This window comes from Caballeronia glebae (assembly GCF_001545035.1).
GTDB lineage: Bacteria > Pseudomonadota > Gammaproteobacteria > Burkholderiales > Burkholderiaceae > Caballeronia > Caballeronia glebae.
Map to the genome: position 1 here is coordinate 1 of NZ_FCOJ02000053.1, position 52,895 is coordinate 52,895.

At 63.8% G+C, this 52,895-nt stretch carries 51 protein-coding genes; 37 read left to right on the top strand and 14 right to left on the bottom strand.

Annotated features, from left to right (window positions below; all coding sequences use genetic code 11):
• Positions 1–593 (bottom strand): citrate/2-methylcitrate synthase (locus tag AWB82_RS27890; RefSeq protein ID WP_327345625.1); only part of this gene is annotated, 593 nt, incomplete at its 3' end.
• 20 nt (positions 594–613) lie between these two features.
• Positions 614–1,510, bottom strand: a complete 897-nt coding sequence (gene prpB / locus AWB82_RS27895; RefSeq protein WP_086972611.1) for a methylisocitrate lyase — start codon at positions 1,508–1,510, stop codon at positions 614–616.
• Between the two features lie 198 nt (positions 1,511–1,708).
• On the opposite strand from prpB, the gene prpR reads away from it, so the two are divergent.
• The 17 genes from prpR (at position 1,709) to AWB82_RS27990 (ending at position 20,016) form a co-directional block, all read left to right on the top strand.
• Positions 1,709–3,643, top strand: a complete 1,935-nt coding sequence (prpR, locus tag AWB82_RS27900) for a propionate catabolism operon regulatory protein PrpR (RefSeq protein ID WP_086972561.1) — start codon at positions 1,709–1,711, stop codon at positions 3,641–3,643.
• Positions 3,644–4,259: 616 nt separating this feature from the next.
• Positions 4,260–4,553 carry a GYD domain-containing protein gene (locus AWB82_RS27910; RefSeq protein WP_086972563.1) on the top strand — a complete coding sequence of 98 codons (294 nt, stop codon included), beginning with the start codon at positions 4,260–4,262 and terminating at the stop codon, positions 4,551–4,553.
• Between the two features lie 55 nt (positions 4,554–4,608).
• Positions 4,609–5,061 carry a TIGR02594 family protein gene (locus AWB82_RS27915; RefSeq protein WP_086972564.1) on the top strand — a complete coding sequence of 151 codons (453 nt, stop codon included), beginning with the start codon at positions 4,609–4,611 and terminating at the stop codon, positions 5,059–5,061.
• 179 nt (positions 5,062–5,240) lie between these two features.
• Positions 5,241–5,549: a hypothetical protein gene (locus AWB82_RS27920; protein ID WP_086972565.1), complete on the top strand. Its 309-nt coding sequence runs from the start codon at positions 5,241–5,243 to the stop codon at positions 5,547–5,549.
• Between the two features lie 347 nt (positions 5,550–5,896).
• Positions 5,897–6,940 (top strand): NAD(P)-dependent alcohol dehydrogenase, encoded by a 1,044-nt coding sequence (locus AWB82_RS27925; protein ID WP_086972566.1) that lies wholly within the window; start codon positions 5,897–5,899, stop codon positions 6,938–6,940.
• Positions 6,941–7,000: 60 nt separating this feature from the next.
• The gene (locus AWB82_RS27930; protein WP_086972567.1) at positions 7,001–7,318 is read left to right on the top strand and encodes a hypothetical protein; all 318 of its coding nucleotides are present in this window, start codon (positions 7,001–7,003) and stop codon (positions 7,316–7,318) included.
• The gene (locus AWB82_RS27935; RefSeq protein ID WP_086972568.1) at positions 7,315–8,328 is read left to right on the top strand and encodes a CobW family GTP-binding protein; all 1,014 of its coding nucleotides are present in this window, start codon (positions 7,315–7,317) and stop codon (positions 8,326–8,328) included. Before AWB82_RS27930 ends, AWB82_RS27935 begins: the two co-directional genes overlap by 4 nt.
• Positions 8,325–9,419, top strand: a complete 1,095-nt coding sequence (locus AWB82_RS27940) for a WD40 repeat domain-containing protein (protein ID WP_086972569.1) — start codon at positions 8,325–8,327, stop codon at positions 9,417–9,419. The genes AWB82_RS27935 and AWB82_RS27940 overlap by 4 nt, the downstream gene beginning before the upstream one ends.
• Before the next feature lie 31 nt (positions 9,420–9,450).
• Positions 9,451–9,642: a hypothetical protein gene (locus AWB82_RS27945; protein WP_086972612.1), complete on the top strand. Its 192-nt coding sequence runs from the start codon at positions 9,451–9,453 to the stop codon at positions 9,640–9,642.
• A gap of 210 nt (positions 9,643–9,852) precedes the next feature.
• Positions 9,853–11,523: an aromatic/alkene/methane monooxygenase hydroxylase/oxygenase subunit alpha gene (locus tag AWB82_RS27955; RefSeq protein WP_086972571.1), complete on the top strand. Its 1,671-nt coding sequence runs from the start codon at positions 9,853–9,855 to the stop codon at positions 11,521–11,523.
• 59 nt (positions 11,524–11,582) lie between these two features.
• Positions 11,583–12,644: an NADH:ubiquinone reductase (Na(+)-transporting) subunit F gene (locus tag AWB82_RS27960; protein ID WP_086972572.1), complete on the top strand. Its 1,062-nt coding sequence runs from the start codon at positions 11,583–11,585 to the stop codon at positions 12,642–12,644.
• A 59-nt stretch (positions 12,645–12,703) separates the two neighbouring features.
• Positions 12,704–13,789: an aromatic/alkene monooxygenase hydroxylase subunit beta gene (locus AWB82_RS27965; RefSeq protein ID WP_086972573.1), complete on the top strand. Its 1,086-nt coding sequence runs from the start codon at positions 12,704–12,706 to the stop codon at positions 13,787–13,789.
• A 42-nt stretch (positions 13,790–13,831) separates the two neighbouring features.
• Positions 13,832–14,185: an MmoB/DmpM family protein gene (locus AWB82_RS27970; protein WP_086972574.1), complete on the top strand. Its 354-nt coding sequence runs from the start codon at positions 13,832–13,834 to the stop codon at positions 14,183–14,185.
• A gap of 49 nt (positions 14,186–14,234) precedes the next feature.
• Positions 14,235–15,260, top strand: coding sequence for an amidohydrolase family protein (locus AWB82_RS27975; protein ID WP_086972575.1), 1,026 nt, complete (start codon positions 14,235–14,237; stop codon positions 15,258–15,260).
• A complete protein-coding gene (locus AWB82_RS27980) occupies positions 15,257–16,051 on the top strand; it encodes a metal-sulfur cluster assembly factor (protein WP_086972576.1) in 795 nt (264 codons plus the stop codon). The genes AWB82_RS27975 and AWB82_RS27980 overlap by 4 nt, the downstream gene beginning before the upstream one ends.
• A gap of 30 nt (positions 16,052–16,081) precedes the next feature.
• Entirely contained in the window at positions 16,082–17,719 is a 1,638-nt protein-coding gene (gene groEL / locus AWB82_RS27985) for a molecular chaperone GroEL (protein WP_086972577.1), read from the top strand.
• Between the two features lie 248 nt (positions 17,720–17,967).
• Positions 17,968–20,016 carry a sigma-54-dependent Fis family transcriptional regulator gene (locus AWB82_RS27990; RefSeq protein WP_086972578.1) on the top strand — a complete coding sequence of 683 codons (2,049 nt, stop codon included), beginning with the start codon at positions 17,968–17,970 and terminating at the stop codon, positions 20,014–20,016.
• 12 nt (positions 20,017–20,028) lie between these two features.
• Here AWB82_RS27990 and AWB82_RS27995 read toward each other — a convergent pair whose 3' ends face one another.
• Complete coding sequence (locus AWB82_RS27995) at positions 20,029–21,333, bottom strand: TAXI family TRAP transporter solute-binding subunit (RefSeq protein ID WP_327345632.1); 1,305 nt, start codon at positions 21,331–21,333, stop codon at positions 20,029–20,031.
• Positions 21,334–21,772: 439 nt separating this feature from the next.
• Between AWB82_RS27995 and AWB82_RS28000 the strand changes: the two genes are divergently transcribed.
• The 5 genes from AWB82_RS28000 (at position 21,773) to AWB82_RS28015 (ending at position 25,747) form a co-directional block, all read left to right on the top strand.
• Complete coding sequence (locus AWB82_RS28000) at positions 21,773–22,408, top strand: lysozyme inhibitor LprI family protein (RefSeq protein WP_143756887.1); 636 nt, start codon at positions 21,773–21,775, stop codon at positions 22,406–22,408.
• A gap of 49 nt (positions 22,409–22,457) precedes the next feature.
• A complete protein-coding gene (locus AWB82_RS37345) occupies positions 22,458–22,877 on the top strand; it encodes a hypothetical protein (RefSeq protein ID WP_143756889.1) in 420 nt (139 codons plus the stop codon).
• Positions 22,878–22,890: 13 nt separating this feature from the next.
• Positions 22,891–24,312 (top strand): MFS transporter, encoded by a 1,422-nt coding sequence (locus AWB82_RS28005; protein ID WP_086972581.1) that lies wholly within the window; start codon positions 22,891–22,893, stop codon positions 24,310–24,312.
• Entirely contained in the window at positions 24,309–25,049 is a 741-nt protein-coding gene (locus tag AWB82_RS28010; RefSeq protein WP_086972582.1) for a dienelactone hydrolase family protein, read from the top strand. The genes AWB82_RS28005 and AWB82_RS28010 overlap by 4 nt, the downstream gene beginning before the upstream one ends.
• A 230-nt stretch (positions 25,050–25,279) precedes the next feature.
• A complete protein-coding gene (locus AWB82_RS28015) occupies positions 25,280–25,747 on the top strand; it encodes a ribonuclease (protein ID WP_086972583.1) in 468 nt (155 codons plus the stop codon).
• A 57-nt stretch (positions 25,748–25,804) separates the two neighbouring features.
• Here AWB82_RS28015 and AWB82_RS28020 read toward each other — a convergent pair whose 3' ends face one another.
• The 3 genes from AWB82_RS28020 to AWB82_RS28030 all read right to left on the bottom strand — a co-directional run bounded on the left by AWB82_RS28020 (position 25,805) and on the right by AWB82_RS28030 (position 27,535).
• Entirely contained in the window at positions 25,805–26,422 is a 618-nt protein-coding gene (locus AWB82_RS28020) for an HAD family hydrolase (protein ID WP_086972584.1), read from the bottom strand.
• A 95-nt stretch (positions 26,423–26,517) separates the two neighbouring features.
• Positions 26,518–27,042: a phasin family protein gene (locus AWB82_RS28025; protein ID WP_086972585.1), complete on the bottom strand. Its 525-nt coding sequence runs from the start codon at positions 27,040–27,042 to the stop codon at positions 26,518–26,520.
• Between the two features lie 298 nt (positions 27,043–27,340).
• Entirely contained in the window at positions 27,341–27,535 is a 195-nt protein-coding gene (locus AWB82_RS28030) for a hypothetical protein (RefSeq protein ID WP_086972586.1), read from the bottom strand.
• 210 nt (positions 27,536–27,745) lie between these two features.
• On the opposite strand from AWB82_RS28030, the gene AWB82_RS28035 reads away from it, so the two are divergent.
• Together AWB82_RS28035 and AWB82_RS28040 are read left to right on the top strand one after the other, a co-directional pair.
• Positions 27,746–28,222 carry a GNAT family N-acetyltransferase gene (locus tag AWB82_RS28035; protein WP_086972587.1) on the top strand — a complete coding sequence of 159 codons (477 nt, stop codon included), beginning with the start codon at positions 27,746–27,748 and terminating at the stop codon, positions 28,220–28,222.
• A gap of 101 nt (positions 28,223–28,323) precedes the next feature.
• On the top strand, positions 28,324–28,557 hold the full coding sequence (locus AWB82_RS28040; protein ID WP_235023471.1) for a DUF2934 domain-containing protein: 234 nt from the start codon (positions 28,324–28,326) through the stop codon (positions 28,555–28,557).
• Positions 28,558–28,902: 345 nt separating this feature from the next.
• Here AWB82_RS28040 and AWB82_RS28050 read toward each other — a convergent pair whose 3' ends face one another.
• Entirely contained in the window at positions 28,903–30,567 is a 1,665-nt protein-coding gene (locus AWB82_RS28050; RefSeq protein WP_086972590.1) for an Nramp family divalent metal transporter, read from the bottom strand.
• Positions 30,568–31,110: 543 nt separating this feature from the next.
• Here AWB82_RS28050 and hpnI point away from each other — a divergent pair.
• From hpnI to acnB, 11 genes are all read left to right on the top strand, one after another.
• The gene (gene hpnI, locus AWB82_RS28055; protein WP_086972591.1) at positions 31,111–32,295 is read left to right on the top strand and encodes a bacteriohopanetetrol glucosamine biosynthesis glycosyltransferase HpnI; all 1,185 of its coding nucleotides are present in this window, start codon (positions 31,111–31,113) and stop codon (positions 32,293–32,295) included.
• A 46-nt stretch (positions 32,296–32,341) separates the two neighbouring features.
• The gene (locus AWB82_RS28060; RefSeq protein WP_086972592.1) at positions 32,342–33,331 is read left to right on the top strand and encodes a lysylphosphatidylglycerol synthase domain-containing protein; all 990 of its coding nucleotides are present in this window, start codon (positions 32,342–32,344) and stop codon (positions 33,329–33,331) included.
• Between the two features lie 33 nt (positions 33,332–33,364).
• Complete coding sequence (gene hpnJ / locus AWB82_RS28065; protein WP_086972593.1) at positions 33,365–34,786, top strand: hopanoid biosynthesis associated radical SAM protein HpnJ; 1,422 nt, start codon at positions 33,365–33,367, stop codon at positions 34,784–34,786.
• 219 nt (positions 34,787–35,005) lie between these two features.
• A complete protein-coding gene (locus tag AWB82_RS28070; RefSeq protein ID WP_086972594.1) occupies positions 35,006–37,387 on the top strand; it encodes a type VI secretion system Vgr family protein in 2,382 nt (793 codons plus the stop codon).
• Positions 37,388–37,513: 126 nt separating this feature from the next.
• A complete protein-coding gene (locus AWB82_RS28075) occupies positions 37,514–38,008 on the top strand; it encodes a DUF6484 domain-containing protein (RefSeq protein WP_086972595.1) in 495 nt (164 codons plus the stop codon).
• A 9-nt stretch (positions 38,009–38,017) separates the two neighbouring features.
• Positions 38,018–38,800 carry a DUF4150 domain-containing protein gene (locus AWB82_RS28080; RefSeq protein WP_086972596.1) on the top strand — a complete coding sequence of 261 codons (783 nt, stop codon included), beginning with the start codon at positions 38,018–38,020 and terminating at the stop codon, positions 38,798–38,800.
• A 22-nt stretch (positions 38,801–38,822) separates the two neighbouring features.
• Entirely contained in the window at positions 38,823–39,302 is a 480-nt protein-coding gene (locus tag AWB82_RS28085) for a hypothetical protein (RefSeq protein ID WP_086972597.1), read from the top strand.
• Positions 39,303–39,312: 10 nt separating this feature from the next.
• Positions 39,313–39,813, top strand: a complete 501-nt coding sequence (locus tag AWB82_RS28090) for a hypothetical protein (protein ID WP_086972598.1) — start codon at positions 39,313–39,315, stop codon at positions 39,811–39,813.
• A gap of 12 nt (positions 39,814–39,825) precedes the next feature.
• Positions 39,826–40,833, top strand: a complete 1,008-nt coding sequence (locus tag AWB82_RS28095) for a DUF2169 family type VI secretion system accessory protein (RefSeq protein WP_086972599.1) — start codon at positions 39,826–39,828, stop codon at positions 40,831–40,833.
• Between the two features lie 11 nt (positions 40,834–40,844).
• Entirely contained in the window at positions 40,845–43,178 is a 2,334-nt protein-coding gene (locus AWB82_RS28100; protein WP_086972600.1) for a TIGR02270 family protein, read from the top strand.
• Between the two features lie 179 nt (positions 43,179–43,357).
• Positions 43,358–45,955, top strand: a complete 2,598-nt coding sequence (acnB, locus tag AWB82_RS28105; RefSeq protein WP_086972601.1) for a bifunctional aconitate hydratase 2/2-methylisocitrate dehydratase — start codon at positions 43,358–43,360, stop codon at positions 45,953–45,955.
• Between the two features lie 108 nt (positions 45,956–46,063).
• On the opposite strand, the gene AWB82_RS28110 is transcribed toward acnB, so the two are convergent.
• The gene (locus tag AWB82_RS28110) at positions 46,064–46,831 is read right to left on the bottom strand and encodes a DUF3047 domain-containing protein (RefSeq protein ID WP_086972602.1); all 768 of its coding nucleotides are present in this window, start codon (positions 46,829–46,831) and stop codon (positions 46,064–46,066) included.
• Positions 46,832–46,941: 110 nt separating this feature from the next.
• On the opposite strand from AWB82_RS28110, the gene bluB reads away from it, so the two are divergent.
• Positions 46,942–47,595 (top strand): 5,6-dimethylbenzimidazole synthase, encoded by a 654-nt coding sequence (gene bluB, locus AWB82_RS28115; protein ID WP_086972603.1) that lies wholly within the window; start codon positions 46,942–46,944, stop codon positions 47,593–47,595.
• Positions 47,596–47,660: 65 nt separating this feature from the next.
• Entirely contained in the window at positions 47,661–48,044 is a 384-nt protein-coding gene (locus AWB82_RS28120) for a nuclear transport factor 2 family protein (RefSeq protein ID WP_086972604.1), read from the top strand.
• Between the two features lie 14 nt (positions 48,045–48,058).
• Here the strand turns inward: AWB82_RS28120 and AWB82_RS28125 are convergent, their stop codons facing one another.
• The 6 genes from AWB82_RS28125 to AWB82_RS37755 all read right to left on the bottom strand — a co-directional run.
• Positions 48,059–48,544 (bottom strand): diacylglycerol kinase, encoded by a 486-nt coding sequence (locus AWB82_RS28125; protein WP_086972605.1) that lies wholly within the window; start codon positions 48,542–48,544, stop codon positions 48,059–48,061.
• A 247-nt stretch (positions 48,545–48,791) separates the two neighbouring features.
• On the bottom strand, positions 48,792–49,241 hold the full coding sequence (locus tag AWB82_RS28135; RefSeq protein ID WP_086972607.1) for a PGDYG domain-containing protein: 450 nt from the start codon (positions 49,239–49,241) through the stop codon (positions 48,792–48,794).
• Entirely contained in the window at positions 49,238–51,190 is a 1,953-nt protein-coding gene (locus AWB82_RS28140) for a hypothetical protein (protein ID WP_086972608.1), read from the bottom strand. The genes AWB82_RS28135 and AWB82_RS28140 overlap by 4 nt, the downstream gene beginning before the upstream one ends.
• 87 nt (positions 51,191–51,277) lie before the next feature.
• On the bottom strand, positions 51,278–51,988 hold the full coding sequence (locus AWB82_RS28145; RefSeq protein WP_159462633.1) for a S1 family peptidase: 711 nt from the start codon (positions 51,986–51,988) through the stop codon (positions 51,278–51,280).
• 10 nt (positions 51,989–51,998) lie between these two features.
• On the bottom strand, positions 51,999–52,463 hold the full coding sequence (locus tag AWB82_RS28150; protein ID WP_159462634.1) for an RT0821/Lpp0805 family surface protein: 465 nt from the start codon (positions 52,461–52,463) through the stop codon (positions 51,999–52,001).
• A gap of 76 nt (positions 52,464–52,539) precedes the next feature.
• Positions 52,540–52,895: hypothetical protein (locus tag AWB82_RS37755; RefSeq protein WP_159462635.1), on the bottom strand; the 356-nt coding region annotated here is incomplete at its 5' end.

A 52,895-nucleotide genomic window follows, 5' to 3' on the forward strand; every position in this document is an offset into this window, starting at 1 on the left:
TCGGCGTAGAGATTGAGCGAGATGTGCATCGCATCGACCCACGCTTTCGACGGCGCGACGCCATGCAGCAAATGCAGGAAGTGCCCGCCGATGGAATCGTCATCGGTTTCGACTTCGATACGGCGGCCATTGTGCGAATAGTGATACCAGTACAGCAGCATCGAGCCGAACGAGGCCATCAATTTGTCGGCGATATCTTTCGCGCCCGGCACGTTGTGGTCTTCCTTCTCCGGCAGGATCGTGCCGAGCACGGAGACGCCGGTGCGCATCACGTCCATCGGATGCGCGGAGGCCGGAATCCATTCGAGCGCGGCCTTCAGGTTCGCGGGCAGTCCGCGCAACGCCTTCAGCTTCGTCTTGTACGCTTTGAGTTCGGCGGCATTCGGCAGCTTGCCATGCACGAGCAAGTGCGCGATTTCTTCGAACTCGGAAGTCGTGGCGACATCGAGAATGTCGTAGCCGCGATAGTGCAAATCGTTGCCCGTCTTGCCGACCGTGCACAGCGCGGTATTGCCAGCCGTCACGCCCGACAGCGCGACGGATTTCTTCGGCTTGAATGCGCCGGTTGCGGTGTTGTTGTCTGCTTCGCTCATCGATTCGTCTCCTTCAAAAGTTATTTCTTTGCCGCAAAAAGCTGATCGAGTTTGTCCTCGTAGGCGTGATAGCCGAGGTATTTGTACAGATCGGCGCGCGTCTGCATCGTTTCGACGGCGGCCTTTTGCGTGCCGTCGCGCTTCACGGTTTCGTAGAAGTTGAGCGCGGCCGCGTTCATCGCACGATACGCGCCGCAGCAGTACAGCGCGATATCGACGTTCGCGTCCTTCAGCTCATCGACGGTGAACAAGGGCGTCGAGCCGAACTCGGTCAGATTCGCGAGGATCGGCACGCGCACGGCGGCCTTGAAGCGGCGATAGTCGTCGAGCGACTTCATCGCTTCGGGGAAGATCATGTCGGCGCCCGCTTCGACATACGCGATGGCGCGCTCGATCGCCGCGTCGATGCCTTCGGCGGCGGCCGCGTCGGTGCGCGCCATGATGACGAACGAGTCGTCGGTGCGCGCGTCGACGGCGGCCTTCACGCGATCGACCATCTCGCCCTTCGGCACGACTTCCTTGCCCGGCCGATGTCCGCAGCGCTTCTGCCCGACCTGATCCTCGATATGCACGGCGGCGACGCCCGCCTTGATGAACGAGCGGACCGTGCGCGCGATGTTGAAGGCGCCGCCCCAGCCGGTGTCGATATCGACCATCAGCGGCAGCGAGGACGCGTCGGTGATGCGGCGCGCGTCGATCAGCACGTCTTCCATCGTGCTGATGCCGAGGTCGGGCATGCCGAGCGAATTCGCGGCCACGCCGCCGCCGGACAGATAGAGCGCCTTGAAACCGACGGCTTCGGCCATCTTCGCGGCATACGCGGTGATCGCGCCGACGACCTGCAGCGGGGATTCCTCCCGGACGGCCTGGCGGAACCGCGCGCCGGCGGTCTGTGCGGAGTGGATTTCGGAACTCACGGTTGTCTCCTGAAAAAGTCCGCCTTTAAAAGCAACTACCTTGCCAGCGTCCGCGATTTTCATAAGCGATTGATTTTTAGAGATTTTTCCAACCGCCTCGATGACGACGCTTTTCACGAGTGAAATTTCCCGTTTCGAAGCTGAAATCCGTGCTGCATACTGGATTTCTCTCCGCCATGTCCTTGCGCATCGACCATCATGCAAACCGAAACAGCGTCCCGTCCGCGCATCTGGGCGGTCGGCATCAGCCGGCTCAGAGATTTGTTCATCGACCTCGCCGACGCGTACGCCGGGCGCGCCGAACTCGACGTCGTGTCGCTCGGCTTCGAGGACGCCGCGAACAGCATCGAATCCGCGCGCGACGGCCGGCCCGATGTCGTCGTGGCGGGCGGCTCCAATGGCGCTTATCTGAAGAGCCGCGTGTCGGTGCCAGTCGTCGTCATCAGCCCGACGGGTTTCGACGTGATGCACGCGCTCACGAAGGCGCGGCGCGAGGGCGCAAGCGTCGCGCTCGTCACGCACGGCGACACGCCCGCGGAGATACGCCGGTTCCTCGCGGCATACGGCATCGACGTGATCTGCGAGTCGTATCGCTCGGCGCAGGACGCCGAAAACCTCGTGCTGGATCTGCGCGATCGCGGCGTCGATGTCGTGGTCGGTCCCGGCCTCGTCGCCGATCTCGCGGCCGAAGCGGGCATGAGCGCGGTGTTTCTGTATTCGCGCGCGTCGGTCGTCGCCGCGTTCGAGACCGCGCTCGAAGTCGCCCAGGCGATGCGCCGGGAAGTCGCGCGGCGCAATCGTCTCGACAATCTTCTGCAGCATCTTCGCGATGGCGTCGTCGCCGTCGATGCGCTCGGCCGCATCGAAGCGATCAATCGCCGGCTGGCCGCCGCGCTCGGCATCGCGGACGCATCGCGCGCGGTCGGCCAGGCGCTGCTCGATGTCGCTCCCGAACTCGATGGCGTCCTGCCCGCCGCCGACGGCGACGTGTTCGGCGCGCTGCGCGGCGTGAGCTACGCGATCCATCGCGGACCGCTCGCGAGCGACGGCGCATCGGGCGGCACGATCTTCACGTTTCAGGAATCGCGTGCGGTCGAGCGGCTCGACCGGACCTTGCGCTCGCGCAAGGGCGCGCAGGAATTCGTCGCGCGCTATCGGCTGGAGGATGTCGTCGGCGAGTCGGAATCGATCGAGCGCGTGCGCTCGCTCGTGCGCCGTTACGCGAAATCCGACGCGACGGTGTTGATCCTCGGCGAAAGCGGCACGGGCAAGGAAATGGTCGCGCAAAGCATGCATCGCCTGAGCCGCCGCAAGGACTTTCCGTTCGTCGCGATGAACTGCGGCGCCTTTCCCGAAGCGCTGCTGGAAAGCGAACTCTTCGGCTACGAGGAAGGCGCGTTCACCGGCGCGCGCAAGGGCGGCAAGGCCGGGTTGATCGAGGCGGCGCATCGCGGAACGCTGTTTCTCGATGAAATCGGCGAGATGCCGCCGTCGCTGCAAAGCCGCCTGTTGCGCGTGCTGCAGGAGCGGGAAGTGATACGCCTCGGATCGACGGAGCCGACGCGCGTCGATATTCGCGTGATCGCGGCGACGCATCGCACGCTCGCGGAGGGTGTCGACGACGGCTCGTTTCGCGCCGATCTTTTTTATCGCATCAATATTTTGAGCGTCGCGTTGCCGCCGTTGCGCGCGCGAGAGAGCGATGTCCTGCCGCTCGCGACGGCGCTGCTCATGCAGGCCACGAGACGCGACAAGGCGCTGGCTTCGCGCGTGGCCGACCGAGAGGCGGCGGCGCGCGTGCTCGCGCCGCTGGAACCGGCGCTGCGCCGGTATCCGTGGCCCGGCAATGTTCGCGAGTTGCAGAACATCGTCGAGCGCATCGGCGTGGAGCTATCCGATAAAGATGCGCCCGTCGCGCTGACGCTGGACGAACTCGAAGCGATCGCGCCCGAACTGTTCGACGTCGAGCCGGAAGCCAGCGCGGATCTGTCTCTTCGCGACCTGAGCCGTTCGGTGGAAGCCGATCAGGTTCGTGCGTCGCTCGCCGCGTTCGGCGGGGATAGGGATGCCGTCTGCAAGGCGCTTGGCATCAGCAAGACGACGCTGTGGCGAAGACTCAACGCGAAGCGATGACGCTTCAGCGTACTTCGCGTGAAGGTCTCCGTAAGCTCGCGCTGTTAGCATCCGATCTCTCCATTTTTAAGATAACGAATCCTCCTATGAAAAAGGCTGTTATTGCCGTGTTTGCCGCTGGTATGGCATTTTTTTCCGTCGCTCCGGCTTTCGCTAACTCGCATCATCACGCACCGGTCTGCCACAAGGTCCACGTGCATCATCACTGGGAACGTCACTGCAAGTAAGTGCGTTTCGTAGTCGAAGCCGATGAGCCCCGTTGGTATTTTCGACGGGGCTTTTTTGTTTTCGAAGCCGATGTGATCTGGCGCTGAAAGCGCCTTGTTAACGTCCGGCGTCGCCTATACTTTTGCAGGCAGTCAACCCGAAAATGCGTGGCACTTGCAAAGCGCCCGACGCGGCGCGCAACGCGAATCCGGGCGATATTCATCCGCGGCCTGTTCAAGCGCAAGCGCTCGTTTCCATGCGCGATTGCCGCCTTGTCGTCCTTCCTCTCTGCCTCTTTATGCACGCATAGAAAACGCGGCGCGCGCCGTGAACGCGTCGTTCGTCCAACGCGGACGGCGGCGCGGCATGCATGCGTGCGGCCGCTTCACTTTCACTTGATGAGGACACCATGGCTACCTACATCATGCTGCTCAACTGGACCGATCAGGGCGTGCGCACCGCGAAGGACACGGTCAATCGTGCACGCGCATTCCGCGAGACCAGCAAGGCGATGGGCGCGACCATCGGCACGATGCACTGGACACTCGGCACCTACGATCTGGTCGTCTCGTTCGATTCGCCCGACGATGAAACCGCGACCCGCCTCGGCCTCGCGCTCGGCGGCCTCGGCAACGTCCGCTCGACGACGATGCGCGCGTTCGGCGAAGACGAGATGCAACGTATCGTCGGGGGCTTGAAATAGACGCGCTCGAATCGGCGATAATTTCGCGGACTCCATAATCGAGCGTCCAAAGCGAATGACCTTGTTTACAAGCGATAGCGCCGCCGCACCCGCCTGGATGCCGGCGGCAATCGCCGAACGCGGCATCAGACGTTTTCCGGTCGGCGAGACGAATCCACGCATCGTGGAATACAACGACGAGACCGATCTCGTCGGCTATGACGACAAGATTTCGTGGTGCTCCTCGTTCATCAACTGGTGCCTCGCGAGCGTCGGAGTTCGCGGCACGGGATCGGCATTGGCGCGGTCGTGGCTCGACTGGGGCATCGCGCTCGAAAGTCCGGCCTACGGCTGCGTCGCCGTTCTGACTCGCGACGATCCCGCGAGCTGGAAAGGGCATGTCGGGTTCTATCTTCGCCACGACGCCGAGTCGGTTTATCTCTTCGGCGGGAACCAGCTGGACGAGGTTCGCGAGTTGGCCTATCCCGTCGATTCGGTGCTCGGCTATAGATGGCCGAAGTCGTCTTGATGTCGCGGAGATTGAATCGCATACCTTATCAATGCGCGAATCGTATGGCGTTCGAAAGCGCTGTGAAACGCGGTCGGAATTTCACGCGTCTGGACGCGGCACGGTCATTGCGCCTCTCATGATCGGGCAGACGAAAACGTCTGTGTCCTAATTTCAGTCCGATCAAGGAGGGACAGATCATGAATAAGGCAATCGGCACATTAATCGCGGCTGTCGCCGCTGTGGCATTGTCGGGCGGCGCTTACGCGCAGGCGGCCGGAGGCGCGAACGGCGGCGGTTCCACCGGCAGCACCGCCAGTCCAGCGAATCAGGTAAACGGTGCGACGGGCGGCTACGGCACGCCGGGCACCACGAACTCGCAAAGCGGCATGGCCAAGCCGAATTCGGGCTTGCCTAGCAGCAATGCCACGAAGTCCGACACCCCCGCGCCGCCGAGCAACAACACGCTGGCGACGCCGAGCGTAGTGTCGCCGGCGGCTGGCCAATAACGTTTGCTGAAGACGACGGCCCGTGCATGAGTGTCTGCGTGGGCCTTTAGACGTTGTGCGCTGCAACGATCGATTTCGCTTCGATTACTGATCGTTGCAAGCGCGACGCGCGCATGTCGCAAGTTGCGACACCGTCATAGGACAGGACTCGGCAGGGTGTCCGATTTTGCGACAGACCTTCCCGCCGAGTGCGTCCATCGGCGCAAAGCCGTTCCCGCACCATCACACCGACTCACGCGCTGTCTCGCGCGGCTCTCGATTGGCGTAGTCCTTGCTCTTATCCCGGCGCATCGCGCGCCAGGCGACGTAATTCATCGCCTCGACGATAACGACCAAGGAGACATAACGTGAAGGCTGCCGTGCTGCATGAGTACGACGAAACGTTGTCCCGCGACGAGTTCGTCCGCTATCAAGACGTCCTGACACCCGAGATCTCGCGCCCCGACGATGTGATCGTCCGCATTGGCGGCGCGGGCGTGTGCCGGACCGATCTGCATATCGTCGAGGGGATCTGGCGCAGCAAGGTGGATATCGCGCTGCCCTACATCATGGGTCACGAGAACGCCGGCTGGGTCGAGGCCGTCGGACGCGGCGTCGAAAGCGTCAAGGTGGGCGATCCGGTGATCTGTCATCCGCTCGTCACGAGCGGCCACTGCCTCGCGTGCCGTCGCGGCGACGACATGCACGCCACCGAGAGCCGCTTTCCCGGCATCAACGCGAACGGCGGCTATGCGGAATATCTCGCGACCGGCGAACGCTCGCTGATCCGGCTGCCGTCCACGCTCGCGCCCAAGGACGTCGCGCCTTACACCGACGCGGGCCTCACCGCGTATCGCGCCGCGAAGAAGGCGTCGCGCCATCTATTGCCGGGGCAGTTCGCCGTCGTGATCGGCGCGGGCGGTCTCGGCCATATCGGCATTCAGGTACTGAACGCGTTGTGCGCGGCGGAGGTCATCGTCGTCGATCGATCGGAGACCGCGCTTGCGCTCGCGAAGGAATGCGGCGCGCATCACACGGTGCAGGGCGGCGACGACGCCGTCGAGCGTGTGCTCGAACTCACGCACGGCAACGGCGCCGAAGCCGTGATCGATTTCGTCGGCGAGGGCAATGCAATCGCGCAGGGTCTCGCGATGACGCGCAACGCGGGCTTCTATTACATCGTCGGCTATGGCGGGAAGATCGAGATTCCGACCATCGACATGATCACGAGCGAAAAGACCATCGTCGGCAATCTGGTCGGCACGTATCCCGAACTGGTCGAACTGATGGCGCTGGCCGATCGCGGACTCGTGCATCTGGCGACGCGCGAGTATCGCCTGAGCGATGCGAATCAGGCGCTCCGCGATCTGCATCACGGCAAGATAAAGGGACGCGCGGTCCTCATTCCGTAACGACCGGCCGGCCTCGCGACACACGAGGCCGGCCACGGCAGTCTTTCAGCGGAGAACGCCATGACCGCGCAGGGCCACCCCACGCCCATCTCGGAGCGCGTCCGGCTCGTGATCGAACTCACGCGGATCAATTCGGAGCATCTGCGGGGCAAGAGCCGCTTCGCGGGCGTCGAGATCGAACTCGAAAGCGCGCTGGCCGCGAGCCGGCCCGAGGCGCGCACGTCGCAGCAGTTGTTGCGCATCGAGATGCTGCGCGATCGGCTTTGGGAAGCGGACCGGTGCTTGAGCGCGCTGGAGGAAGAGCGCGCGCGGCTGGAGGCGGCGCTGGCGAACGTGGAGGCGGCGACGCGCACGGCGCGCGACCGCGATCCGCGATGACGCGCATTCCCGTGACGGTGCTGACGGGCTTTCTCGGCGCGGGCAAGACCACGCTGCTCAATCGCGTTCTGCGCGAGCGGCACGGGCTGCGCTATGCGGTCATCGTCAACGAGTACGGCGAACTGGGCATCGACGGCGCGCTCGTCGTCGGCGCGGAGGACGAAGTCGTCGAGCTGAACAACGGCTGCATCTGCTGCAAGGTTCGCGGCGACCTGATTCGCGTGGTCTCCGGACTCATGCGGCGCAAGGACGGTTTCGACGGCATTCTGATCGAGATGTCCGGTCTCGCCGATCCGGCGCCCGTCGTTCAGACCTTCATCGTCGACGATGCGATTCGTCAGCGCACCGAGATCGACAGCGTGATCTGCGTGGCCGATGCGCGCCATCTCTCGACGAGCCTCGCCGCGAGCCGCGAGGCCGCCGCGCAGATCGCGCAGGCGGACGCGATTCTCCTCAACAAGACCGATCTCGCCGACCAAGCGTGCATCGCGCGCGTCGAAGCGGCGATTCGCGCGATCAATCCGCTCGCCGAGCTGACGCGCACCGAGCGCTGCGACGTGCCCATCGCGACGCTGTTCGGGCGCGGCGCGTTCGATGCGAAGCGCCTCACACTGCCCGCACCGCGCGAGGATCAAGGCACATCGGGACCGACGTATCGGCGTGTGCACGCTTCGCCGCATGAACTCGTGAGCGCGGCTCAGCACACTCACGGCATCCAGTGCGTGTCGGTGCAGGTTCGACGGCCGCTGGAGCGCACGCGCTTTCTGTCGTGGCTCGCGCAACTCGTCGCCGAACAGGGACAGGATCTGCTGCGCATGAAGGGCATCGTCGATATCGCGGGCTCGGAGCGTAGGCTCGTTTTTCATGGCGTCCACATGAGCATCGACACAGCTTTCGATCGTCCGTGGGAACGCGACGAGACGCGCGATAGCCGGCTCGTGTTCATCGGCAGAAGCCTCGACGGGCACGCGCTTCGCGCAAGCGTCAGACATTGCGAGGCCGACGCGTGAACGCGCCCACGCCGCTCGTCGAGTTGCTCGGCGCGAGCTGGACGGCCGAGGCGTGCGTGACGGCCGCGACGTGGAATGCCGATGGCAGCCACGCGGGACTGACGCTCGGCGACGGCACGCTGGTGCTCGCGCCCGGCAAATGGGAAGGCGGTCCGCGACTCAAGCCGCACGAGACACGCGGCGTCGAACTGATCAAGGCCACCGCGCCGCCGCCGCCGCTGGCGCGCTTTCCCGTGCACGACGGCGTGAGCCTCGGCCTCGCCGCCGATCCCGATGGCGGCTTCCTGAGCGCGGGCGACGACGGCCGGCTCGTGCAGGTGGACATCGAAGGCAACGCGCGCGTGCTCGCCACCGCGCCCGGACGATGGATCGATCACGTCGCCACGTCGCGCGCGGGCCTGCGCGCCTATGCGAGCGGCCGGCTCGTGCGTCTGATCGGCGCGATGGAAAACGAACTGACGCTGCCGGCTTCATCGACCGCGCTGATGTTCTCGCCGTCCGGCCAGCAACTCGCTATCGCCCATGCCGGCGGCGTCACGCTGTGGGACACGCGCGCCGCCACGTCGCGGTTGCTCGCGTGCCCCGGCTTGCCGCGCGCGCTCGCCTGGAGTCCCGATGGCCGATACCTCGTGAGCGGCATGGAAGGCAACGCGCTGCACGGCTGGCGCTTGCCCGACGGCGACGACATCGAACTCGGCGGCTATCCGCTGCAGCCCGGCTCGCTGTCGTTCGCAGCGGACGGCCGCGTGCTCGTCACGAACGGCGGACCGCGCGCGGTGTGCTGGCGCTTCGATCCGCCCGGCGCGCAAGACCGTCCGCGCGAATGCGGCGTCGCGGGCAGCGCGCCGGTGAGCCTCGTCGCGTGTCATCCGTCGTTGTCGCTGATCGCGCTCGGCTATCACAGCGGCGCGGTGCTGCTGTGTCAGCCCGGCGGCGCCGACGTGCTGTTCGTCAGGGCCAACGGCGGCGCGCCGGTATCCGCGCTCGCGTGGGCGCCCGACGGCGGACGCCTCGCCTACGGCACCGAAGCCGGCGAGATCGCGCTCGTGTATTTGCCGCACGCGTTGTTCCGCATCGCAGGTTCGCAATAGCCCGCATTCAAATCCGCCAAGGGAGATGGAGATGACGACCGATGCACCCTCGAAGGAACAGTTTTTCGAACGGCTCGGCGCGCTGTCCGACGACATGATCGCCGCGCATGGCCGCGACTTCGCGATGGGCGCGCTGATACTCGCCGCGCGCTTCATCGCGCAGGGTCAGCCGGTGGCGGACGCCGCGACGGCGAGCGCGGGCAAGATCATCGTCGAGCATTGAGCGATGTCGCAATTCGGGACACCGGAAGAAGCGCGGGCGTCGCGTTCCACGACAGAAGCGCGCCGCGCCTTGATGAAACACGGCCCGCTCGCGGATGGCACGCTTGTCGCTCTTAACGGGGCCGTGCCGATGCAAACGGCGCAATCGATGGTGATCCAGGACCCGCGGCCCGAGCCGCCGGTTCCCCTGTAACCGGACAAGGAGAGCTCGATGTCAGAAGCATTAACGCTCAACAAGATCACGTCCCAGCGAGGCATCAGTATCGGCGAGGCGGCAAAACGCGTCGCCGATCTCGGCTGGACACCCAGTTACGTTCAGGAAGCGATGACCTTCCCGACCGATTACAAGATCAGCAAGGCGCCGCGCGATCCGATGAAGCAGGTGCTGCGCTCGTATTTCCCGATGCAGGAGGAGAAGGACAACCGCGTCTACGGCGCGCTCGACGCGGCGCTGCGTGGCGACATGTTCCGCAATGTCGAGCCGCGCTGGGTCGAGTGGATGAAGCTGTTCCTCGCGATCATTCCGTTCCCGGAAATCTCGGCCGCGCGCTCGATGGCGATGCTCGGCCGTCTCGCGCCCGGAGAAGAACTGCGCACCGGCTTCACGATGCAGATGGTCGACGAGTTCCGTCACTCGACGATCCAGATGAATCTGAAGAAGTGGTACATGGAGAACTACATCGATCCGGCGGGCTTCGATATTACCGAGGCCGCGTTCGGCAAGTGCTATGCAACGACCATCGGCCGTCAGTTCGCGGAAGGCTTCCTGACCGGCGACGCCGTGACGGCCGCCAACGTGTTCCTGCAAGTGGTCGCGGAAACGGCCTTCACCAACACGCTGTTCGTCGCGATGCCCTCGGAGGCCGCGCGCAACGGCGACTATGCGTTGCCGACCGTGTTTCTCTCCGTGCAGTCGGACGAAAGCCGTCACATCGGCAACGGCCACTCGCTGATGATGTCGGTCATCAACGATCCCGACAATCATCTGCTGCTCGAACGCGATCTGCGTTACGCGTTCTGGCAGAACCACGCGATTGTCGATGCGGCTATCGGCACGTTCATCGAATATGGCACGACGGACCGCGACAAGAAGAAAGAGTCGTATGCGGAGTTGTGGCACAGGTGGATCTACGAGGACTATTACCGCACCTACATGCTGCCGCTCGAAAAGTACGGCATCAAGATTCATCACGACGATGTGGCCGCCGCGTGGGATCGCCTCGTCAAGAAGAACTATGTGCATAAGGTCGCGCAGTTCTTCTCGGTCGGCTGGCCGGTGAACTTCTGGCGCATCGAGGCGCAGACGGAGAAGGACTTCGAGTGGTTCGAGCACAAGTATCCGGGCTGGTATGCGGAATTCGGCGACTACTGGAAGTGGTACGCGAAGAAGAGCACACCTGGACAGACCAACATGCTGTTCGATCAGGAGAACGGCTACGTCTATCCGCATCGTTGCTGGAGTTGCCTCGTGCCGTGCCTGATTCGCGAGGACTTCTGCGTCGATGAAGTCGAAGGCAAGCTCTATACGTATTGCTCGGAACTGTGCCGCTGGACGCACAAGGTGGCGTTCGCATCGGAATACGAAGGCCGCCCGACGCCCGCGATGGGCCGCTTCAGCGGACGTCGCGAATGGGAAGAGGTCTATCACGGCTGGGATCTCGCCGATTGCATCAAGGATCTCGGCTTCGTGCGCAGCGACGGCAAGACGCTCGTGCCTCAGCCACATCTGCGCTTCGACAACCGCGACATGTGGACGCTCGACGACGTGCGCGGCCACACGATCCAGAGTCCGATCGTGCTGATACGCGAGATGACGCCGGAGCAGCGCGAGAAGCACATCGCGGAGTATCGCGCGGGCTTCAAGATCAATCCGGTGAACTGAAGCGGGCCAGCGATCCGGCGCGTTTGAACGCGCCGGGGCGCGACACGATGGAGGAGCGTATGAGCGTTTCGCAGAAAGCCGGCGATGAGCCCGCGATGCACACGGTCCGCTTCGAGCCGGTCGGCGTCGAGATGTCCGTCGCGGAAGGCGAAACCGTGCTGGAGGCGGCGTTCCGGCAAGGTATCGCCGTCATGCACGGATGCAAGGAAGGGCAGTGCAGCAGTTGCAAGTCGCTGCTCGTCGAAGGCGATGTCGAGATGAAGAAGTACTCGACCTTCGCGCTGCCCGACTACGAGAAAGAGTCGGGTCACGTGTTGCTGTGCAGGACGCTGGCTTATAGCGATCTCATCGTCGAGTTGCTCAACTACGACGAAGACCTGATGCGCCGCTCGATACCCGTCGCCGAATACGACGCGACCGTCACGAGCATCACCGCGCTCACGCACGACATCCGTCTGCTCGAAGTGCACTTAAGCCGGCCGTTGCGTTTCTGGGCGGGCCAGTATGTCGATCTGACGATTCCGTCCGCCGGCATCACGCGCTCTTTCTCGATGGCCAATCCGCCCGATGGCGAACGGCGCTTGAGCTTCATCATCAAGAAGTATCCGAACGGCGCGTTCTCATCGAGGCTCGACGAAGGCCTCAAGCCCGGCGACCGGATGATCGCGAAAGGTCCATACGGCACGTGTTTTAGACGCGAGGATCAGCCCGGCCCGATGGTGCTGGTGGGCGGCGGCTCGGGCATGTCGCCGCTGTGGTCGATTCTGCAGGATCACGTCGCAAGCGGCGAAGCGCGGCCCGTGCGTTTCTTCTACGGCGCGCGCACCCGCCGCGATCTGTTCTATCTCGACGAGTTCGCGGACCTCGCGGACAAGCTGCCGGACTTCCGCTTCATTCCGGCGCTCTCGAATGCCGAACCCGGCGACGACTGGACGGGCGAGGCGGGCTTCATCCACGAAGTCGTGGGCCGCGTGTTGCGCGACGATGCGCTCTCGGGCGATATCGACGCCTACACGTGCGGTCCCACGGCGATGATCGACGCCGTGATTCCGGTGCTGCAAATGGCCGGCGTGGAACCGGAACGGCTGTATTTCGACAAGTTCACGCAGGCGGTCCGATGATGGCCCGTCGCCCTGATATCCCCAAATCGGAGCATCAAGCGTAGCCAAGGAGACATGACATGAGTACGTCGACGGAGCAGTCATCGCCGCTTAAGTCGGGCGCTGCGGGCGCGGCGCAGTTCGCGGGCTGGGACAGCCGCAAGTACAACTATTTCGAACCGAAAGGACGCAAGGCAAGCCATTACGAGGACATGACCGTCGACGTGCAGCCGGACCCGAAGCGCTATCTGATTCAGGACTGGATTCTGCAATTCGCCGACGGCACGCCGACCTATTCCGAAACGTGGACCGCCGCGAAATGCTCGGACTGGCACAAGTTCCGCGCGGTCGATGAAGAGTGGGAGCGCACGCACTATCAGCGGCAATCGACTATCGTCGGGATGATTACGAATGCGATCGGCAATGCGCGGCGCTCGGGCGCGGTCAAGCGTTTCGACAAGACCTGGGTGAAGGTGCTCGAACAACATCTCGGCGCATACAAGCACGCCGAGTTCGGCCTCGGCACCGCGACCATGCACGCGCAGCGCTACGGCTACACGCAGATGATCAACAGCGCGATCCTGACCAACGCCTCGTACAAGCTGCGCTTCGCTCAGGACCTCACGCTGTATCTCGGCGAGATTGCTTTGGATCTGCCGGGCTTCGACCTCGACTCGGGCAAGCAGCACTGGTTGAACGATCCGCTCTGGCAGGGCACGCGCCTCGCGATCGAAACCATCGGCGGCGCGACCGATTACCTCGAAAAGTATTTCGCGGTGAACGCGGTGTTCGAACCGCTCGTGGGCGACCTGTTCCGCAGCGGCTTCATCATGCAGGTCGCCGCCGCGCAGAACGACTTCGTGACGCCCACCGTGGTGTCCGCCGCCGAAGGCGACTACGAGCGCAACCTCGCCAACGCGGTCGAGTTGTTTCACATGCTCGCGAACGATCCCGCGCATGGCGACGCGAACCGCGCGCTCTTCAGCGCATGGCTCGACAAGCATGGCGCGCTCGCGGCCGACGCGGCGAAGCATCTCCAGCCGATCTGGTCCATTCCGCACGCGAAGGCGGCGCAGTTCAACGAGGCGCTGAGCAGTTCGGTCGAACGTGCGCAACTGATCGCGAAGGAAATCGGCATTCCGTTTTCGCTCGCGATCGAGGCCTGAATCCCGATGACCGTCTGAATCCACCGCGAACAGGAGCAGCTCATGTCAGTGCATACCGACAACATCTTCAAGTCGATAAAGGATCTTCGCTTCGACCAGACCATCTCGCATCAGTGCGGCGTCACGATGAACGACAGCGTCGAGGCGCGCGCGATCGCCGAGCTCATGGCGACCAAGCCGGGCATCACGGTGACTTATCTGCCCGCGATGATCCGCATCGACGGACAGGGAAAGATCGAGTTCAAGATGGGCGAAATCAGCGACGTGCTGGGCCGCGAGATGACGCCTCATCTGTTTGAAATATCGACCTCGACTCATTACGGCCGCATGGTGATGATCGACGACGATACCGTCGTGCTGTTCGGCAACATGGAAGACGCAATGGCCTACGAATGAAAACACTCGCGGGTGCGCCCGCGAGCGACAACCCCACGGAGACACCAACATGTTCAGAACCCAGGACGGCGAGGATATTTTCATCATCGACGGGCACGTTCATCTATGGGACGGCAGCAAGGCGAACGTGAAGAACGTGCACGGTCAGCAGTTCATCGACTGCTTCTATGCGTATCACAAGAACCTGAGCCCGCAGGAATACCTGTGGCCGAAGGAGAAGTTCGACCAGTACGGCGAAGAGGTCATGTACGAAGATCTCTTCGTCAAAGGCTATGACGACATGGCGATCTGCCAGCCGACCTACCTGACCGACTTCTATAAGAACGGCTTCAACACCACTGAAGCGAATTACGTGGTGAAGAAGAAGTATCCGAACCGCTTTATCGTGAATGGCGCGTTCGATCCGCGTGATGGCGAGGCCGGACTCGAACGTCTCGACGAGCTATCGCAGCTATACAAGATTCAGGGCGTGAAGCTATACACGGCCGAATGGCGCGGCGACAGCAAAGGCTACAAGCTGTCCGATCCGGGCGCGTACCGGTTCCTCGAACGCTGCGAGAAACTGGGCATCAAGAACATTCACGTCCACAAGGGGCCGACGATTCTGCCGCTCAATCGCGATGCCTTCGATGTCGCCGATATCGACGACGTGGCGACGAGCTTTCAGAACCTGAACTTCATCGTCGAGCATTGCGGCTTGCCTCGTCTGGACGATTTCTGCTGGATCGCCACGCAGGAGACGAACGTCTATGGCGGCCTCGCCGTCGTGCTGCCGTTCATCCACACGCGGCCGGAATATTTCGCGCATGTGATTTCGGAGCTGCTGTTCTGGATCGGCGAAGACCGCATTCTCTACGGCAGCGACTACGCGATCTGGTCGCCCAAGTGGCTCATCGAAAAGTTCATGGCCTTCGAACTGCCGGAATCGGTCAGCAAGGAAACGGGCGTGAAACTGTCGCTGGAGACGAAGAAGAAAATTCTCGGGCTGAATGCGGCGCGTCTCTATGGCATCGATATCGAGGCGCAGAAGAAGCTGCTCGAAGAAACGCCGGCTGCCGCGGTGGCGCACGCATGAGCGCCGCGAGCGCACGCGCGGCGCAAGTATGGGAGCGGCTCGCATCCGTCATCGATCCGGAACTCGACGAGTCGGTGACGGAGCTTAACTTCGTCACGTCCGTCGAGGTCGATGCCGACGGCGGCGTGACAGTCGCCTTTCGACTTCCGACGTACTGGTGCGCCGCCAACTTCGCGTATCTGATGGCGGCGGACATGCGCGCGGCGATCGCGGGTTTGCCGTGGGTCACGCGCATCGGCGTCACGCTCGGCGAGCACATGTACGCGAACGAGATCAATCGCGGCATGGCGGAGAACCTGTCGTTCCGGCAGGCATTCGGCGATGCGGCGAACGACGATCTCGACGCCGTGCGTCAGACGTTTCTCGTCAAGGCGTTCCAGCGCAGACAGGAGGCGCTGCTCGCGCATCTGCTCGCGAGCGGGCACGAGGCGGATGCGCTCGTCCGGCTGACGATCGGTGAGCTTGCGTCACTTGCCTCGCTTGCCGGCGAGCCCGAACGTGCGCGTCTGGTCGCGCGTTACATGGAGCGTCGTCATGTATGCGGGAGCGCAGTGGACGAAATGCAACCCGCATTCGTCGACACACGCGGCGTGGCGCTCGATCCCGCGACGCTCGGCGCATATCTGCGCGAGTCGCGGCGCGTGGGCGTCAATGCCGAATTCAACAGCGCGTTGTGCCGCGGCCTGCTCGCGGCGCGCTATGACGAAGGCGCGCACGCGCTCGAAGAGAAACCGGTGCGCTTCTACCCGCGCATGCGCGATGCATCGACGGTGCAGTGCAAACAGGCGTGAACGAACATAAACCGGAGACAGGAGCACACGATGCCGAACATCATGTTGCATGACGAAGAAGCGCGCGCGGCGCTTGGCCGGGGCGTGGGCAAGCTCGCGCGGGCGGTGCGCGGAACGCTCGGGCCGAAGGGCATGAACGCGATCATCGACCGGCCGATCGGCTCGCCTATCATCTCGCGCGACGGCGTGAGCATCGCGAGCGAGATCGAGCTGGAAGACCCGTTCGAGAATATCGGCGCGCAGGTCGTGCGGGAAGTGTCGAAGCAGACCAACGACGTGGCCGGAGACGGCACGACCACGGCCACTGTTCTCGCCGATGCGCTCGTGCAGCAAGGGCTCGAATGTCTCGCGGACGGCGCGAATCCGGTGGAACTCGTGCAGGGCCTCGAAGCCGCGGTGAACGAAGTGATCGATGTGCTCAGGCGTTCGGCCACGCCGCTTTCGGGACCGGAGGAAGTGCGCTCGGTCGCCGTGGTCGCGGCCAACGACGAATTCACGGGCGGTCTGGTCGCGCAGGCGCTGGAACGCGTGGGCGCGGACGGCATCGTCGATGTCGAGTACGGCTCGACCGTCGAGACGCGTCTAGAAGTGGTGGAGGGCATGGCCTTCGACCGCGGCTATCTTTCGCATCACATGGTGACGGACATCGAACGCATGCAGGTCGTGCTGGAGAATCCGCTCATCCTGATGACGGACCAGCGCCTGCAAAGCCAGGACGACGTGACGACGATTCTCGCGCTCGCGAACGAACACAAGCGCGCGTTGCTCATCATCGCGGAAGAGGTCGCGCCCGCGTGCGTCGTCACGCTGCTCGCGAACCGCGACAATGGCGGCTTCGGCGTCGCGGCGATTCATCCGCCCGAATACGGCCACTGGCGGCGCGCGATGCTCGAAGACATCGCCATCGTTACCGGCGGGCGGGTCATCGCGCGCGATCTCGGCGGCCGGCTCGACGCCGTCGAAATGCGCGACCTCGGCAGCGCGCGGCAGGTGCGCATATCGTCCAACCAGACGATCATCACGGCCGGGGGAGGCGATCCCGCCGCCGTATCCGCGCGACGCCAGCAGGTCGCGCGGCAGTACGAAATGGCGCCGGAAAACGTCGAGCGCGACAAGTTCGAAGTGCGTCTCGCGAAGCTGTCGGGCGGCACCGCGATGATTCTCGCGGGCGGCGCGACGCCCGTGGAGCAGAAGCGCCGGCTTCATCTGATCGAGGATTCGATCAACGCGGCGCGCGCGGCGATCGCCGAGGGCGTGGTGCCGGGCGGCGGCACGGCGCTGTTGCGCGCATCGGCGGAACTCGACGGGTTGATCGGACGCAGCCGGGGCGCGGCGCAACTCGGCGCTGTTCTGCTCAAGCGGGCGCTGGAAAAGCCGCTGTTCACAATCGCGTCGAACTGCGGACTGGACGGCGCGTCGATCGTCGCGCAGGTGGCGAAGGCGGATCGCGCGGTCGGGCTCGACGCGCGCACCGGCGAAATCGCGGATCTGGTCGCGCGCGGCATCATCGATCCCGTGAAGGTGAGCTACAGCGCCGTGCGCAATGCGGCCTCCGTCGCCGCGCTGATCCTCACGACGCAAACGCTGATCGCCAAGAAGCCCGACATGACCGATCCCACTGCCGGCCCGGCGCTCGGAGCGGGCGCGGAATTGCTGGGACGCAAGTAACCGGAAAGCTCCGTTGCCGTCACGGCGCTGCTGCGTTGCGACAAGGGAGCGGCCCGTAAACGGGGGCGTTTTCCCCGAGAGGATGAGAGACGCGCTAGGTCTATACTCGGCAGACTGTGCTGCGCAATCGCCGGGCCGAACGGATTGAACCGGGCCGAACGGCGAATCCCCATGCAGCACGTCCTCGTGAGTCGCGCCGAGGTCCGCCGAAGAGCGGGCTGCGCTCCCACCTCGCACGGAGGAGACACATGACGAGGCGCCTCATCGGTATGCCGGCTGGTGGCGGTCGCGCGGGCGACCCCTATGTCGCCGGGTGGACGCGGCCCGACGCGGGCGCCGCCGATCACTCCGACAGCAGCACCATGCTCGCCTGGGAGCGTTTTCTCGCAGGCGAGATCAGCACGGCCGCGCCGACCGAACTGATCGCATCATGGAAGCGAAGTCTGCAATCGGGCGTTAATCCGACCTCGGGCGCGGCGCCATTCGCCGTGCATGGCGACGCGATCAACACGCTGCGCTGGCGGCACCGGGAACTGCTCGCGGCGTCGGACCGGCTCTTCACGGCCACCGCCGACCTCTTCGCCGATTCCTACTCGATCCTCCTGCTCACCAACGCGGACGGCGTGATCCTCAAGGCCGCCGGCGATCTGCGCACGCTCGATGCCGGAGAAAAAATCCACCTGATGACGGGCGGCGACTGGCGCGAGGCGTCCGCCGGGACCAACGGAATCGGCACGGCGCTCGCCACGGGTCAGCCGACTTACGTGCACGGCTCCGAGCACTTCTGCGAGGGCATCAAGGCTTGGAGTTGCGCCGCCGCGCCGATCTGCGAGCCGGGAACCGGCGCGGTGCTCGGCGTGCTCGACATTTCGGGGCCGCCCTCGACCTATCAGATCAACAATCTCACGCTGGCCGTCACCGCCGCGCGCCAGATCGAAATGGTGCTTGCGGAGCAGGTGGCCCGCGAGCACATGCGGCTCCTCGCGTTCTGCCTGCAAAGGTTGTCATCGACGGATGCGGCGGGGCTGATCGCCATCGATCGTCATGGCAGGCTCGTGCACACGACGGCGCGCATCGCGTTGCCGGTCAGTCCGGGCGAGCGCTTTCCCGGCATGAGCGAGCATTTTCCGGTGGAGGACTGGGCCAATCATCTTCCGCAGGGTTTGCGGCCGGAGTGGTTCAACCCGGTCGTCGCGGACGGCGAGGCGATCGGCGCGATGCTGATCGTGCCTCAGCCTTCGGGCCTGTCCAATGCCTCGCGTCTCGCGGGCGGCGCGCGCCGCGTCGGACCGCAAGTGCAGCCGCGCGGCGAGGCGGACCCGCAACGCAACCGCTTCGGGCAAATCATCTGCCAGAGCGCGGCGATGCAGCGCGCCATCGAGCGCGGACGGCAGCTTGCCCGCCGGCGCGTGCCGGTGCTGATCGAAGGCGAGACGGGCGTCGGCAAGGAACTGTTCGCGCGCGCGATTCACGGCGAGGAATCCGACGAAGGTCCGTTCGTCGCCTACAACTGCGGGGCGGCGTCGAAGGAGCTGATCGGCGCGGAACTCTTCGGCCACGTGCGCGGCGCTTATACGGGCGCGACGGCGGAAGGCCGGCCGGGGCGATTCGAGCTGGCGCACGGCGGAACGCTGTGTCTCGACGAGATCGGCGAATTGCCGCTGGAGCTTCAGCCGGTGTTGCTGCGCGTGCTTGAAGAAGGCGTGATCTATCGGCTTGGCGATACGCAGGCGCGGCGCGTGGACGTGCGCCTGCTGGCGATGACGAACCGCAACTTGCGCGAAGAAGTCGAGTGCGGACGTTTTCGCGCGGACCTTTACTATCGCGTCGGCGTCACGCGGATTCGCATTCCCGGCGTGCGCGAGCGCGACGGCGACGTCGATCTGCTGATCGATCATTTCAACCGCTCGCTCGCGCTGCGCCACGGCGTGCCCGTGCGGCAGTTTCCGGACATCGTGATGGAGGTGCTGCGCGCCTATTCGTGGCCCGGCAATGTCCGCGAGTTGCGCAACGTGGTGGAGAACCTGCTGCTGACTTCCAACGAGGAGCGCGTTGCACTGGTCGAGTTGCCGGCGGAAGTGCTCGACGAGTCCCCGACCTTGCGCGACAAGGTGATGTCGGGCACGACGCCGGGCGCGGGCAGTCTGGAGGAAACCGAGCGCTTCGCCATCGCGCGGGCGCTGCGGCATGCGCAGGGCAACATGGCGCAGGCCGCGCGCGCGCTCGGCGTGTCGCGCAGCACGCTGTATCGCAAGATGGAGCAGTATCGGCTCGCGGTCGATGAAAAGCGGCTGTAGCGCCGGGCGTTGTCAGACGTCGCTTGCGCGTCGCAGCGCTTCGACCTGCGCGCGCACATAGCCGATGTGTTCGCGCAACGCGTAGAAGGAATCGCTGTACGCGAGTGGCATTCGCAGCTTGTTGAGATCTCTTTCGATGCCGTCGAGCTTCGTCGCGAACCTGACGAAATTGAGTTCGGAAGGATCGTCGAATACGCCGCGTTCGAGCGCGATCAGTTCGCCATAGCGCCGATAGAAACGCGATTTGACGCGCCACGCGTACAGCGGCGGCACGAATCGCAGCGCCGGTATGAGGATCACGACAATCGGCACGACCAGCACGATGAGGCGATCCGCCAAACTCGCGAGCCAGAACGGCATCGTCCTGTACACGAAGCTCTTGCCGGACTTGTAGTAACGCGCGGCATCCGGGCTCAGCGGGAAATCGTGCGCGACCGGCCGGGGATATTCGCCGGCTTCCTGCAGCAGACTCGCGCCGCCGTGAACCTCGCCGGCCGCCTCGATGATCAGATCCGACAGCGCCGGATGCAGCGTATCGCGCGCGACCAGTTCGATGGTCGTCTCGATGGTGGCCGTCGGTTCGGGAGGCAGGTTGTCGGCCAGATCGAACGCGCCCATCGGCACTTCGAACTGGCTCAGGAAAGGAAAGGTGCGCGTGTAGGCCTTCGCTTGCGTGAAGTCGAAGAGGCGGATGTCGGCACTGCGGATCATTTTCTGCATGAGCGCGGGACGCGCGGAATCCGCCCGCAGGAAAGCCGCGTCGATCGTGCCCGCCAGCAACGCGTTCACGGCGTCCTCGCCTTCGATCGGCAGCATGCGCGCGTTGTCGTCGGATTCGACGCCGTTCGCCCTCAACAGCAAGAGCACGATCTGCCGCGTGCCGCTTCCTTCGCGGCCGATGGCGAGCCGCTTGCCCGCGAATTGCGAGAGCCGCGTGAGCGTCGGCCCGCGATAGAACACGAAGAGCGGCCAATTGCTGACGGTGCCGAGCGACATCAGACCGGCATGGACCGTGTTGGGCGCGAGGACGTCGGAGACGCGCGTGAGGCCGCTCTGCACGAATCCGAGATCGACGTGACTGGCGGGATCGGCGAGTCGCGTGAGGTTGTCGAGCGTGCCGGAGGACGCGAGTACGCGCAGCGTCACGCCGTTGCGCGCGAGAATCGTTTTGTACTGTTGCGCCGCGACCCAGAAGCGGCTGTGTTCCGGGCCGGCGGAGATCGTCAGCGTGCTCGGCGGCGCGGGCCGGATGATGCGTACCGTCACCCAGACGACCGACGTGACCACGATCGCCATCAACCCGATGGCGACGGCCAAATCGAGCCAAGAGACGCCGTAATCCGCGGCGCGGCGGGAACCGGGCCGATCCGGAGAACGTCTCGCAGGATCGCGTTTATCCATTTTCAACGCAGACAAATTGACTTCGGGAACCGTCGTTGGCCGGTGACGTTGCCTCGGGCATATTCTCGCGCCGAACGCTCGGAGATGAAGTCTCGTTGCACGCTTTTTAGCGTGTAAGTGATGACGTAACGCGAGCGCCCGCGAGGCTGCGCTTACCAGAGCCAATAAAAAGTAACGTCCGGTAAGGCTTGCGGCGAAGTGCGCATTGATCGGGGATTCGATGCATCGGGCCATGCCATATCGTTCGATACGGCGATTCAACTCGCCAAGAGGAACGACAGTTCGGCGCGGCCACGAGAGCACGCGGGCGAAGTGTCGAATGAACGAGACCATCTATCCGGGAATCAAGCCAAACATGAATACACGAAGGAAGCTGCACGGCCCATCCATCGATCCGTGGCGCTGCGCGCGTCTTGCGGCGTGCGCGATGTTGACATCGCTCGGCGCGCTGTCGGCCGCGCATGCCGCGAGCTTTCAATGTCCGCATAACGCGTCCGCTTCGGAGCGGCTCGTTTGTTCGGACCCGGCGCTTTCATCGCTCGACGACAAACTGGCTGCCGTTTTTCGCGAGGCGCATGACGCGACGCCCGACGCGGCCGCGCTCGATGCCGACCGCGTGACGCAATGGCAATGGCGTCAACACAACTGCAAGGACCGGGCGTGTGTGGCGGACTGGTACACGCGCCGGATCTCCGAACTGCAAGCGGACGTCGCGCACGGAAGGAAGCAGACTGCGGATCGCGTCAAGGTCGGCATTGCTGAGCAGCGGCTTGCGCCATCGGCGGAGGCGGCCGTGCTTCGGCTAAAAGGGCTTGCCGCCGGGAAGGATGAACAGGCCGGGGCCGGTTCGAAGGTATCCGCCGATATCGGACAGGCGAACGTCGAGCGAGTCCGCACCGTGGCCGCCGCGCTGCCGTTGCCGAATGCGACCGTCGCGCCGAATCCATGCAAGAGCGATTGCGCGCGACGGCAAGTTCGTATTGCTTTCTAGCTTCAGCCTACTGAGAAAGAGGCGACGCGGCTGATCGCGTCGCCCGACTTTGATCTGCATCGAGCGATCGTCAACAGCCCAACGCACAGTAAAGTCCGCCGATCGCGCCCGCCGCGCCGAGACCGATCCCCAGGCCAATGTTTCCGATGGTGGTGGCACATCCGCCAAGCATGCAAACGAGCAGAAACGCGACGATGGAAACAATGAATTTGCGCATGAGGAACCGATTCGTTTTGCTGTAGGCGGGAACAACGTCTTCAACGTTCGGCGCACGAGGCCGGAGCCGATCGTAGCAATGGCCAACCGCATCCATTTATCGGAAAAGACAGGGAAGGAGCCCGGCGCTTACCAACTATTTCGTGAGCGTCAACGTTCGACGCGTTCGACGCGTTCGACGCGTTCGACCCACTGCCGCAGCGTTGGCGGATATGAACCGGCCGCATCTGTCATCATGGAGCCGCTTGAGTGAACCCAGGGGCGTCATGTCACATCTCGAACACGAGAACGCGAACGTCGGCGCGAATCAGCTCGCGCGCGACGGCGATATCCGCGGAAATGAGATACATGGAAGCGACACAGGCGAGGAGCACGACGCGTCGGCGGTCGGCCGCACCGGACCGCTGAACGAAGCGGCGCTTCTCGGGCGCAAGACGCCGCCGTGGCCGGATTCGGCAGCCGCCAACCCGGGCCACCACGCGCGCGCCGACGCATCGGGCACGGTGCGCGCGCTGGCCGGCCTTCTCTTCGGCCTGGCGCTGCTCGTCGCGGGAAACGGCCTGTTTCAGACGCTGATCCCTTTGCGCATTCTTCAATCGGGCTACTCGACGTTCGTCACCGGTCTGATCCAGTCGAGTTATTACGCAGGCTTCATATTGGGCGCTGTGGTCAATCGGCGTCTGATCGACCGCATCGGTCAGCATCGAACGTTCGTCGCGTTCTCGGCGGCGGCGGCGATCCTCGCGCTCGCTTTCGGCGCGGCGCAGTCGCCGTGGGTACTGGGCGGCGTGCGCCTTCTCACGGGCGTCGCTTTCATGGGGTTGTACACGTCCGTGGAAAGCTGGCTCAACGGCACGGTGGAGAACGAGAAGCGCGGCCAGGTGTTCGGCTTGTACGCGGCCATCAACTATCTCGCGATGGGCAGTGGCCAGTTCCTGCTGAACGTGGGAGCGGGGACCGGCGCGCAGCAATTCTCGATGAGCGCGGCGCTCTTTGCCGCGGCGGTGCTGCCGGTCACGTTGATGGAAGGCTGGCCGGCGAAAGTGAACGACGCGAATCTCGACCGCGTACCCGCGCGGACCTGGAAAGAAAGCCTTCGCGAAATGATGGTCGTGGCGCCGCTCGGGATACCGGGCTGCGTGCTGACCGGCTTCATCTACAGCAACTTCTATGCGCTGATGCCCGTCTATCTTCAACGCTCGGGCTTCAGCACGGAGGAACTCGCGACCTTCATGGGCGTCGCGCTGATCGGCGCATTGCTGCCGCAATTTCCGATGGGGCGGCTCTCGGACCGCATCGATCGGCGGCGTCTGGTTTTATGGACCGCGTTGATCTCGGCGGTGTTGAGCCTCGTGCTGTTCTGCCTGAACTTTCGCATCGTCACATGGTGCGCGACGATGGCTTACGTCGCTGTGACCTTCACGCAGTACGGGCTTGTCGTGTCGCACGTACAGGACCGCACGGAGTCGCATCTGCGGGTTGCTGTTTCGGCGATGTTGCTGGTGCTCTTTTCGCTTGGCGGCATGACCGGACCGACGTTGGCTTCCGCACTTATGACGCTCATCGGGCCGAGCGGACTGTTTCTGTTCAACGCGTTGTCGTGCGTATTGCTGGCGCTCAGCGCAAGGCACGCGCTCCGGTTATCGGCGCGGACGCCGGCGGATCTTCATCACGGACAGACGCCATGACATACGAGAAAGTGCAGGTTTCGACTCGCGACGGAGTTTGCCCGGTTCACGTTTTTACGCCCGCGAGCGGAACGATTTGGCCGGCCATCGTCTTCTATATGGATGCGGGCGGCGTCAGACCCGCCGAATTGCAGATGGCCCGGCGTCTCGCCGAAGCCGGCTATGTCGTGTTGCTGCCCGACCTCTTTTACCGGTACGGGGCTTACGGCCCGTTCGATCCCGTGGAAGTATTCAAGGGTGACGTGCGCGCGATTCTCGGCCCGCTCATGGCGACCACGGACAACGAAAAGGCAGCCGAAGACACACGCGCGCTTCTGACCTACCTCGATACGCGCACCGATGTGGCGGGCAAGCGCATAGGCGCGGTCGGCTTTTGCATGGGTGGCGGCATGGCCATCGCCGCGGCCGGCACATTTCCCGAGCGCTTTGCCGCCGTCGCCAGCTTTCACGGTGGCAACCTCGCGACGGACGCGCCCGCGAGCCCGCATCGATATGCTTCGCGATTGAAGGCCGAGGTCTATGTCGCGGCGGCGGAAGGCGACGCGAGCTATCCGCCGGATATGGCGCAGCGCCTTGAGCGCGCTTTCGACGAAGCCGGCGTGCGATATCGCGCGCAGACGTATGCCGGCGCCGCGCACGGCTGGATGAAGCCCGACTTCCCGGTCTACGATCCGGTGGCCGCCGAAGAAGGGTGGTCGAACTTGATCGCGTTCTTCGACCGGATACTCAAAAGCTGAACGCGGCCGCATGACTGTGAAACGAGTTGGAGAACCCGCCGCCGCCTGAACTCATCCGCGATAAGAGCGCTTGATCCGCGCACTTATCGAACGCCGCGAGCTGCGAATCGGCCCGGTTGCCGAGCGAAAAAATCCTATTTCCGGCCGAACGTTGATTCGCTTCGCCAGAAACGATACCCTTGATTCGTTCGTGGTCGTCGAGTGCTGGTCAACCCGGAGATAACCGTTTCGTGAAGCGAGTCTGGTTTTTCTCCCTCGTCGTCGTCTTGAGCGCGATCGCCGGCGGTTGCGGCAAGGACGGATCGCGAAACGCAACTCAGGAAACGGGTGCATCCGCGAGTCAGGCGGTTCAGCCCGGGTCGGCCGCGAGCGAAGCAATGGCTGCATCGGGCGCGCAACCGCACGGCGCGCCGGCCGCCATCAGCCGAGCGCAGTTGCCGGGGGAAGCCGCCGAAACCCTCCGTCTGATCAAGGCGGGCGGCCCGTTCCCCTTCGGCGAGGACGGCGTTCTGTTCCGCAACAGCGCGACCTTGCTGCCGGAACATCCGCGCGGCTATTACCACGCATACACGGTTCGCACGCCGGGGTCAGCGGATCGCGGGCAGCGCCGTATCGTCTGCGGCGGACCGCGCAAGCAAACCCGCGACTGCTACTACACCGACGATTACTACGTCAGTTTCAAACGCATCGCGGAATAGATTCGGCGGTCTTGCGCACGCGAGCGTCGGCGCCATATCGCGCACCTTCGCCGTCCATCACAGCAGACCCAGCCGTTCGAACTCGACTTCGAGCGCGTTGGCGTCTTCGAACTTGTAGCCGATCAGTCCGGCATCGAGCGCGCCGCGCACATTGGCGTCGGTGTCGTCGATGAAAAGCGTTTCTTCCGGCCGTGCGCCGATTTTATCTACGCAGCGAAGGTATGTCTGCGCCGCCGGTTTCGTCGCGCCGAACGACGCGGACGAATACACCGCGTTGCCGAACAGGCGATCGACGGCGGGATTCAGATAACCGAGATGGTCCGTGACCAGATGGCAATTGTTGGTGAGGATCGCTATTGCGCGGGACGTCCGGAGCTGCGCGGCGAGCGCCAGCGTGCGCTCGTTCGGCGTGATCGATACGCAACGCGACGCGAGCCATTCGTCCTTGCTGAGCGGATAGTCGAGCATCGCGCCGAGCGTGGCGAGATATTCCATCTCGTCGATGATGCCCGCATCGGCGCGCGCTTCGAGACCCGAACCCCAGATTGCATGACGCACCGTATCAGGCGCGCAATGTGCCGTCGCCGCGAGATGCGCGACGCGGGCATCGCGGTCGTAATGCGTCAGCACGCCTTCCATGTCGAAGAGGACGAGCGAGATCCTGGCGATGGTCATGTCCGTAATCGAGGAAGTGGCTGCCCGACGATACTAACAAGACAAAAACGCCACGGCGCATCGAGCCGCACACGCGGCCCGATGCGTCCCGCAGATCAAGGCGAACGCTTAGTCGATACGTGCGAGGTCTTTGCAACTTCTCCGTTGACATCGAGAACGACGCCACTCGTTTCGCGCGTGGCATCGTTCGTGGCGTCGGCCAGATTCGTAATGAGTGCGCCCGACGATTGCGTCGCCGTCTGCACGTCATCGGCGGCGGCGTTCGCCAGGTCGCCGAACTTGATGCCGTTGCGTTCGTACTGATTGCGCACTTCGCCGAGGATATCGTCCTGAGTCGAAGTGATGATCGACATCACATGCTGACCATACGAAGCGGCCTTCTGCGGAAATTGCGCCAGCATGACCGACTGCCACCCGAGCACATCGCCGGCGCCGGCTTGATCGCCCGCGCTCAGAAGCGCGTTGCTTTCCTCGACGACCGTGCGAACCGTCTGCACGTTCAGTTCACCGAGCGCCTGCAGGCCGCTCGCGAAGCGCCCTGTCATGTTGAGGAATGCCTGCAAATTCGCGCGTGCAAGCGACGGAACCTGATATGCGAACTGACCGGGATACTGGAACATTGACCGCTCCTTTTCAAAGTGGAATGTAAATCGGTAAAAGGAAAATGCGGCAGTCAGACGCGACGTGGCGTGTTCTTCCACGCGCGACGCCGATAGCTTTTCGCGTTGCGACCGACCGGCTGATCACGATATGACAGTTACGTGCATGCCCGATGAAATTCGGCGGGCGACGCCGATGATCCGAGGCCGCATTTCCCGTCTGAGACGTGAGCCGACGCGCGGCGGTTCCCGCTCGTCGCCGCGACTGCTCTGCACGCACGACGCGTGCCGCAACCGATGCGCCGATGGAAAAATAGGCTTAGCTGTTCGCGACCCGAATGTGATCCGGCGGAAAGCCGAGTTCGTTGGCGGCGTCTTCGAGGTCGCTCAGCGCCTGGCCGAACAGATCGCCGATTTCTTCCGTCCCGACGAATAGCTTGCCCGACCATTCGAGTCCTTTCGATGGCGGTACAGCCAATAGCGTGATCTTGTCGTTGTCGTATTCGTCGTGCATCGCTGTCTCCGCGCGTCAGCCCGCCGGGAGGCGGCAATCTTGCGACGGCGCGGACCCATTATCGATCGGCCACCTTGCAGGAAACTTAGCGATCGTTCGTTCATAACCCGCCCTTATCGAACTTCGAGCGATACATCGAGGCGCCGGAATGCCAGTTGCTAGACAGGGCGTGAAGCAGGCGCCGTATGACTTCATTCTCGCGAGGCAGGCATGAACGACTCTCAGACCATCTTTATCGGCAGCGAGGACCCCGGCTCGCTCGACGCACGCGTTCTGTGCGATGAACGCTCCGCCTATCTCGCGGCGCTGACGGGCGAGAGCGGGCAACGTGGCATGGCCGACGACGATCTGCGGAGCATCCGCGCACGCTTCGTCGTGGCGAGAAACGCGATGGGCGAAGCAATGGGATGCGGCGCGATTCGACGGCAAAGCTATCGCGTCGCCGAACTGCTGCGGCTGTATGTCCGCCCGCAGTATCGCGGGCTGGAAACGGTCCTGCTGGCGTATCTCGAAGAGGAAGCGCGCCTGCTTGGCTACCAGATGGTCTGCCTCGTCGCGACGCCGGCCGAGCGGAGCGCGTCGCTGATTTGCGAAGCGAGCGGGTATCGCCGCATGTTGATCGACGATTGCCGTTTCCAGCCGGGCGATACCGTGTGCTTCGAAAAATCGCTGCTCGATCCGGCGTGAGATTCGAGGACGAGCGCGCGGCATGAGGGTTGCTGTGCCGGTGAGCGCGCATGCGCACCGCTATCGCGAGCGGCGTTAAATCGCGCAACTGGGAGGGAATCGTGGACGATCAGAAAGAGCAGGACCGTATCCGTCGTCGCGCATACGAGATATGGGAACGCGAGGGCAGTCCCGAAGGGCGCGCCGAGGAGTTCTGGCAGCAGGCGTTGGCATCGATCGAAGCGGAGGACTCGCCGGGTTCCGCCGGCGGTCAGACAGTGAATGGGGACGCCGACGTTCCGCGAAATCAGTCCGGGCGCGAAGCCGAGTCGCCAAGCGGCGCGACGGCGAAGTAGCATCGCGCTTGCTGCACCGCTGCGGCCTGCAGGCGTGCCGTAGCGGTGCGGTCTGAATCTCCCGTTTTGCCGCCATCGACCCGCGATGAAGGCGGCCGCATAGAGCATCGGCGCGGCGATTTCATCGGGCTTGCCGATGCACGCTCGCCGCAAACGCGGCCTTTCTTCCCTCCGTGCCGATATCGGTCGATCCCGCGCGACGGCATTGGCGCGAACGCCCGTCGGCGCGGCTTCGAGCGCGGCCGATTTCATGATGTCTTCGACGGCATGCTCGCTGCCCGCATAAGTCAAAGCGAATGCCGCGCCTTCGTGCCTGTCGCCGCCGATTGAGCGGCGCGAACGCGCTTATTTCAGCAACGTCATCTGCAGCACCTTGAAGATCACGAGCCCTACCGCGATCACCAGATAGCCGCGCAGCACGCCCATCCAGATTCGCGTCGCGAGCGTCATTTTTTGCGGGGCGAGCGTGTCGAGCGGCGGCATGCGCCATGTATCGCGTTGCGCACGCTCGACGCTCGCTTGCGCCGTTTGAACCGTCCACGAGATGCCGCTCGCGCGACGCAGCAGCACGCTGGCCGCGAAGCCCGCGATTGCGAGAACGGTGCCGCCGGCCAGCACATCGACGATCGTCTCGCCGCTGATGTCCGGATACATCACGGCCGCGGTCAGGATGATCGATAGCATCACGAGCACCCATATGACCGAGCCGGTGAACAGGTTCAGTTTCTTCGAGTTGACCCACGGACCGAGCACGGCGCGGTCGTTGCAGAGCAGCAGCAGGAACACGGTCGCGCTGGGCAGCAGCACGCCGGCAAGCGTCTGCACCGCTTCGGTCAAGAGGCCGAGCGGACTGCCCGGAACCAGCACGATCATCGCCGCAAGCGCGACGATGCCGAAGTAGACCAGGTAAAAGCCCTTCGCGTCCGTCACGCCGCGATGCAGCGAGTGCCGGATCTTGAACACGTCGCCGATCGCATACGCGGTCGAGAGCGACACGGCCGCCGCGCCGATGATGCTCGCGTCGAGCAATGCGACCGCGAACAGCGTGGCGCTGGTGCGGCCCGCGTACCTTTCGAGGCCGGCGATCACGCCGCCCGCATCGGTGAAGTTGCCGAACTCGGGACGGCCCGAGAACAACGCGGCGGTGAAGCCCATCATCGCGACCGCGCCGATCAGCACGAACACGATGCCGATCCACAAATCCGCCTTCTCGTACTTCATGAAGCGCGGCGTGATGCGCTTGTCGATCACGTAGCTTTGCTGGAAGAAGAGTTGCCACGGCGCGACCGTGGTGCCCACGATGCCGATCACGAGCAGCATCACATCCGAAAGCTTCGCGTGGGCGGGCCAGTTCGGCACGAGGAAATCCCGCGTCATCTGCGAGACCGGCGGATGAATCGCGACGAGCACCGGCACGAGCACGAGGCTCAACACGCAGAGCACCACCGCGAAGCGCTCGAAGCGCCGGAAGTCGCCGGTGCTCACCGCGGCCATCGTCAACGCGGCCGCGACGCAGACGCCCGCAACCTTGGGCAGCCCGAAGAAGTCGAGCACGAACGTGATGCCGATGAATTCGGTGACGATGGTAAGCGCGTTGAGCACGAAGAGATCGATCACGCTGAACGCGCCCCAGAACTTGCCGAAGCGCTGGAAGATCAGCCGCGCGTGGCCGACGCCCGTCACCGCGCCGAGACGCAGCACCATCTCCTGATTGACATAGAGCACGGGCACGAGCAGCAACATGGTCCAGAGCAGGGTCGTGCCGTAGTTCTGGCCCGCCTGCGTATAGGTGCCGAACGCGCCCGCGTCGTTGTCGCCGACCATCACGATGAGGCCGGGCCCGAGTATGGCGAGGAGCGTGCGGAAACGCGCCCACCACGTGTTGCGCGGCGCGGTGTCGTGATGCGCAATCGAACCGAGCGCACCGCGAATATCGCCGATGTGCGCGTCGTCGAGCACGGCGGCGCGCTGCGGGGTGGCGGGCGGAGAGACGTTCGATGGTGTGGACATGGTGCACCCCGTAGTAAATATTGTTTATCTGACTTGACCGCCATCCGCCCCGCCGACAGGCGCGCGCGAACGCGCGCCGTCTGCGAGGCGGCGGTATTCCCAGACGGCGGACGCACGGCGGCGTCACGCCATCTGGGGCGGATCGAGGTGCACGTTTGAGTTACGACGAAGTACTACGCGCGCACCGCTTGCCTTTGCGACAAACGGCGGCGTTGAAGAGGCGCGGACGTGAGTCGCTCAGGCGGAAATCTGGTTCGAAGGTCGACTACTGCAAGTGTCCAAGGCATTAGCCCAATCGTTGAAGACTGTGGATTTTATGGACCGCTTTGAAACGCCGTCAAGCGTTGAATCTCCATAGCCTGAAAATAAGTTCGGCTTGGATGACGCTGAAATATTTGCCCCCGGAATTACGCGGTTGAACCTTTCAACGCGGGAAGTTATCGCGCTTATGCGACGCACGCATGCGCATTGGCGCGCCTAAGGCTTTCTTAAGCATCGGTGATGCAGTCTTTGTGTCCCAGGCGCGCTAACGTTCGGACGCATATGGCTCAGCTACATGTTGCCCACCTGTTCTTCGCCTTCGCTGCCGTGTTATCCGCGCTGTGCTCCGGCGTGGGCATCGTGTACACCGTGTCGGCCAGCTTCCTCATGCGACGCTTCTTTTCGCGTCCGACAAATGCGCCCGTCGGCTTTCCGGCGGTCTCCATCATCACGCCGCTGCATGGCGACGAGTGGCAGCTATCGGAGAACCTGACGAGCTTCGTGGAGCAGGACTATCCGGGACCGGTTCAATATATTTTCGGCGTCCATGACAGAGCGGATTCGGCGCTCGTTGCCGTCGATGTCGTGCGCGCGCGTTTTCCTGACAAGAACATAACGGTCGTCGTGGATGGCACGCTTTACGGACCCAACCGAAAGATCGCCAACCTGACGAACATGCTGGATCGCGCGCAGCACGATGTACTCTGTTTCGCCGACAGCGACGTTCGTGTAAGCCCTGGCTTTCTGCGCGACATCGTAGGCGCGCTTCAGCAACCCGGCGTCGGGTTGGTAACGAGCGCCTATCGTGGAATGTGCGCGTCGCGCTTCTGGCCTCGCGTCAGTCGCGCGATGACGAACTATCATTTCCTGCCGGGCGTAGTGACCGGACTGGCCATTGGACGAGCGCGACCCTGCTTCGGCCAGATCATCGTCATCACAAGGGCGACGCTGCTGCGCATCGGCGGACTGGCGCAGTTTGCGCATCATCTCGCGGAGGACTACGCGATCGGCGAAGCGGTGCGCCGCAGCGGTTTGACGGTCGCCGTGCCGCCGTTCACCGTGCGTCACGCCTGCGTCGAGACCACGTTTTCCCGGCTGATCGCACACGAGTTGCGTTGGAGCCGCACGATTCGCGCGGCCGATCCGAGCGGTCATCGCGGTGCTGTTCTGATGCATCCGTTTCCGCTCGCCTTGCTATCGCTGATGTTTTCATCTGGCAATCTGCTGGCCTTCGGATTGATAGCGCTGACGCTGATGGCCCGCGCGATACTCGTCTGGCAAACGGATCGCGCGACGGGCGAGCGTTACGGTGGCTTTCCATGGTTGCCGCTTTGGGATGTCCTTCAGTTCGCGATCTATCTGGCGAGCTTCTTTTCGTCCCGCGTGTCATGGCGTGGACGACGCTTCGATGTGGACGGCGACGGTTTGCTGTCGCCGTGTGTCCAACGTGACGCGAGCCTGAAATGATCGCCGATTTCACAACGATCCTTCTTCACGCAAAGGCGGCGCCCGGATGAAATATCTCGGGTCCGTTGCCGCTCTGCTCGGCCTTTTGATCGCGGGATGGCTCATCTGGCGCGATGACCCCGCCGTGATCCTGCGTCTGCTGGAATCCGCGGGCGCGGGCTTGCTGCTGGCCGCGCTCGTACACATCTTTTCGATGCTGCCGAACGCGCGAAACTGGCGCATGCTGATTCGCGATGCGGAGCGGCCAACGTTTGCAACCATGCTCAGACTCGTCTGGATTCGCGAGTCGATCAACGGTCTGCTGCCCGTGGCGCGCATCGGCGGAGAGATCGTTTCATTTCGCTTGCTCGGACGTGCCGGCGTGCGTCCGGAAACGGCCGTGGCGAGTCTCGTGGTGGACATGCAGCTCACGTTGATCAGCCAGGTCGTCTTCGCACTCTTCGCCGTCGGATACTTGCTGGAGCAAACCTCGTCGGATTCCACGCGACTCGTGGGAAGGCTGGCGTGGGGTCTTGCGGGCGTGTTGCCGGTGCTCTTGCTGTTCGCGCTCGTGCAGCATGCGCGGCCGTTCGAACGCGCCGCAAGAACGCTCAACCGCATCACGAGCGGAAAGGTGTACGCGCTCGTCGGCAAGTCGGCGCGCATCGATCAGTCCATCAAGCTGATCTGGCGGCAGACCGGTATCGTGATTCGCTATTTGTTCATCTGGCAAACGCTGCAGTGTCTTGGTCTCGCACTGGAGATCTGGGTCGCGTTGCGCGTGCTCGGCTCGAACGCAAGCTTCGGGACAGCGTTCGTGATCGAAGCGCTGATTCAGTTCGTGAGCAGCATGGCCTTCGTCGTGCCGGGCAGTATCGGCGTGCAGGAAGGCGGCTTCATGCTGATCGGCGGCATGCTGGGTATCGATGCGCCAACCTGCCTCGCGCTGGCGGGTGCGCGTCGCGTGCGGGATTTGCTGTTCTTCGTGCCGGGGCTGATTTACTGGCAAGCGGCGGAGCGTTCGTTCGGCGCGCGGCGACCGGCGAACGCGAAGTGATTCCGTCACTCGCGGATATCTTTGAGGGCATCCATGAAAACACTGTTTCTACAGGCACCTTCGTTCGACGGCTTCGATGGCGGAGCGGGCTCACGCTTTCAGACGAGGCGCGAGATTCGATCGTTCTGGTATCCGACGTGGCTCGTCCAGCCTGCCGCGCTGGTGGAGGATAGCCGTGTCGTCGACGCTCCCGCCGATGGCCTCTCGCTGGATGCGACGCTGAACATTGCGCAGGAATACGAACTTGTCATCATTCATACGAGCTCGCCGTCGTTCGCGAGCGATGCCCAGTTCGCGGAACATTTGAAGCGACGAAAACCGGGCATCCTCGTCGGGATGATCGGGGCGAAAGTCGCCGTCGATCCTCACGGCTCGCTTGCCGCGAGCGATTCGATCGACTTCGTATGCCGTGAAGAATTCGACTTCACGTGTCGCGATATCGCGCAGGGACTTCCGTTCGAATCGATTGCCGGTCTGAGCTATCGTCTGCCCGACGGCGGCATCACGCACAACGAAGCGCGGCCGATTCTCGAAGACATGGATCAACTGCCGTTCGTCGCGCCCATCTATAAGCGCGACCTCAAGACTCAAAACTACTTCAGCGGCTATCTCAAACATCCGTACGTTTCGCTCTACACAGGCCGGGGCTGCAAGTCGCGGTGCACGTTTTGCCTCTGGCCGCATACGGTCGGAGGTCATCGCTATCGCACGCGCTCGGTGGAGCATGTCCTCGAAGAAGTGAAATGGATCAGGGACAACATGCCCGAAGTGAAGGAGATCATGTTCGACGACGATACCTTCACCGACCTCAGGCCGAGAGCCGAAGAGATCGCTCGCGGCCTCGGAAAGCTAGGGGTCACGTGGTCGTGCAACGCGAAAGCGAACGTCCCGTATTCGACGCTCAAGGTGATGAAGGAGAACGGTTTGCGGCTCTTGCTCGTCGGCTATGAATCCGGCGACGACCAGATTCTCGTCAATGTCAAAAAAGGGCTGCGAACCGACGTGGCGCGCCGCTTCAGCGACGATTGCCGCAAGCTCGGCATCAAGATTCACGGCACCTTTATTCTCGGGCTTCCGGGCGAAACGCACGAAACCATTCAGAAGACGATCCAGTACGCGAAAGAGATCAATCCGCATACGATTCAGGTATCGCTCGCCGCGCCCTATCCGGGGACGGTCCTTCATAAGCAGGCAGTCGAGAATGGCTGGCTGGAAGAAAGCAAGGTGATTACGCTCGTCAGTTCCGTGGGCACTCAGCAATCGACCATCGGCTATGCGCATCTCACGCGCGAAGAGATTTTTCTCGGCGTCGAGGAGTTCTACAAACGCTTCTATTTCAGACCGACGAAGATCTGGGAAATCGTTCGCGAGATGCTGGTCAGTTGGGAGATGCTCAAACGCCGCCTGCAGGAAGGCGTGGAGTTCTTCAGGTTCCTCCGCGACCACAAGGTGTGACGCGCGCAGTCGCGGCGAGTTCAAAAACCTCCGGCGCTGTTCGTCTAACCAGTGGATCGCACGCGCGAGATGCGCCGCGAACGCCAGTCACGACGGAGGTTCACATGGCTGCATCCGACTGCTATCCGAAGGTCGAAGTTATCGACGGTAAGTCGAAGCACGAGGGCGCGCGGCCCTCTGCCGTGAAGTCCGGCTGCTGACCGACACGCCGGTGCGTCGATGGCCAGCAACGATGCCGTAGCGCAAAAGCCGCTCGCGAGCGTCGATACGCCGCTCGGCGACGACCTGCGCTTTCTGGGCCTGCGCGCGAGCGCGGAACTCGGGCGCATGCCGCGCATCGAGTTGACGCTCGTCTCGAAGCGCGCGGATCTCGACTTCAGCCGCATTCTGGGCAAGCGCGTGAGTGTGTCGCTCGACGTGCCCAAGGCGAAGCCGCGCGTGTTCGGCGGTTATGTCGTGGGCTTCCGGCAAACCGGCATGCGCGGGCGTCTGCACGTCTACGAGGCGGCCGTGCGGCCGTGGCTGTGGCTGCTCGCGCGACGCAGCAATTGCCGCATCTTTCAGAACAAGACGGTCGAGGAAATCGTGAAGGCCGTATTCGCCGATCCCGTCTACAAGGGCCTCGAATTCGGCGAGATCAAATGGAAGGCGGGCACGCGCGCGCATCCGCCGCGCGAATACTGCGTGCAGTATCGCGAATCCGACTTCAACTTCGTGAGCCGGTTACTCGAAGACGAAGGCATCTACTACTGGTTTCAGGACAAGGACGGCAAGGAGTCGCTGATCCTGACCGATACCCTCGCCGCGCACGAGAGCGTCGCGGGCTGCGAATCGTTGCCCTATGGCGCGGTGCAGGCCGCCGCGCCCGATGCGGAATACATCAGCGAGTGGCGCACGCATCACGCGATCGAAACGCACAACTGGCTGCTGACCGATTACGACTTCAGGCATCCGTCGCGGCCTTTGCAGAAGCAGGCCGTGAAGCACATGCAGGGCTTCGATGCGTTTTCCGGGCTCGAACACTTCGATTATCCGGGCGGCTATGTCGAAGCGGATCACGGCGAGAGCCGCGCGAAGTCGCGCGCGGACGAATGGCGCATCGAAGGCAGCGTGCCCGACGATCCCGATATCAACTGGCATCGGATCGAGGCGCGCACCAACAGCCGGAGCGTGCGCGCGGGCGCGTTGCTCAAGCTGACGCGGCATCCGCGCGCGGATCAGAACGCGCAGTATCTCGTCACGCGCACGCGTTACGAGATCGAGCTCGCGGACTACGAAGCCTTCGACGGCGCGCAGGCGAATCGCTGCGAATGCTGGTTTTCCGCGATCGACGCGAAGCAGGCTTTCGCGCCGGCACGCACCGCGCGCAAGCCGTTCGTGCAGGGACCGCAGACCGCCGTCGTGGTCGGGCCGGGCGGCGATGAGATCTACACCGATCAATACGGCCGCGTGAAGGTGCAGTTCTTCTGGGATCGTCAAGGCAAGCGCGACGAGAACAGTTCGTGCTGGATTCGCGTGTCGCAGCCTTGGGCGGGAAAGGGTTGGGGGGCGATCGCGATTCCGCGCATGGGCCAGGAAGTGATCGTCGATTTTCTCGAAGGCGATCCGGACCGGCCGATTATCACCGGCCGCGTCTACAACGCCGAGCAGATGCCGCCCTACGACCTGCCCGCGAACATGACGCAGTCGGGCATCAAGAGCCGGTCGAGCAAGGGCGGCAGTGGCGCGAACTGCAACGAATTGCGCTTCGAGGACAAGAAGGGCGCGGAGCAGGTGCTCATTCACGCCGAGAAGAATCAGGATATCGAAGTCGAGAACGACGAGACGCACTGGGTCGGACATGACCGCAAGAAGAACATCGATCACGACGAGACCACGGTCGTCAAGCACGACCGCACCGAAACGGTGGGCAACGACGAAAAGATAGATATCCTGATGAATCGCACGGAGACCGTCGGCGTGAACGAGAGCATCACGATCGGCGCGAATCGCAGCAAGACCGTGAAGGCGAGCGAGACGGCGACGGTGTTTCTGCAACGCACGCATAGCGTGGGCATCAACGAGACGATCACCGTTGGCGCGGCGCAGGAGGTGACGGTCGGCGCGTTTCAGGCGGTGACTGTCGGTGCGTATCAGGCCGTGACGATCGGCGCGTATCACACGGAGACCGTGGGCGCGAGTCAGACGATCAGCGTCGGCTCCGGTCAGACCGTGACGGTGGGTTCCGCGCAGACCGTAAGCGTCGGCGGCAAACAGTCGACGAGCGTCGGCGGCGATCAGTCGCTCAGCGTCGGCGGCGCTCAGACGGTGTCGGTCGCGAACGACGCGAGCGAGTCGATCAACGGCGCTCAGTCGAGCACGGTGGCGAAAGGGCGCACGAGCTCCGTGGGCGAGGATGACGCGCTCAAGGTGGGAAAGAACTTCACGATCAACGCGGACGAGTCGATCAGCCTCGTCACGGGCGACGCCAGCATCACCATGAAGAAGGACGGCACGATCGAGATCAAAGGCAAGGACATCACCGTTCAGGGCAGCGGCAAGATCAACCTGACGGCAGATGGCGACATCGTGATGACGGCGAGCAACATCCATCAGAACTAGCGGGCGGCGCAGCGAATCGGATTCCTTTGAAAATCGCCGCCGCTCGTTCGTTTGTCCTTTAAGCGCGGGAGAGGCGGCGGCGCGCACGCCGCACTCGCGTTCAGATCAACAGGACAGGGAGCGCTCATGTCAGCCACGCAGCCCGCGATCGACTCGCCTTGCACGGATGCTTCGCCCGTCACGGCGTCGGCAAACGCCACGGTGATCATGGGTTGTCTGATCGGCTTTCGCGAAGGGCATCCGCTCGTGAGCTGGAAGCATGGCGCGCTCGGCGCGGATGCCGTGGAAGCATCGACCATCGTCGATCTCCACGACGCGCATGTCGGCCGGCAAGTCGCGTTGTCGTTCGAACTCGGGCTCGCGGGCCGTCCGGTCATTTTGGGCTGCGTGCGCGACGAAGCATTCGACGATGCCCAAGCGCGCGCGGCGAGACGCGGTTTCGAGGCGATCTGCGACGGCGAGCGTCTGATCATTTCGGCGCGCAGCCGGATCACGCTGCGATGCGGCGCGGCGAGCATCACGCTCACGGCCGCGGGCAAGGTGCTGCTTCAGGGCGAGTATGTTTCGTCTAGCTCGACGGGAGTCAATCGACTGACGGGCGGCTCGGTCGAAATCAACTGACGCACGACGATGGCCGTCACCGTCTACGCCGAAGGCATGGGCCTGTTTCATCGCGGCAGCGGCGGCAAGGGCGTCGCGCCCGGCGATGTCTGCCTCACGCCGCCGCCGCCGCCGGGCGGTCCGCTGCCGGTTCCGTACGTCAATCTCGCGTCGGCGTCGGACCTGCAGAAGGGCAGCGAAACCGTCAAGGCGGACGGCGAGCCAACGGCGCTGGAAGATCACTCGGAAGTATCGACGAGCACGGGCAACGAAGCCGGCACGCAGGGCGGCAATGTCGTGACGCACAAGACGTCCGGCAAGGCCTATTTCGAATTGTGGTCGATGACGGTCAAGTTCGAGGGCAAGGGCGTGTGCCGTCATGGCGACATGATGGGCCAGAACGCCGGATCGAAACCCGTCGGCGCGCTGGATAAAGCCGCGCTCGTGAAGTTCAAGAAGAAATTCAGGAAGCGCTCGAAATGCGCGCGCCGCTATCGGCGCAAAGGTTATGGGCCGACGGACAAGCAGACCGCGCATGTCAAGAGCAAGCGATGCTGGGTCAGGATCGGCAGAAAGCGCTGCAATAACTTTGGCGTCACGGCGGATCATCAGCCGCCGCTCATCATCGCGTGGTATCAGGGCGGCTGCAACGATCCGCAGAAGTTCAAGAAATGGGCGCGATCCAACGGCGCGGTGAGGCCGCAATGTCACATGCATTCAAGGCGAAAGAATCCGCAGAAAGGATTCGGCCGCAGGTTCAAAGCGGGGAGCATCACGGCGGTCATGAAAAAGATCGTCCTCTTCGTCAAGTGATCCGTGTTCGCGGGATGAGCCGATGAACAAGTTAGATATCCTATTCAATCGATACACCGCCGAATTGCGCGGTGCGCTCGCCGCCGCGCGCGCGTGGTGGGAGGCGCTGGAGGCGCGCGAGCGTGAAAACGCGGCTACGCAGGAAAGCGACTTCGATCTCGAACATCGATGGCCCTTCGGCTATTACACGCACCCGTATGTGCTCGGCGTCTGTCACAAGTATCACTTGCTGCTCGAAGCGATGAACGAGGCGAGCGAAGCGTCGGCCGCCGAAGCGCAAGTGGAAGCGCCCGCCGCGCAAGACACGGACTGGGGCGAGGACGACGTCGAACCCGACACGACCGGCGACGACGAGGAAACCGCATTCACCGACATGGATGTGGTCGAACCGTCCGTGCTGCTCATCGACGCCCTGCATGGCGATCAGGAAGATCTCGCGGACGCGGTGACCTGGATCGTCTACTGGCCCGTCGGTGTCGACGAGCACGACCGGCTCATCTGAGGAGCGCGTCATGGCACTTCGCATTCTTTCGCAGGAACGCTTCGAACAGACCACGCGGCGCTTGCTCGAAGCGCCCGACGATCTGATCGCGGTTGGCCGCGCGCGTCTGGCGGGATCGTCGGCGAGGCAATCGGGCGTCGCGCTGCATCGCGATCTTTTCGAACGCTATCTGACGGCGCTCAAGCCGGTCGTGTCGATCACTTGGCAGGAATGGTCCGAGGCGATGAAAGAGGAAACGCACCGGCTCGGCAGCAAGGACAAGGCGCGCGAAGCGCTGCTCTTCGAAGATGCCGCCGGGCCCGCCGCCGACATGCGTTTCATCGGCGTGATCCGCCAGTTCTGGCTCGCGTGCGACGCGATCAACCGGACGCTCGACAAGGCGGACTGGCTCGATCCGCCCGTGCTTTTGCTGGCGTGGCTGATCGAGCGCCGGGAAACGCTGTGCGCGGAGGTCGTCGCGAGTCAGCCGTACTGGCCGATGGGACTTTCGAAAGACGGGCAGTGGATCTGAGCGCATTCGACCATGTCCTGCGCGGCCATCGTTCATAATCCGACGCCGTTCGTCGCCGATAAATTCGTGCTCGCCGATCTCGCCGGCAACGACGTCGTACTGACCGTCGTGAGTGCGACATTCGAGGCGTCTTCGGGAACGTCGCTGAAGGTCGCGGAGGTGCAGCAGCCCATCGCGCTAGCCGATGCATACTTCGGCGATCCGCGTCACTCAAGCGTGCAAGTCGAATCGCAACTCGGGCTGATGAAGCCTTGCGTCGATGTGATCGTCCGGGGCAACGTGCATGCGCCGCGTGGCGCGGCGGCATCGACGGTGCATTTCGGCATCGCCGTCGGCCGCATGCGCAAGCACCTGATCGCGTGCGGCGACCGCACGTGGACCATCGGCGCGGGAGGAAGGACGCCGTCCGCGCCGCAGCCGTTCATAGCCATGCCGGTCGTCTTCGAACGCGCCTTCGGCGGCGCGGATCAAAGTTCGTGCTGTCCGGAGAATCCGGTCGGCGTGGGTTATCGCACGTGCCGTTCCGCCGATCCGGCCATCCGCACGGAACTGCCGAACATCGAATATGCCGACAGCCGCATGACGCGCCCTTCGGACACCGTGCGCGTGGCGGGAACAGGCTCAATCGCGCGCGGCTGGCAGCCGCGTCTCGCCTACGCCGGAACGTTCGATGCCGCGTGGCTCGATCGCAAATGGCCGCTGCTGCCGGACGACTTCGATGCACGTCACTATCAGGCCGCGCCTCACGATCAGCAGTTTCCCGACTTGCCCGGCGGCGAAAGAATCGCGCTCGTCAACATGACCGAGGACGGCGCGTGGCATTTCGATCTGCCGGACGTGCGCCTCTCCACGCGATACCGCTTCGATGCCGGTCACGACGCACAACCGCTGCGCCTCGATACCGTCCTCATCGAACCGGAGCACAGGCGGGTCGTCATGATCTGGAAGAACCTTCAGAAGATGAGCCGCAAACGCGGCCTGCTTCACGACATCATCGTGTTCCGGACTCGCACGGCTTGAGGCGCGAACCCATGAACGAATCGCAAGCGCTCGCCATCATCGGTATCGCGGCCGTGACGCCCGTCGGACTGAGCGCCGCGCAGACCTGTGCTTCGATCCGCGCGGGTCTTTCCGGCATGGCGAAGGTCGTGCCGCGTCAGGCGCCGCTGACCGCGCTGCATGGCGCTCGCGTGCCCGCGCGGGCGAGTCTGCGAGGCTCGGAGTTCGAATGGCTCGTCAATCTCGCGGATCGCGCGATCCGCGAAAGTCTTTCCGGGTTGCACGCGAGGCCGCGCACGACCGCGCTGCTTCTGTGCGTGCCCGAGCCGCATCGGGAGCATCCCGCGTTTCAGGCGTCCAGTCCGTCAGACCTGCTCTTGAGCGTGCAGTCGCGGCTCGGACATCGCTTCGGGATGACGCGGTTATTTCATCAGGGACACGCCGCCGCGTTCGACGCATTGAGCGCCGCCGCCGCGATGCTCGCCGAGGGCATGGAGACGTGTCTGGTATGCGGCGTCGACTCGCTGCTCAATGACGGCGACATCGAACGCCTGGACCGTCAGGGCCGCTTGCACGACGACGACAATCCGCAGGGCCTGGTTCCCGGCGAAGGCAGCGCCTGCATCGCGCTGGCCCGCGCGGCGGACGCCCGGCCCGCCGTCGCGCATCTCATCGGCTGGGGATGCGTCGAAGAAGCGAACACCGTTCTGGGCGACGACGAATCGTCCGGCGACGGTCTGCGTGCGTCGCTGCAACGCGCGGTCGCGGCCGCGGGCGTGCCCGAATCGTGCGTCGTCGCGCGCGTGTCCGACATGAATGGCGAACGGTATCGCGCGTGGGAGTCGTGTCTCGCGGCGACGCGCTTCTATCGCACGCGACGCGAACGGCTGCCCGTTCTGTTGCCCGCCGCATACGTGGGCGATGCGGGCTGCGCGGCCGGGCCGCTCTCTCTCGTGGTCGCCGCGAACGCCATGGCGAAGGGATACGCGGAAGGTCCCGTCTACTGTTGCGAAGGATCGTCCGAGGCGGGCTTGCGGGGCGCGGCCTTGATCCGCAACGCGCCATCGGCGCGGGTTCCGCCGTTTCGCTCGCGATCCGTGCCGGAGACGGTCGCGCCGTCGAGTCGCGTCATCCGGACGATTGTCGAACGGCACGTCGATGACGTCGGCTCGTTGCGACGCACGCGCGCGTGGAACGTCGGCGGATATCGGATCGGGCTCGATGGATTGTCGCGCATCGACGAGCGCATCGACGCGCATCTGGACGCGCTCGCGATCGCCGGGCCGGCGGGATGGAACGCCGCGCAACAGCGATTCGGCGCGTGGGATCGCGAAGGCGAGTTCGCCGCTTATGTTCTCGCCATCGAATCGGGCGACGACGAACGGTTGCGCCGATGTTTCGCCTTCGCTGAAGCAACGCCCGACGGCATCGCGGCTCTGGCCCGCGCGTTCGGCTGGGTGTCGCCGCTGCATCTCAAGGGTCTGGTTCGCGATCTTCTCGCGCATGACTCCGCGCCGCGCCGCGAGTTGGCGCTTTCGATCTGCGCGCGACATCAGGTCGATCCCGGGCGGGCGTTGACCGATTCGCTTCAGCGCGAGGGCAATAGCGTCGCATTTCGCGTCGCCGGCGAGCTGGGCCGGGTGGACGTGCTGAGCCGTTGCCTGAGCGAACTGGCTACGTCCGGAGAACGCGAACGCGCGTGGCCTGCATGGTGTGCCGTGATGCTCGGCGATCGCGGCAAGGCGCTCGACGCGCTCGTCGGCATGGCCGCTTCGCCGGGACTTTTGCAGGAAGACATGTTCGAAGTCGCGCTGCGGGCCTCGTCGATGGAGGCCAATCGCGCGCAGCTTCGACGTATCGCCGGAAGCGGGCGCGAGGCGACATCCGTTCTGGTGCATGCGGCTGGCGTGTCCGGCGATATCCGCTACATCGAATGGCTGCTGGAACTGATGAAGACGCCTCGGTTCGCACAGGCAAGCGGCGAATCGTTGCGCCTTATCACGGGGGCCGATCTGTTCACGCAAGGTCTCGTGGCGGAGGGATCGCGTCCGCGCCAGGCGTCGCCGAATGACGATCCCGACGACCCGCGTGTAAGCAGCCTTGTCGATAACGATCTGCCGTGGCCCGATCCGGCCAAATGTGCGCTCTGGTGGACGAACAATCGCCACGCCTTTCACGAGGATGAGCGCTATTTCCTCGGCCGGCGTCTTTCGCGTGAATGGTGCGTAGAGGTATTGAAGAACGGTCTGCAAAAGCATCGGCTCGCAGCGGCTCAATATCTCACGCTGATGAATCCCGGCACCCCTTTGTTCGACACCCACGCGCCGGCGTGGCGGCAGTTGCGAAGGCTGTGCCGCGCCGGATGAACCTGCCGGACCTAGCACTGCCGCCCCCGCGCAATCGCGTGACTCTTATATAAGACATAAGACATAAGACGTTTGACGCATCGCAGCGTCGCAATTAGAATAGCGGGCAACGCAGTGCCCAGAACATACCCGGCTTGTTTGCAAAGCCTTCCCCTGTAACGCAAAGGCAACGGTCCCCTATGCTCGAAAACTTTCGTGCTCACGTAGCCGCGCGCGCCGCGCTCGGCATTCCTCCCCTGCCACTCACGGCTCAGCAGACCGCCGAACTGGTCGAACTGCTGACGAACCCGCCCGCAGGCGAAGAGCAGGCTCTGCTCGATCTGATCACCCATCGCGTGCCGGCCGGCGTGGACGAAGCCGCTCGCGTCAAGGCGGGCTTCCTCGCCGCCGTGGCCAAGGGCGAGACCGCCTGCGCGCTGATCTCGCGCGCCCACGCCACCGAGTTGCTCGGCACGATGCTGGGCGGCTACAACATCCATCCGCTGATCGAGTTGCTGTCCGACGCCGAAGTGGGCACCGTGGCCGCGAACGCGCTGAAGAAAACCCTGCTGATGTTCGACCAGTTCCATGACGTCAAGGAACTCGCCGACAAGGGCAACGCCAACGCACGCGCCGTGATCCAGAGCTGGGCCGACGCCGAATGGTTCACGAGCCGTCCGGAAGTGCCGCAAAGCCTGACCGTCACCGTCTTCAAGGTGACGGGCGAAACCAATACCGACGACCTCTCGCCCGCTCCCGACGCCACCACGCGCCCGGACATCCCGCTGCACGCGCTGGCGATGCTGAAGAACGCGCGTCCCGGCATCACGCCGGAAGAAGACGGCAAGCGCGGTCCGGTCAAGTTCATCGAATCGCTGAAGGAAAAGGGCCATCTGGTCGCCTACGTGGGCGACGTGGTCGGCACCGGCTCCTCGCGCAAGTCCGCCACCAACTCGGTGCTGTGGTTCACGGGCGAAGACATTCCCTTCATCCCGAACAAGCGCTTCGGCGGCGTGTGTCTGGGCGGCAAGATCGCCCCGATCTTCTACAACACGATGGAAGACGCCGGCGCGCTGCCGATCGAACTCGACGTGTCGCAGATGGAAATGGGCGACGTGGTCGAACTGCGCCCTTACGAAGGCCGTGCGCTGAAGAACGGCGAAGTGATCGCCGAGTTCCAGGTCAAGTCCGACGTGCTGTTCGACGAAGTGCGCGCCGGCGGCCGCATTCCGCTGATCATCGGCCGCGGGCTGACCAGCAAGGCGCGTGAAGCGTTGGGCCTGGCTCCGTCGACGCTGTTCCGCCTGCCGACGCAACCGGCCGACAGCGGCAAGGGTTTCTCGCTCGCGCAGAAAATGGTCGGCCGTGCATGCGGTCTGCCGGAAGTGAATGGCAAACAGCAGGGCGTGCGCCCCGGCACGTACTGCGAACCGAAGATGACTTCGGTCGGCTCGCAAGACACCACCGGCCCGATGACCCGCGACGAACTGAAAGACCTGGCGTGCCTCGGCTTCTCGGCCGATCTCGTCATGCAGTCGTTCTGCCACACGGCGGCTTATCCGAAGCCCGTGGACGTAAAGACGCACCAAACGTTGCCGAACTTCATCAGCAACCGTGGCGGCATCGCGCTGCGCCCGGGCGACGGCGTGATCCACTCGTGGCTGAACCGCATGCTGCTGCCCGACACCGTCGGCACCGGCGGCGACTCGCACACGCGCTTCCCGATCGGCATCAGTTTCCCGGCAGGTTCGGGTCTGGTCGCGTTCGCGGCCGCCACCGGCACGATGCCGCTTGACATGCCGGAATCGGTGCTCGTGCGCTTCAAGGGCAAGATGCAGCCGGGCGTCACGCTGCGCGATCTCGTCAACGCTATCCCGCTGTACGCCATCAAGGCAGGCACGCTGACGGTCGCCAAGCAAGGCAAGAAGAACATCTTCTCCGGCCGCATTCTCGAAATCGAAGGCCTGCCCGATCTGAAGGTCGAGCAAGCGTTCGAATTGTCGGATGCGTCCGCCGAGCGTTCGGCCGCCGGTTGCACGGTCCACCTGAACAAGGAACCGATCATCGAATACCTCAACAGCAACGTCACGCTGCTGAAGTGGATGATCGCTCAGGGCTATCAAGACCCGCGCAGCCTGCAGCGCCGCATCAAGGCGATGGAAGCCTGGCTCGCCGACCCGCAACTGCTGCAACCGGACGCCGACGCCGAGTACGCGGCCGTCATCGAAATCGATCTGGCCGACATTCACGAGCCGATCGTGGCCTGCCCGAACGATCCGGACGACGTGAAGACGCTGTCGGACGTGGCCGGCGCGAAGATCGACGAAGTGTTCATCGGCTCGTGCATGACCAACATCGGTCACTTCCGCGCCGCGTCGAAACTGCTGGAAGGCAAGCGCGACATCCCCGTCAAGCTGTGGGTCGCGCCGCCGACCAAGATGGACCAGAAGCAACTGACCGAGGAAGGCCACTACGGCGTCTTCGGCACGGCCGGCGCACGTACCGAAATGCCGGGCTGCTCGTTATGCATGGGCAATCAGGCGCAGGTGCGCGAAGGCGCGACGGTCATGTCGACGTCGACCCGCAACTTCCCGAACCGTCTGGGCAAGAACACGAACGTGTACCTCGGCTCGGCGGAACTGGCGGCGATCTGCTCGCGTCTGGGCAAGATCCCGACCAAGGAAGAGTACATGGCCGACATGGGCGTGCTCAGCGCCGACGGCGACAAGATCTATCAGTACATGAACTTCGATCAGATCGAAGACTTCAAGGAAGTGGCCGACACCGTGCAGATGTAAGCGTGCTGTCGGGCTACGGCGGGCTGTTTCGTCGTAGCGTCACGCAATGGCGCCCCAGGCTGAATGTCTGCGGCGCCATTTTTTTAGTGACGACGGAGTAGCGCGGGTTCAATGCGCGAGGAAGCGGATATCTCCGTACCAGGCGCGAGTCGTGGTCGCGGTATTGTCGGTATCGGTCAGCAGGCCATAGCCGGTAATCCGCCCCGGCGCTTCGTGAAAGACCTTCTCATAGTCCTGCACGATGTTGCGGCGCAGACTTTGCCACTGACCGGCATCGCCCGGCTGACCCGAGACGACGATCATCTGTACACGTTCCGTGTGCGGGTTGGGGATGACGCTGCCCGGCGCGGCCGAGGTGGACCAGATGTACATCAGCGTCGCATAGGGCAGGTCCTGGCCACCCACGCTCTTCGCGACTGCCATGCTGGTCCGGTCGAGGAGCGACAGCTTGCTTTTGTCGCCGTCGAAGACGAACACGAGTCGTGCGGGCGCATCTTCCTTCGAGCTGGCGCGATTGTCGGCGCCTTCGATCGGGCCTTCCGCTTTCCAGCGCCAGGTCACGACTGGCGTTTGATTCAGATCGATATCGCCGTCGTGCATCAGTGCGGAAGCGGAGCGGTTCGCGTCGGCCTGGAGCACGGTGGTGTGGCCGTCCTGAACCAGCGTGTAGCGCGTGATCGCCTTGCCCTTCACGACCGGCAGATTCTTCCATCCCGCCGGCAGCGACGCACCGGCTTCCAAGGTCGAAAAGCCGACACCCGGATTGTCGTTCTGGGCAAGAACGGAGAGCGGCGACAACGAGAGCACGGCGGACAAGGCAGCCTGAAGAAGTCCGGCCGTTCGTTTCCGCGCTTTCGGGGTGAAGGGACGATGCATGGCTAGCCTCATTCAGCCGTTCGCTGACGTCGATTGTAGCTGTGAAGATGCGCAAATCGACGCTGCGCCGATATCATCGTCAGTCTGAAAGTCGAGCCTCTGGCGAATACATGGAAAAAGCTTTTAACGAGGCGGATCGAGAAGCCGTCTATCGCGCCATTCACGAGCGTCGCGACATGCGCCACTTCCTGGGCGATCCGGTTTCGCCGCATGTCATGCAGCGCCTCATCGACGCCGCGCTTCACGCGCCGAGCGTCGGCTTCATGCAGCCGTGGCGCATCGTGCGCATTACGTGTGCGCATCTTCGCGCGCGCTTGCGGGATGCGGTCGAGCGCGAGCGTTTGCTGACCGCCGATGCCCTCGGCGAGCGACGCGATTCGTTCATGCGGCTCAAGGTGGAGGGTTTGCGTGAGTGCGCCGAGGCGCTGGTGATGGCGTTGATGGACGGCCGCGAGCACCATGTCTTTGGACGCCGCACGCTTCCCGAGATGGACCTCGCTTCGGTGGCCTGCGCGATACAGAACATGTGGCTCGCGGCGCGTGCCGAGGGACTGGGCATGGGTTGGGTCTCGCTGTTCGATCCCGTGGAGGTTGCCGCGCTTCTCGACATGCCCTCCGGCGCACGCCCGGTCGCGATTCTTTGCATAGGGCACGTGGAACGCTATTACGATGCCCCGATGCTCGAAACCGAGCGTTGGGCTGCGCGCCGTTCCAGTGAGGAATGTGTCTTCGAGAATACGTGGCCGTCGCGAAAGGGCGGGTAGGATCGACTCGCACGCCGCCGATGTCGCGGGCGGTCGGATACTGAGTGCTTTTCGGAGGGCGCGCCATGAATGAACAGCAGATACGTGAATCACTGGACGCTCACTGGCGCGCATCGGCGAGCGGAGACCTCGATGCCGAGCACGACATCTACGATGACGATGTTATCTGCGACTATCCCCAATCGAACGAGCGAATCCGCGGACGATTCAACTTGCAGACATTGCGCAGCCGCCATCCGGGCAAGCCATCCGGGTTCGAAGTCCGGCGAATGCAAGGAGAGGGCAATCTCTGGATCACGGAATACACGATCACGTATGAGGGACGCGCCGCTTATACGGTGAGCATCATGGAGTTTCGTGACGGAAAGGTCGTTCACGAGACTCAGTACTTTTCCGAAGCATTCGAAGCCCCCGCCTGGCGCAGTCAATGGGTCGAGCGGATGCCCTGAGGCATGCCGCAACCTCAGAAATGCGCGCGCAGCCAGTTCCACGCGAGCGGCCCGCAGATCACGGCCCAGGTCAGCGCGCCGATGACGATAGCCACCGTGACTGCCGCGCTGCCGCAATCTTTCGCGCGTCCGGAGAGCTCGTGGCGTTCGAGCGAGATGCGGTCGATCGCCGCTTCGATGCTCGAATTGATCAACTCGACGAGCAGCACGAGCAGCACCGAGGCCGCGAGCAGCACGTGCTCGGCGGCGCTCGCGGGCACGACGAACGCGAGCGGCAGCAGCACAACCGCGACGCAAACCTCCTGACGAAACGCGCTCTCCTCGCGCCACGTGGCGGCAATGCCATCGCGCGAATGACGCAGCGCGAACAGACCGCGTAGCGGTCCGCTGCGCTTGCCGTTTGCGGGCTTCGAATTCTGATCGGGCTTGGCGGGTTCCCCGGGCCGCGCATCGGCGGACGAGGACGAAGATGAAGCGGAGGAGGAGTCGGATCGAACCATGTTGCGATGTAGCTTTATTTCGATGATAGATGGCAGGCGCAATAAAAGATTGTCGCAAATTACGCTACCCGTTGCGTCCGTCGCTGCGGGGCAATGCCGTTGATGCAACTAACGGTCTATCCGCGAGGCCGCTAAATTACAACGCGACGCTCGTGGCATTCCGGGCGAAGGAGTTGGAGCGGCAGGTGAGCTTCGGTCATCTGTCGAGCGATCCGAAAGAGCAGTTCGACGTGATCGCGCGAAACCGCTACTTCGCCGCCGCGTCGGGTTCCCCCGGCTCGTCCGCTCGCTTATAGACACGCGCGAAGACTTCCGGGTCCACGACGCCGTACTCACCCTCGTCATACTGGATCAGCCAGTCGCCCGGCTGACCTTCGAGCACATCGCGCTGAGCGCCGACACGCACGCTTACCGGCGACTTCAGGCGAAGGGCATAAGCCACGACCGGCCGCTTGCGGTAGATGCCTTCGGTCACGCGCTCATAGGTCTCGTCGAAACGGTCCCGGGCGACCGGCCACTGTTCGTTCAAGGTGCCGGTAACGATCGCATCGCCCGCGCGAAAGCGCACCGGCCCTTCGAGCGTCTCGCAGGTTCCGTCGCTGTCCGCGAATCGCACGGCCACAGGCACGGGGCGCTTCATCACCCGGCATGCGTCCGGATTGCGAGCGAGGTCCGGCATCGAAAGCTCGTCGCTCATGGAAGCTCCGTCCTTTGATATTTGATCAGATCCCGCCACTGTACGTTTTCATCGGCGAGCAGCTTGGCGATGTCCTTGGCGTCGTCGCGCAGATCGGTGATCGGCTGCCAACCGGTCGCTTCCGGTTTCGTCATGGCGAAACGGACCACACTGAGCAGCGTTTCGAGTTGCGCATGCACCTTGTTCGATTGCTCCGCGATGCGCCCGAACTCCAGCTTGGTCATCACGCCGTGCAATGCCGCGCCCAGCGCGGGAAACGATGCGCTGAACAGGGGCAACCAGAGTACGCCTTCCGCCAGCAGGAGCTGCAAACGATTGTCGGAGGCGGAGATCGAATCGGCCCAGTGTTCGGCAAAGATATGAAGGGCCGTGGAAACGCCGGCGAGAAAGAACAGGACAATGGAAAGATTGTCCATGCGCTTATGCATTGCATGGGCATGCTTATGCTTCTTTTCGTGAAAACCAAACTGTTCTTCGACAGCTTCTTTGAGCTTGCTGCCCAGCTCCGGCACGGTTTGCGACGCAAGCCGGTAGTCGCCGTATAGCGGCGGGAGTCCACCTGCGCTCAGCGACCGTTGCAAGAGCCACAGTTCCGCGCTGCGCAACCGGTATCGACCTTGCTGGTACGCGAAGAGCGGTTCCGTGAACGGCGCGGGAACGGCGAGGAACGATTCGAGCAGCCGCAGATACCGGATCTGCTCGGCCACGAAACGATGCCCAAGCCAGAGGCGGTGCCAATGCTGCATGCCCGCGCGCACGACCGAGTAGACGATAAGGATGATGAGCGCGAGCTCGACCCACGGCCAGCGCGCCGGCCAGTGCCCGGCGGACTTGTTAAGCCAGAAGTGCCAGCTCAGGTCGAACTGGATCAGTCCGGCGGCCGATGCGAACACCGCCGCGGATGACAGCATATACAGCAGCCAGGTACCGCTGCCATGTTTGCGGCCCGCGATGTTCGCCCGGGCGTCGCTCCATTCGAACCGCGCTTTAAGCAGTCCCGGAACCGGAGCTTCGTGTGTCTCGTACCGCGACTTGCATATACGCTTGCCCGCCAGGAGCTTCGATACGCTATTCAGGAAGTCGCAGGGTCGCGCGCGAAATACCGCTGTCATGAACTGCTCGAACCAGCCCACACGACGTTCGATCCACGGCGAAGCGCGCTTTTCCGCGGCGTACGAGCCCAGGATGTCACTTTGCAGGCTGGCCGAGACGAAGCGATCGCCGAGGGGATTCAGCCGCCGCCGCAGCGAATCGATCAGCACGCCGGTCTCGATGTTGTGCGTCTCGAACAGGCCTTCGAGCAGGCCGTGCTCCAGTGTCGGCCGCTTCAACCGATGCAGCCATAGCTCGGTGACGCGATGATCGGCTATCTTGTGGACGGCTCCATCCAGATCGATCCACAACACGGGCAAGCCCATCGCCACGGCGCGCTGAATCAGCCACACCACGCCGCCCGGTGCGCCGAGAGGCGTGTTGCCGTCCCAGACCGCGACCAGAATATCGGCGTAGCTGAGCGCGAATTCGTCGCGCGTGGCGAACGGCGCGTTGTCTTTTTCCAGCACCGATTGCGGGCATCCGAATGCGACCGAATGCTTCGGCTCGCGCGCGCACGTCGCCTGCACCTCGCCCGGCACGATCAGATCGAAAGGCAAGCGATGTTTGCCAGCCCTCCGGATCGCGTACCGGTCGACGTGATCGGCCTGTCCCGTCACGACGCGTATCGTCACCGGATCGTCAGAGTACAGCGCGCGTGGAAAAATCTCGTCGGCCTGCGCCGCCTCCTCAGGAATCCGCGCGAATTTCTCCAGCACCTTGTCCAGCGTGCGGAACGCGAGACGCAGTTCGAAGCCGCAGAAGGGCACGGACCTGCGCTTATTCCGATGGCCGGAAACTAGCACCGAAATCGAACGCGGCACGCGCGGAAAACTTAACTGCGTATCGGTGGTCATGGATGTCGTGGACCGAACGCGCCGAGGCGCTTCAACGAGCGAACGCTTTCTTAGGTATCGCATGGACCGGGCGGGTCCGCTGCCACGCTAGTCGGCGCACTGAACGAATGCCGATATGTCCCGCAACGTCTGTCGCGGGCCTTCGCTGGGCGAGCGGTCCGCCGAACTTCGCGACGTCGCGGCTCGCGCGCCGAGAAAACGCGCCAGCTCGCTCGCGCGGACCGCGACGCTCAGATCGGGCCTGTTCACGTAGCGGCCCACGACCATGCCGAGCAGAAGCCCGCGTTCATCGAGGACCGGGCCGCCGCTGTTGCCTTCGTAAAGCATCGCCTGCATGACCAGAAGCGAACGCGCCGTCGCGTCGGTCGTTCCGTTCACGCGGCCGCGTGTGACGACCGGCTGCAACGGCGTCGACGTCGTGAGACCGTAGCCGATGGTGAACACCGGGTCGTGTCGCGCAATCGGTCCAAGCCTCAGAACGGCAATCCTGCTCACGCGCCGATGCGTCGCGAGCAGCGCGACATCCAGGCGCGCGTCGATCGCCTCCAGCGACGCGGTAAGCCGCGAATTTTCGTCAGGCCAAACTTCGACGCGCTGGCAGCCGCGCACGGTATGGCCGCTCGTGAGCAGTTCGCCCGCCTGCGTGACGAAGAACCCCGTGCCGCTTCGAAGCAGACGCGCCGAACGCTCGACATCGGTTCCGTCGCGCGCGCCCGCAGCGGTCTCTCCCGCGAGCATGCCCGCCGCGACGATCGTGCAGAGGAGCGACGAGCGCCGCACATGCCCACCCGGACGCATTGCAAGCGGATCATTTATCCGCCAACTGCCACTCGCCTTTGGAATTGCGGCATGCATGCGCGGTCTGCTCATAGGTCTGTCCTTCCTTGACATAGGACTCGGTGAAATCCCTGCATGTCTGCGCATTCGCCGATGTCGTGTAGCCGTTCAGCGGTTTGATGGTGCCCGAGTTGCCGGTCTTGGCGTTGTGCCAACGTTTCGGCTGGCTGTTCTTCGAGCTTTGCAACGCCTCCTGGAGCGCCCGGTCGCGCGCCTCTCGATCCCGCTCATCCATTTGATGGCCGATGACACCGCCGAGCAGACCGCCAGCCAGTCCGCCTGCGACGATCGCGCCAGCGCTTCCATGACCGAAAAGGCCTCCGAGCGCGGCGCCCGCGCCGGCGCCGAGCAGCGCGCCCGACGTCGTCTTGTTCATGCCGCTCGAACCCGATCCCGATCCGTTGTCGGCGCATCCGGTCGCGATCAGCGTCGCCACGCTCGCGCAAGCCGCTGCGCACAGATACCTGTTCATCGCATGTCTCCTGCTTACAACCCGTGATGGCCGATGGCGGCTATTTGCTCCAGACGCCGACGCGCGCGCGCCGCGCCTCGTCTTCGGCGGCGGCGTATTGCGGCGGTGCGCCTTGCCGCGTGCGCGCCCAGCCGAGGCGAACCGCGTGCACGGCGATGTCGTGTCCGTTGGCGAAGCATTGATAGGCCTCGTCGTGCGCGAAGCACCGGACCATGTTTCCTTCGCTCTGCAAATAACGTTGCATCGCGCGGGCGGGGCGGCCGTCTTCTCCCCGGATCGCGTAGAGATTGACGATCTTTCCGGACACGATGAAGCCCGCCGAATCGAGGATCTGATCGACGCTGCCTTCGAGGTCCGGCGCCTTCGTTTGCGCTGTCGCGCTGTTGCTTGCGGCGG

Excerpts from the sequence above, each read along its gene's own strand:
- prpR (WP_086972561.1), top strand. The coding sequence starts at position 1,709 with ATGCAAACCGAAACAGCGTCCCGTCCGCGCATCTGGGCGGTCGGCATC.
- AWB82_RS27910 (WP_086972563.1), top strand. The coding sequence starts at position 4,260 with ATGGCTACCTACATCATGCTGCTCAACTGGACCGATCAGGGCGTGCGC.
- AWB82_RS27915 (WP_086972564.1), top strand. The coding sequence starts at position 4,609 with ATGACCTTGTTTACAAGCGATAGCGCCGCCGCACCCGCCTGGATGCCG.
- AWB82_RS27920 (WP_086972565.1), top strand. The coding sequence starts at position 5,241 with ATGAATAAGGCAATCGGCACATTAATCGCGGCTGTCGCCGCTGTGGCA.
- AWB82_RS27930 (WP_086972567.1), top strand. The coding sequence starts at position 7,001 with ATGACCGCGCAGGGCCACCCCACGCCCATCTCGGAGCGCGTCCGGCTC.
- AWB82_RS27935 (WP_086972568.1), top strand. The coding sequence starts at position 7,315 with ATGACGCGCATTCCCGTGACGGTGCTGACGGGCTTTCTCGGCGCGGGC.
- AWB82_RS27945 (WP_086972612.1), top strand. The coding sequence starts at position 9,451 with ATGACGACCGATGCACCCTCGAAGGAACAGTTTTTCGAACGGCTCGGC.
- AWB82_RS27955 (WP_086972571.1), top strand. The coding sequence starts at position 9,853 with ATGTCAGAAGCATTAACGCTCAACAAGATCACGTCCCAGCGAGGCATC.
- AWB82_RS27960 (WP_086972572.1), top strand. The coding sequence starts at position 11,583 with ATGAGCGTTTCGCAGAAAGCCGGCGATGAGCCCGCGATGCACACGGTC.
- AWB82_RS27965 (WP_086972573.1), top strand. The coding sequence starts at position 12,704 with ATGAGTACGTCGACGGAGCAGTCATCGCCGCTTAAGTCGGGCGCTGCG.
- AWB82_RS27970 (WP_086972574.1), top strand. The coding sequence starts at position 13,832 with ATGTCAGTGCATACCGACAACATCTTCAAGTCGATAAAGGATCTTCGC.
- AWB82_RS27975 (WP_086972575.1), top strand. The coding sequence starts at position 14,235 with ATGTTCAGAACCCAGGACGGCGAGGATATTTTCATCATCGACGGGCAC.
- AWB82_RS27980 (WP_086972576.1), top strand. The coding sequence starts at position 15,257 with ATGAGCGCCGCGAGCGCACGCGCGGCGCAAGTATGGGAGCGGCTCGCA.
- groEL (WP_086972577.1), top strand. The coding sequence starts at position 16,082 with ATGCCGAACATCATGTTGCATGACGAAGAAGCGCGCGCGGCGCTTGGC.
- AWB82_RS27990 (WP_086972578.1), top strand. The coding sequence starts at position 17,968 with ATGACGAGGCGCCTCATCGGTATGCCGGCTGGTGGCGGTCGCGCGGGC.
- AWB82_RS28000 (WP_143756887.1), top strand. The coding sequence starts at position 21,773 with ATGAATACACGAAGGAAGCTGCACGGCCCATCCATCGATCCGTGGCGC.
- AWB82_RS28005 (WP_086972581.1), top strand. The coding sequence starts at position 22,891 with ATGTCACATCTCGAACACGAGAACGCGAACGTCGGCGCGAATCAGCTC.
- AWB82_RS28010 (WP_086972582.1), top strand. The coding sequence starts at position 24,309 with ATGACATACGAGAAAGTGCAGGTTTCGACTCGCGACGGAGTTTGCCCG.
- AWB82_RS28020 (WP_086972584.1), bottom strand. The coding sequence starts at position 26,422 with ATGACCATCGCCAGGATCTCGCTCGTCCTCTTCGACATGGAAGGCGTG.
- AWB82_RS28025 (WP_086972585.1), bottom strand. The coding sequence starts at position 27,042 with ATGTTCCAGTATCCCGGTCAGTTCGCATATCAGGTTCCGTCGCTTGCA.
- AWB82_RS28030 (WP_086972586.1), bottom strand. The coding sequence starts at position 27,535 with ATGCACGACGAATACGACAACGACAAGATCACGCTATTGGCTGTACCG.
- AWB82_RS28035 (WP_086972587.1), top strand. The coding sequence starts at position 27,746 with ATGAACGACTCTCAGACCATCTTTATCGGCAGCGAGGACCCCGGCTCG.
- AWB82_RS28050 (WP_086972590.1), bottom strand. The coding sequence starts at position 30,567 with ATGTCCACACCATCGAACGTCTCTCCGCCCGCCACCCCGCAGCGCGCC.
- hpnI (WP_086972591.1), top strand. The coding sequence starts at position 31,111 with ATGGCTCAGCTACATGTTGCCCACCTGTTCTTCGCCTTCGCTGCCGTG.
- AWB82_RS28060 (WP_086972592.1), top strand. The coding sequence starts at position 32,342 with ATGAAATATCTCGGGTCCGTTGCCGCTCTGCTCGGCCTTTTGATCGCG.
- hpnJ (WP_086972593.1), top strand. The coding sequence starts at position 33,365 with ATGAAAACACTGTTTCTACAGGCACCTTCGTTCGACGGCTTCGATGGC.
- AWB82_RS28070 (WP_086972594.1), top strand. The coding sequence starts at position 35,006 with ATGGCCAGCAACGATGCCGTAGCGCAAAAGCCGCTCGCGAGCGTCGAT.
- AWB82_RS28075 (WP_086972595.1), top strand. The coding sequence starts at position 37,514 with ATGTCAGCCACGCAGCCCGCGATCGACTCGCCTTGCACGGATGCTTCG.
- AWB82_RS28080 (WP_086972596.1), top strand. The coding sequence starts at position 38,018 with ATGGCCGTCACCGTCTACGCCGAAGGCATGGGCCTGTTTCATCGCGGC.
- AWB82_RS28085 (WP_086972597.1), top strand. The coding sequence starts at position 38,823 with ATGAACAAGTTAGATATCCTATTCAATCGATACACCGCCGAATTGCGC.
- AWB82_RS28090 (WP_086972598.1), top strand. The coding sequence starts at position 39,313 with ATGGCACTTCGCATTCTTTCGCAGGAACGCTTCGAACAGACCACGCGG.
- AWB82_RS28095 (WP_086972599.1), top strand. The coding sequence starts at position 39,826 with ATGTCCTGCGCGGCCATCGTTCATAATCCGACGCCGTTCGTCGCCGAT.
- AWB82_RS28100 (WP_086972600.1), top strand. The coding sequence starts at position 40,845 with ATGAACGAATCGCAAGCGCTCGCCATCATCGGTATCGCGGCCGTGACG.
- acnB (WP_086972601.1), top strand. The coding sequence starts at position 43,358 with ATGCTCGAAAACTTTCGTGCTCACGTAGCCGCGCGCGCCGCGCTCGGC.
- AWB82_RS28110 (WP_086972602.1), bottom strand. The coding sequence starts at position 46,831 with ATGCATCGTCCCTTCACCCCGAAAGCGCGGAAACGAACGGCCGGACTT.
- bluB (WP_086972603.1), top strand. The coding sequence starts at position 46,942 with ATGGAAAAAGCTTTTAACGAGGCGGATCGAGAAGCCGTCTATCGCGCC.
- AWB82_RS28120 (WP_086972604.1), top strand. The coding sequence starts at position 47,661 with ATGAATGAACAGCAGATACGTGAATCACTGGACGCTCACTGGCGCGCA.
- AWB82_RS28125 (WP_086972605.1), bottom strand. The coding sequence starts at position 48,544 with ATGGTTCGATCCGACTCCTCCTCCGCTTCATCTTCGTCCTCGTCCGCC.
- AWB82_RS28135 (WP_086972607.1), bottom strand. The coding sequence starts at position 49,241 with ATGAGCGACGAGCTTTCGATGCCGGACCTCGCTCGCAATCCGGACGCA.
- AWB82_RS28140 (WP_086972608.1), bottom strand. The coding sequence starts at position 51,190 with ATGACCACCGATACGCAGTTAAGTTTTCCGCGCGTGCCGCGTTCGATT.
- AWB82_RS28145 (WP_159462633.1), bottom strand. The coding sequence starts at position 51,988 with ATGCGTCCGGGTGGGCATGTGCGGCGCTCGTCGCTCCTCTGCACGATC.